The organism is Sphingobacterium sp. BN32 (genome assembly GCF_030503615.1).
Lineage (GTDB): Bacteria > Bacteroidota > Bacteroidia > Sphingobacteriales > Sphingobacteriaceae > Sphingobacterium.
Map to the genome: position 1 here is coordinate 2,018,506 of NZ_CP129963.1, position 57,671 is coordinate 2,076,176.

Here is a 57,671-nt window from a genome sequence, read left to right on the forward strand (position 1 = left end):
CCATTAACGATATAATGATCGCCCTCTAGCACAGCAGTGGTCTGAATGCTTTGTACATCAGAGCCGGCACCAGGCTCGGTAATGGCTACTGCACTAACCATATCACCTAAGATCACGGGCCCTAGATACTTTTCTTTTAAATATTCAGAACCATATTTTAATAAATAGGGTGCCGACATATATTGAATTACTAATGCTGATATGGTGAAACCTCCCGAATAACAGTACGAAAGTTCTTCACAAAAAATAAGAGAATAATAGAAATCTAAATCGAGGCCATTGAGGCTTTCAGGATAGTTTAGGCCCATGTACCCCATTTCTCCCATTTTCTTCCAAATGTTTTTATCGATTTGCCGTTCCTTTTCCCATCGATCGATGTGGGGGGTGATTTCTTTTTGAATAAAGTGTCTTAGACTTTCACGGAAAATTTGATGTTCAGCGGTTAATTCTGATGCGCGCATAATTATTTACAGTGGTTAAAAAGATTCAGTAATGTGTTAAATCGTTTATAATGGCCGCAGTCCTGTTTGATAGAAAACTGAGCGGAAATATAGCTGAACCCATACTAATTTAATTGAAATTGATGAGAATAACCAAAGGCGTAAAATATAAATAATGATAATTTAACAAAATATTCATATCATTGAATAATTAAATTATCACATTAACAACAAATAGCTATTCTTATTATATATTTATCAACGATAGATGAAATCTCTTACAACAAGGTTAAGAACTGGCGTTAAATTTGTGCAAATAAATTCATTACATTTACCCATTATTGATACTGCTTATGATAAAACCTTTACAATTTTTATTACTTATTATTGCTTTTTGTTTTTTTCAGTCTTGTGAGAAGTTGGAATCTTCGCACGATCAAGATGAAGAAATGCTCGCCAAAGTCAAGCTTGAGGGCACATATGCCATTCTCAATCCCCTAGCCTTTCTTAATCTGGAGAACGGTTTTGAGCTGTTCAATAATAACGCGATTGCACCAACGGTGAAAAAGATAAACGAGAATACTTACAATATCACTTGGAACCATGCATTGGTGCCAGCGCTAGAAGGATATGAATTTAAACTCATCGGCAATAATGAAAATGGGGATCTCCAATATGTGGCGAGCAATAAAGTTGGGGATGAAGGGATTCTTATGTTTATTATTGATAAGGAGAAAGGGACATCAAAGCTGTCCGTAAATATCAAAGCGGGCGCTGCTAAATATGTGGCAAGTGCTGCGTTGAAAAAATAATATACGAATTGACTCTTGTACTGAACCTGAGAAATGTATAACATTAAAAATGTTTATTTAAAAAAACTAAAGGGGCTGATCGCCCCTTTAGTTTTTTCATTCTTATCACAACTTAAGAATATCTTTAGTTCATAACACAAATTAGCAATACTTAACTATTAAAATAAAGCGCTTTGATTTCCTCAATTTTAGAATCAAAGACATCTTCAGGACAATTCATTAATTGCCGAATTCCATTGATTTGATAGAAGCTCTTTTCATCCAAGATGTTTAAGAACAGGAAGAGCTCTTTCAAGATTAAACGCTCTTTATCGTCCGATCGGGTTGAAAGAATCTCTAACAAGGATAGTTTGATCTCATTCAGACTCAAATTATAATGTGCTAATCCTCCTCCAATACTCCAAAATGCTTGATCCAGAATATCCTTATACTGAATCTGATCGAATAGTTTTACTAAAGCTGTCTGTCGTTCAGGACATAAAGATTCCAGATTGACATAGCCGGAACAACAATTGGACAGTAAGGCTTTAACGCGTTCATTTAAATCCTCTTCCAAAAAAGCTGTGTTTGAATTTTCCATATATTCTGTTTGATTTGTTATTTTATTAATAGTTGAACAAATGTGAGCACCTCGTGCATAGCAGCTGTCTATCATAGCTTTTAACGTGCTGAAATGGCAAAATCGAAAAGAGTTTTAGCAATTGATAGGATGTTTCATCGACTGGGAACAGTGCATCCTTTCACGACATGTGTGGAAACAATTATTAATACTTTACTTATGACCCGAGGTAAAAACCTGTTCAAATATACGTCAACAATAATGAAAATTAAGTTTAAATATATTTATTTATTAATAATTTAATAATGCATTAACACATATCGATAAAAAAATTGCCACTTAACCGAAATTAAGTGGCAAAAATTATGTTTTCCCTAAGTAGTTATATTAATGATTGTAATGCCTCAGTATTAGCAAATTCTAAACCAAAAAACATAAAGCCGAGTAGCTAATTCTTTAATAACCAAATTGTTGATAATTTTGTCGCTTTTATGCTACAGAATGGCAAGTCTATTTAACGCTCGAGATCATGTATATTTGATTATGGAAGATATCACAATTCAATCTGAACGTCTTTTGATGCGGAAAGTGACGGAGGACGATCGCGAACTATGCCTTTGCGAATTTACCGACGGATGTGATTTATGCGATTACAGATCCTCAAAATACTGATTCAAAAAATGATTATACTTCAGCCCTTCAAAGAAGAAGATTTCGACCGCCTGATATCTTGGATAAGCGATGAAAAATTACTGATTCAATTTGCTGGCAGTAAATTTCAATTTCCATTGAGTCACGAACAACTAAAGGCCTATTGCGCTGAAGCCAAGAGGAATATCTTTAAAGTAATCAGCAAAGAGAGTTCAGAAGTTGTCGGACATGCTGAGGTCTACCAAATCGCAGAGGATACAGTCCTGATTTGTCGTGTACTTATCGGCGCTCCACAGCATCGTGGAAAGGGGCTTGGAACTGCCTTAATGAAAGAACTGATTGCTTTTGCTGAACAAGATTTAGGTATTAAGAATATTGAACTAAATGTCTTTGAATGGAATCTTCCCGCCATTGCTTGTTATCAGAAACTGGGCTTTAAGAAAGTACCTGACGGCGACCGCATCACTAGATACGGCGATGAACATTGGCGCTCCATCCGCATGCGCCTGACCGCGACAGAAAGTTAACAAACTAATTAACAGATAAATAACAAATGAAATACACATTAAATTTATTCAAACATGGGTATTCCTGCTAATTAATTTTGTAACTTTAAGAAAGTAACGTTTGTAGATTTAATCATCAATCATATGGCTGCTTTCAATGATAACTTCTCAAAACAGGCGTCGATATACGTTCAATTTCGTCCCTCCTATCCGCATGAGCTATTTGATTATTTACAAAGCTTAACTCCAGAGCACGAGCTTGCCTGGGACTGTGGAACTGGAAATGGCCAGTCAGCAATACATCTTGCCGAATTTTATAAAAAAGTATTTGCTTCCGATCCCTCGGAGGCCCAGATTCAAAACGCTTTCTCGCACGACCAAGTCGTATACCGTGTTGAAAAAGCCGAAGAACCGTCTTTGGCGAGCCGAACGGTTGATCTGATTACAGTAGCACAGGCTATTCATTGGTTTGAAATCGAAAAATTCTATGAATCTGCCAAACGTGTTCTAAAGAAGGATGGCATTATTGCTGTTTGGGCATATGGCATACCGCAGGTAAATAAAGATATCGATAAAATAACGCAGGAATTCCATGACCAAACGGTGGGTCAATTCTGGCAACCGCAGAATAAATTGATCGCACAGGGCTATACCACGATTTCATTTCCTTTTCGAGAGATTGAGCCTCCAGAGTTCTATATTCGCAAGCGTTTTAGATTGGATGATCTATTAGGACATCTGCGTTCTTGGTCTGCAACTCAAAAGTTCATCGATCAAGAACAGATCGACCCTTTAGACGAGCTCAAACAACAGCTGAGCGCTTATTGGAAAGATGCCAATGAAATTAAGAATGTATCCTGGAAAATAGCAATTCGTGTCGGTAAGCTATCGGTTTGATAGCATGATGTTTTGGACTTTAAAAACTATTTTTAAACAGCACTGTTTAATAGCCTAAGTGGGCTAGTGAAAAGTTGTAGTATTTCCATAAAATTGTAGGAGATGTCCAGGTGGGCATCTCTTTCTTTATCAGTCTAGACGTTTTTCGAATGCTTTGCGCGCAGCGCCTCTAAAGTACACTTCACCGCAATACACATAATCCAACTTCTCGAACACCCTGAGCATGCCGATATTATCAAAGTTGGTATCAACTTTTATACTGTAGTAGCCTAGCTCCTTACAGATTGGCTCTACAGCCTTCATCATCCAAGTTGCAATTCCCTTGACATAAGGCTCCTGATTCACCGCTAATCGATGTATACCCGCGTATGGGCGTTCGGTTAACCAGTGACCTTCGATATTCTCATAAGCCGGTTCTATATCGAAAATCAATGCAACATAACCCAATATAACATCGTCCTCATCCACACAGACGTAAGCATAGTTTTTTTCTATATCATTGGCAATCACCTCAGGGTTCGGATAACCATCCTGCCATTGCTCGCTGCCTTCTTCCTTCCGCTTCTGTATAGCCTGTTGAAGGATAGTCCAAATAGTATCCTGTTCTTCCGCTACTGCATGCCTTAATCTTCTTAACTCCGCCATGTGATAATGTGATTTATAATGAGTGTTATTCCTGTCCGACAACAAAAATAAACAAACTGAATTTGTAAAACGGAAAAATCCCCGATTCACATCGAGGATTTACCTTGTAGGGTTTTACTAAACCCTACGGAACCAATTGAATTAATAAAAACGAATAAAATCTTTATTGATAGTCCTTCGGATATTTCCCTTTCTCGTAGGTTCCAAACCCAAACATATTTGCTTCGAAATTTCCTACGGGATTGACATTTAAATCTTCTTTAATAGCTTCTGATTGTCCAAGTGCCCAATACGTCGCATTGACAATCAAGCGTCTTAAGTCAGCGCTTTTCAAGTCAATAGACGAGCCCATGGTCGTCGTAAAAACTCGCCCTTTCTTACCACCGGGAATCTGATAATCTTTAGTCCAAGCAACCGGCATGATAGCTTTCTGCCAATTGAGCGGACTGTCGGCATTCATTCCCAATGTAGGTTGCCCAAAAACTAAAATACGGGCGCCGTCGAGCTTATTACGTATTCCATAGACATCCGATGGCACCCAGATATCTTTGACACCCAATAGGATTGGATTCTTAGCTTCTGCTTCTAAACCGTTAATCAATGCTCTGCTTCCCTCTTTACCATGATCTCCATGGTGGTTTACCCAGGTTTCGCCTAATACTATGCCCCCGAAACCACCTTTCCAAGCTTCGCTCTTCTCATTGTAGGCATAATGCTTATATGGGCTTTTAGATTCCTTCGCGAAATTAAAAGCATGTGTCGCTGTACGTAAGCCTATTACTGGCTTCCCTGCTTTCAAATAATCATCAATATGTTTCATTTGATCATCGGGCAGCTCGCGGAAGCGGGTCGCTATAATCATCAAGTCCGCATCTTTCAGGTTAGAAAGGCCAGGAATATTCTTTTGGTACTCCGGATTGATTTGCTTTGTATTGGGGTCTATGGCAAACAAGACGACAGTTTCAAAGCCGTGATGTGTTGTCAATAGCTTTGCAAGCATCGGCATGCTTTCCTCCGAACGATATTCTTCATCGCCGGAAACCAATACAATCTTCTTCGCCTTCGCTTTTGACGTTTGCGGTTTGAAATGCAGCCATTCCTGTTGTTGTGCGCAGGCCCAACTATTGATTGTTAATAAAAACAACAGTAGTATCGTGGCTGACTTGGCCGTCCATAGGTTTAAGTTGTCTATATACTTGTTCCTTTGTATCATATTAATTGTTTGCAATCTGTTTACTATGCTATTTTGCTGTCACGACGCTGTTTCTACAGTAGCGTCATCCACTGAAACTTCAGGTCTATAAGTTCGTTTTTGCCAGAAAAAGAAAAGTAAAAATAACACAATCAAAATTCCTGGAAATATAGCCAGCTTCGCTAAAGTAGCTTGTCCTACTGCCAGATCAATATTTTCAACAGCTTGTCCGGATGCGACAACAGCTTCTTTTGATTTATCGATCCAGCGTCCGATAATTGGCTGAAAGATAGACGTGGAGAACATCCCTACTCCACCAATAATCGACATTCCTAAAGCACCGCTGAGAGGAACACGCTGCGCTGTGGTAGCAATCATTGTTGGCCAGAAATAGCAAACGCCTATGGCGAAGAAAATTGCCGCCACATATGCCATTCCACCCGTTACAACGGAGAACAAATACACTCCAATCGTTGCGAATACGGCTGAAAACAACAATACGCCCGTCTGTCCTAATACTTTGATTACCGACCCTGCAAAGAAACGTCCTACCGCCATTACACCTGTAACTAATGCAAGAATTAACATAGGGCTTGCGCCGCTATCGGCCATGATAATGCCCACCCACTGCTGAGGTCCAAACTCTGATATAGCCGTCAATGCCATGCAACAGAATAAGAATATAAAGATTGGGGAGAACATTGCTTTGAAATTATTGGATATGGATGCAACCGCTTCTTGCTTAGGCTCTGGATAGGCCTTGCCCCAGAAGATAATCGCATAAAGTATTGTCGGGATCATTATCACCCACATTTGCGTTTGCCAGGAGACGCCGAAGTCTGTCATGAATTTGGAGATCAGGCTACCAAGGACGATTCCGCCCGGAAACCACATATGAAATCTATTTAACATCTTATCCATTTTCTTGCCGGAATATAAGTCGGCAATCAATGGGTTACAGGCAGCCTCGGTACATCCATTTCCAAACCCGATAAACAGTGTGGAAACTAATAGCGAAGTGTAGCCCGTAGCAAAGATGGTCAGTATAATCCCCAGCGTATGGGATATAAATGCGATACGCATAATGTTTGCCGGTCCTACTTTATAGTAAAACAGCCCTCCTAAAATCATGGAAATAGGAAATCCTAAAAACCACATGGAATTGATGAAGCCCAACTGTTCGGCATTGAGATTGAAGCTCTGCCCAAGTTGAGGGAGAATTCCTGCACGGATAGAAAAAGTTAGGCCGGTTGTAATCAAGGCTAAACAGCTCCCTAAGAACAACGCGCTACTGTTAACTTGTTTGCTCATAATATCGGTTTAAGTTAGTTTAAGTTGTATAACGAGCGACAAAGAAAACTTTCCTTTACGCTTGCGAATTATTTATACTTTGTCGAGCATCTTCCTGATAAAACTGTACCCCTCTTCCGCAATTTCCCAAGGATCAGAATATTCACGCCAAACATTAATTGCATTTGCGAAATCAGGATCAGCGCGCGAGAAGGATTCGATCGTATACCAACCCTCATAGTTAGCATCTTTTAATGCCTTGAATACCTCGTCCCATCGTACTAATCCTTTACCTGGCGTTCCTCTATCATTCTCACTGATATGCACATGTGCCAAATGCGGCCTGATGCGTTTAATCGGTTCTGTAATACTCTTCTCCTCTATATTCGCATGATGCGTATCATACATTGCCTTCACATTCGGATGATCTGTTAGCTCCATCAACTTGGCAAGCTGATCCATGGTATTGGCTAAATAGGTTTCGAAACGATTCACCGCTTCCAATGTTAAAACAATATCTGCCTGCTTGGCATGGTCGCCAACTTGTCGGAGTACTTCAGCACTCCACTGATATTCCTGTTCTGTCGGTGCTGCTCTGGAAAAAGAGCCGTGTGCAGAATGGAACGGCCCACAGATAACCTTTGCTCCGAGATCTTGAGCACGATCAATCGCCCATTTAATCTTGTCGACGCCACGCTGCCTGATGCTAGGGTCAGCAGAGATCGGATTGTCATCGGCGCCTAGCACGAATACTCCCGTAATTTCTAAGCCCAAGTCAGCTGCGTATTTTCCTAATGCTATATATTCTGCTTCATCCGGCGAGCCAATCAACACTTCAATACCGTCATAGCCAATCGCTTTCAATCGGTCCAACAACGGAAAAACAGTGGAAGATACTCCTGCAGACCATGGCAATAGATTAAATCCAATTTTATTCATTTGTTCGATTTATCGGTTTAAAAATCCTTAAGCAAAACAATCGCTCAACGCAAAGCTGAGTTTCCCACCTTGCTCAAGTCGACAGTTATTCCTCCCCTTTTTGGGGAGGTTGGGAGAAACTGTCTTGGTTATAATATATGAAACTAAATAGCTTAATGCTCGCTGTTAAAATTAAACGACGCTGATTTCCAACGCCTTCATGATGTTCAAGGGAGACGTGTTAAAGCCTATATAAAAACACTCTCCCTATTCCATCAAATTATTCTAACCCAAATTACTCTTTCTCTAAAGGATGCATCTTCAGTAACTCCTCTGGCGAATAAAAACCCTTTTTATCCTGCACTGCTGCACGGATCGCTTTCACTTTCTCTGGAGAAATTACTCCTGCTTTATTGCCAAACGTATTGCGCACATAAGTCAATACATCTGCTACTTCCTGATCATTCAGCATAGCTCCAAATGGCGTCATCGGAACTTGACCTGGATATTTCTTGCCATTGACCTCTATCGGACCAAGCAGCCCATGCAACGTCAGTTTGATCAGTCGTTCTTCGCTTCCTGTTACCCACGTACTCGCATTTAATGGCGGAAATCCTGAAGCTTCTAGGCCCTTTCCGTTGGGTTGATGACAAGTGATACAGAAACCTTCCTTCGCATAAATGACTGCGCCACGTTTAAACTGTTCCAAATCCTTGCCTTTCAAGGTTGTCCGCAGGCTTCCACCTTCCGACTTCGGCTTGACAGATTTATTGTTTAAATGTGCAAATGAGGTATTATAAGCCGGTTTATTCCATTTATCCAAACTCGTCGTATCTATCGCATTCATAAGCTCCAATCCGGTTGCCGGATTCAACCATGATGCGGCAGCAATCAATTCCAACTTCACTCGTCCGTTCTCGTCCTTCGCCGCTTTCGCAAATAGCTCCTTATAATTCTTGATCTTATCGGTATTATATCGCAACGCATGAACCGCAGCAGCGCGCGCATGGTAGTCGGATGAATTCAATAAAGTTTCCAGCAAGCCTGCATCAATTTTATTCGCACCCCAGGTTACCCACATTGCTTCTGTCAGATGATGCAGGTATTTAGGATCTTTTTTATCCAATTTCTTTGCCCAAGCCAACGTTTCCTTAACCACTTCTGCGTCATCGCGCATGCGAAGCTCTGAGCGACTTCTATAACGTGCTCTGTATTCTGGTAATTTTAAGTTCTCTAATAATTCGGCAATCGTAGCGCCATCAACCTTGGCAGGTTTCACTAATGGTCTCGATGGATAAGTGACGCGATAAATACGTCCATGTACATGATCACGAAGCGGGTCGCGAGCATTATGCTGCATATGGCCGATCAGAATGTTATGCCAATCTACTACATACAAAGAACCATCTGGAGCAAATTCAGCGTCGACCGGACGGAAGTTCTTATCATCCGACCAGAACAGATCTTGTCGATGTTGCGATTTAAAACCCGTTCCATCATCCACTAAGGTATGTTGCTTGGCTCCTAAAAAGCCGATTGTATTGTTGATCAAATAATCACCTTGCACCTCCTCCGGGAAATGTCTCGACGAGACAATCTCCAAGCCGGACGTAGGGCGAACGCGATGCAAACTATCCACAAGCGTGAAAGACTTGTCATTAGACTCACCATAGCGAGGTTTGATACTGCCTGGCAACATCCAACGCACATCAGGGCCGGAGGTTTCGGAATAGATCATCTGCCCCCAATCATCCGTTGCAATTCCCCAAGGATTCGGAATAGAGACTTGCGCAACGCGCTCTAATCGTTTGTTTTGTGGCGAATAACGGAAGAACCCTCCATTGGTGGCACGTACCGGGCCGTAAGAAGTCTCGACATTCGTATGCAAGAATGTGCCCTCCGCCATATAGATTGCACCCGAAGGATCCATCGTATAGACCGAATGCGCGTGATGTGTATCATGGTCGTCAAAGCCACTTAAGATAACTTCTTTTTTATCCGCTTTCCCATCGCCATCCGTATCTTTTAACAGCACCATATTTTTCCCCTGCGAGACATAGACGCCTTCTTTCGTAAATTCAAAACCTATAGGAAGATGCAATTTATCTGCAAATACCGTTTGTTTATCTGCTTTACCGTCGCCATTCGTATCCTCTAGAATGATGATCTTATCATTCGGTTTACCGTCTCCCGCCTTCCAATGCGGATAGCTTGGCATAGTCGCCACCCATAATCGTCCTTTCGCATCAAATGAAATCTGAACAGGGTTTGCCAAATCAGGGAATTCCTTTTCCGAAGCGAATAAGTCAATTTTATAACCAGGTGCGACATGAAACTTTGCTAATGCCTCCTCACCGTATAAATATTTTGCTTCGCCCTTTTCGCCAGCCTCGTAGTTGGTCACTACTTCCGGCAATTTCAAGGTATTTCTGTCCATCGCGGCCAAGTCTACCTGTTCACCTTTCGCTGCTTTCCAAATCGCAGTATCGCGAATCTCCCCCATCTGACGAAGTTTCTTAATCTCAAATGGATAGTTATCCGGACCAAACGGGTTAAAGCGACGCCCATAAGCATGGACGCCATTCGGAATCTTAAAATCTTGATTCCAAATCCAGTCTTTCTCTAAAACTGCTTCCTTTATTTTATCTCTATGCGTTGATACAGGCCCCTCGCCTTTTCCGAAAATTCCCGTAACCAGGTAATCAGCAAATTTTGCATATCCATCTGCCGACAGCTGCGAGCCATCTATAGTGAGCGGCTCAGAAGAGTCGCTGTACCAGTTTTTGCTTACGGAATAGACATCCAAGAACGGCACGTTCTTTTCTTTTGCAATGGCAGCCATTGCATCAGCGTACATCTTAAGGTTGGCATTCGTTTCTTTCCCGTCTGGTAAGTCATACTTATCAGATAGATCCTCAAAAGCAATCGGCGACACTAATACCAGCGTCGTTCCTTTGCCTCCATTATAATCCTGCTTTTTCGTATGGTCGATAAATGCCGCAATTTCGCCTTTAAAGTTCTCCAACCCATCAGCACCCTTAAACGACTCATTATAACCAAAGAAACCGATTATTACGTCCGGTTTCAATGTTTGCAACCAAGCGTCTTCTGTAGGGAAATGCCCCTCACTACCTGTATTAATATCATACTCTGGATTAAATGCCTCTGCCCCATCAAAGGCCCAAGGTGAATTGCGCGACGGGTGTGGACGGAAGCCTGCCGTATTCCCTGGATTACAGATGTTGCGGATATACAATAGGCTATCCGGAAAGCGAGCATGCAGCTCGGTATCAAAATCACCATACTCCATCATGCGCGAACCCAAGTTGTTGCCAATGAGGACGACGCGAGAACCCTTATGTATCTTAACAGGCTTCATGGACGGCTTTTCAGCACAGCTATAAAGCAGCAACAGCACAACAAAAACAAGAAAGGGTAATTTAAGATTCATATAATAAGTAGTATGTATTAGGTTTATGCCCTGAGCCAATCGGCGATACAGATTCAGGTGATAACCAAATATAAACTTCCTATTTGAGAGTGGTATCCTGTACTATCCTGATGATGTGTTTTTTTTCTTAAATCTCTATTTTAAAAGCTTATTATCGTGTTTCGATTCATTTAGCGTTTTAAATGGGAAGATGAATTATCATTGAATAAGTCGGATCGCTCCGACGCATAAAGCAAAAAAAAAATGATTGTCTAAAAGCTAATGCCCCAGACAATCATCTATATGGACTAGAAAAAAATGTAGTCTATGCTCCTAATGCGGTCGATATGGAGTTTGAGCTAATGAAAGCTACACGATGTCCTAGCTCAAGCAATCTAGCTTGAATTTCATCCTCCACTCGATCCAGCGACTTGATGCGCATAATAAATTGCTTATCATCCAAATCGAACGAATGCAATTGTATATGCGGTATTGTGAGCTCTAATGTTCTGATGAGCTCTTCTCTGGCCAGCAAGGTCTTTAAAGGTGCTCTAAACGTTAATATGTAATGTTCCATAATAAATCTGGTAAGGCTGTTAATGAAATTACAATTGAGAACTGTCCGTTTCCGCTCAATTGATAAATCAAATTTAGAAAAGCTTTCTATTAAAACAAGTAATTATTTGTTTTATTATTGTCATGATTTGTCGACACGGTTTAAGCTCTACCCCGTAAGAAGCTCTTTAAATGGCTATTTGTTAAAATATTTCATTAATATTATTTTATTAAAGCATATAGCAAAGGGTAATAGTTATCTTTGTAAACTTGATTAAACCAAGAAAAACATTGGATAATGAAAAAGAAGAGTAGTTCGGAACAATTGCTGATGTTGCTGAAGATGCGCTGTGAATTGGATGCAGCAACTGTAGCGAAGGAGTTAGCGATGACTAAGGAAGGCGCAAGACAACATTTACTGAAATTGGAAGAAGATGGATTAGTGAAGAAGGAATGTAAAAGCATAGGCGTTGGACGCCCCTTTAGCTTCTATTCATTAACGGATGCTGGATTAGCGAAATTCCCGGATACGCATGCAGATGTTACGGTACAACTTCTTGATTCCGTTCGGAACATTTTAGGCGAGAATGCGTTGGAGCTATTGATTAGTGACCGGGAAAAACAGAGCTACGAGCGTTACGAGAATGAACTAAAATCAGCAAAGACAGTAGAAGATAAGCTGGAGCGACTAAGCAAAATCAGATCGCAAGAAGGCTACATCGCAGAATGGACCAAAGAGTCGAGCGACTATTATTTTATCGAAAATCACTGCCCCATCTGCGCGGCCGCGCGCGCCTGCCAGCGCTTTTGCCGCGCTGAGCTACAGAATTTCCAAAAACTATTCGGCGCCCAATTCAAAGTCGAACGGATACAGCACATCCTAGCCGACGAAAATCGCTGTGTTTATAAGATTGGGAAACTCGAAAAAAAATAAAACCCCAGCATTATTTTATTTTAGTTAAAAGCGCACTTCGGGTTGCTTAGTGGCAGTGTTGTAGCTAACTGATTCGAGATAGGTCCTTTTATCTCCTTATTCAAACCCAAATCTTAGCCCTTTCAAAAGGGTTCTGATTTGGGTTTGAATTGGGTTTACATTGGGTTTGAAAGGGAAGTGAATTAAGGTAGTTAGTTGCATGTATTTGATTGAGGCGTTGGTTGGATATTTTGTCTTTATATTTTGTCTTTGAATACCAGGAAAGGTTCAGACAAACCTCCCTTCCTTTCCTAGTTCAAAACAAATCCCCCTTTCTACTTCGAAAGCCAATACTCTAACGTCTAAAATCTCATATCTAATACCTAATCCAGCCCTAGGTCTAACTACTAAGTACTAATTACTAACTACTATTTTAACGAATCTCTCTCGATCGTCTATACAGCTCTTCAACCAGCTTCGAGGAGCGGTAGCTGAAATCCGCGCCAAAGCTATTGATAACTAAGCCTCTAATCAGGTTGTCTCTGGAGGATATAGCAAATAAGATGCTTTCATCTGCGGGGTCGGTCATTCCTTCAAATCGGTAAATTCCGTCGATTACAAATTCTTCAGGCGATAACTCCATCGCATTCTGAGTACAGTATAGACACTCTCCATCCTCGCGGATTAAAAAATCTTCGGTATATCCGATCGCTTGTAAATCATTCACTGCTTCACTTAGGGTGTCGTAAGATCGTTTTTGTAAGGCCATGTTCGATTATAATTTGGTGTATCTCCTAAATATACCAAATATTAACCTATGGACATTAAAAACCGAAAACCATTGACCCCAAAATGACGTATTATTAGAAATAATTGGATTAAATGGTATCACATTTGTCTACCTTTAGTGCACACACAATTGATAAATGGAAATTACGCTATACATATTAGGGTCATTGATCCTCATTTTCTCTATTCTACCCCTTATTAGGCTGGACTTTTGGACTTTTCGGGTCTTCGAATATCCGCGAATTCAAAAGCTAGCATTGACTATACTTTGGTTATTGTTATTTTTCTTACTTGCCTTTCCTGCTATCCTCTGGCTCAACATTATGGCGGTCGCTGTTGCAATTACCGCGATTTGCTTATTATTCCAGATTCTACCATTTACGCCGTTATCCAAAAAACAAGTTTTGGGAACCAAGGAGGTCGATAAGGACAATAGCCTGGCGGTGATGATTTCGAATGTTTATGAAGACAACGACAATTATCAGGGATGCATCAAAGTAGTGAAAAGCAACAATGCTGACTTAGTTTTACTACTAGAAACCAACCATCAGTGGGCGAAGGAGACGGCGATATTGGATCAGGATTATCCGTATCAGATTAAAGTACCAATCGACAACACCTACGGGATGCTGATGTTTTCGAAATATCCGTTGAAGGACAGCAGTGTTGAGTATTTGGTAGAGAAGGAAATTCCCTCTATCCACACAAAAATTGAGTTACCTAGCGGTCAATTGGTGCAGGTGTATGCGGTGCACCCTACGCCGCCGGTTCCGAATGAAAACCCACGTTCTACCGAACGTGATAAGGAATTACTTTTGGTTGCTGAGAAGGCCAAGAAATGCGATCTACCAGTGATTGTGATCGGCGACTTAAATGACGTGGCATGGAGCTACACGACCGACTTGTTTTTAAAGATGAGCAAGCTACTGGATCCGCGTCGCGGAAGGGGATTCTTCAACACCTTTCATGCGAAACATCCCCTAATGCAATTCCCTCTTGACCACGCCTTTATCTCTGCTCACTTTAAGCTTATCTCCCTGAGAAAACTGGACAATTTTAATTCAGATCATTATCCTATATTTGTTCATCTGCAGTATGCTCCGCAAAACGAAGACGAACAGGAGGATAATCAGTTGGAGGCTACAGCCGAAGATAAAGAAGTAGCACAGGAGAAAAAAACAGCGGATACCTCTGATTAAAAAAAGATGAGCAACGAAGAAAACTACAAAGAAGTAAATAGGATACTTTGGAATGATGCAGTGGATACCCACCTATCTTCCGATTTTTATGACATGGAAGGATTCCTTGCAGGGAACAGTTCCTTAAATCCTGTTGAGCTGGAACTATTTGGGGACCTGAGGGGCAAAAAAATCTTTCATCTACAATGTCATTTCGGACAGGACACCTTGTCTTTGGCACGAATGGGCGCTTCGGTCACCGGCTTAGACCTTTCTGACAAAGCGATTGATGCGGCTAATAAATTAGCGGAGCAGCTTCAAATCGATGCTAAGTTCATCTGCACGGACGTCTATAGCACGCCCGAAGAATTGAATGGGCAGTTCGATATGGTTTTCACGAGCTATGGTACGATTGGCTGGCTTCCGGATCTGGATGCCTGGGCCAGAGTAATCCGCCGTGTATTAAAACCGGGAGGTCGCTTGGTATTCGTTGAATTTCACCCGGTCGTATGGATGTTTGATTATGACTTTGAAAAAGTAGGTTACAATTATTTTAATGCCGGCCCAGTTGAAGAAGTAAGCGATGGAACTTATGCGGATCGCGATGCTGACATCAGTAACAAGAGTATCTCCTGGAATCATTCGCTTGGTGAGGTCATGACCGCCTTGCTTGGTCAGGGTTTTCGCTTAGACACGTTTCAGGAATATGACTATTCGCCTTACAATTGCTTTCGACATGGCGTAGAAGTAGCACCTAAGAAGTTCCGTATTAAACATTTAGACAATAAAATACCCATGCTTTATGCATTATCGGCGACGAAGGCTTAGCCGATAAAATCCACGGTATTCAGGGATATATGCTCTGGTTTAAATCAATTATCTTTACCTATCAATTAGGTCAATATATGAATTTTAAATCCATGCCATCCGCTCGCCTGCTAGCATCACTATTTTTGATTAGTTTCTTATGTTGTTTTTCGCACTTTGCGCAAGCGCAAGAGGAAGAGCCCGCAGCATTTGTTGTTGCTGACGATTACAACCTTTGGTATGTTAATACCGAAAAGGACGCTGCCATCTTTGCCAATATGGCCTATGTTCGTAAAATGCCTTCCACAAATAGTGCGCTAGTTGACTCTATTCCTATGGGTACTCCGATCAAGTTCTTGGACAATGCTGGCTACAACCCTATGCAGCTTCGTGGAATGTACCTGCCTTGGTATAAAATAGCTTACAAGATCAACAATCAACAGAAGACCGGCTATATATGGATTGGATTAGTGAGCTTAGATAAAAAAGTGGACCCGTCTACAGGAAATACCTTTCTTTATGGGATTGCCTGGCATAATGACGAGGAATCTTACGATTGGGTGGAAGCGAAAGTATTTAATAAAAACCAACAGCTCATTGCTAAAGCCGGCTTTGCAAACTATCGTGGTGAGCAATCTTATTGCACATCAGAATTAACTGAAAGCGAAAACCTTAAGGATAGCAAACTAATCTATAACGTGATCTTCTCTGGGGAGGCCTGTGGCATCCCGACAACAACCTTTGGCTTTGCTTGGGATGGGACGAACTTAAATGCCCTTCCTAAGATCTCCTCGGTATCGGATGCTGGAGTATATTATTATTCCGAAGAGTTGGAATTCCCAAAGAAATACACAAAGGGAAACCAACTCATCATTAAAAAGATGGAAGAAGGGGAAGTAATCGACGATACGAAAGAAGAGCTAGAGTATAAGATCAAAAAGTCTGAAGAGCGCTATAGTTGGGATGGTAAAAAATACCATTTAATACCTTAGTAGATGCTATTTGCGACTTTCTTAATGGCTTGATAAACCTCTTGCAATTCTTGATCCGAGATGCAATACGGTGGTAAGATATAAACCGTGTTCCCTAAAGGACGCAGAATGACTCCTTCGGCAAGGAAGGCAGCGTATAGCTGCTCTTGTATCTTGTTGAAGTATGAGGTCTCTCCTACTTTCCAATCAAATGCTAATATAGTCCCACATTGACGTACATGTTCCACCACCTTCAACGCGCTAAGTTCTTTAATAAAATCTTGGTGCGAGCGAACAATTCGCTGTATGGAATCCAACGTATCTTGTTGAAGCAGTAGATCCAGGCTTGCCAAGGATGCTGCACAAGCAATGGGACTAGCGGTAAACGAATGTCCATGAAAGAAGGCTTTCATCTTTTCATCCGAATAAAAAGCTTGATACAGCTCTTCGGTACAGCTTGTGATCCCCATTGGCATGGTACCGCCGGTTAATCCTTTAGAGAAGCACATAATATCGGGACTTTCAGTCAGTTGATTGGCTGCAAATAAAGTTCCTGTTCGGCCAAATCCTACGAATACCTCGTCTTGGATCAGCAGAATTCCTTTGGATTTACAGTATGCCATTAATGCTGATAAATCAGCTGCCTGATGCATTAGCATCCCACCAGCCCCTTGGACCAAAGGCTCATAAATGAAACAAGCGACATCATCCGCATGCTGATCTATTATTTGAAAAGTTTCCTTCAGATTGGATGAGTGGGGAGCATCGATGAAGATGACCTCAAAGAGCAAGTCTTGGAAAGGCGCGGTCCATAGACCCCGCTCGCTAACAGACATCGCACCGAAAGTATCACCATGGTATCCATGCTTGAAAGCAATTATCTTATTTTTCTTATCCCCTTGCTGATGCGCATACTGTATGCACATCTTGAGTGCTACCTCTACCGCGGTAGAACCATTGTCGGAATAGAATATCTTTTGTTGATTTGCCGGCAAAATGGCTAACAGGCGCTCTGAAAGCTCTATGGCAGGCTGGTGGGTAAAGCCTGCGAAGATAACCTGTTCTAAGCGCTGTAGCTGCTCGAAAACCTTTTGAGCGATATATGGGTGTGCATGACCATGTAAGGTCACCCACCAGGAGGAAACAGCGTCTATATAGCTGTTTCCATTGGCATCATAGAGCTGAACGCCTTTTCCGGATAGTATTGGAATGTGTTGGCTGGTTTTCATTTGGCTATAGGGATGCCAATTAACCGCACGATCTCTAGCAATTAACTCATCGAACATGCTTCCTTTACCTCCTTCTGCATTGGTTTCAGACCTAGATTTCTTAACATCTGCATATCTTCGTCGACTCCCGGATTTGGGGTCACCAACAAGGTTTGTCGTTCTCCGGTGAAGATCGAATTAGCGCCCGCCATAAAGCACCAAGCTTGCTCGACCTCCGACATTTCAATTCTTCCCGCACTCAGACGTACCATAGAGGATGGCAACACGATGCGAGCAGTGGCAATCATGCGCACCATTTCCCAGATATCAATTTTTGGAAGATGTTCCAGCGGTGTTCCGTCAACTCTAGCTAGGGCGTTGATAGGAACAGATTCGGGATGTTTTTCCATATTGGCTAGCGTGCGTAGCATGGAGATACGATCTGCTGGCTTCTCACCCAATCCGATGATACCACCCGAGCACACAGTGATACCTGCCTTACGCACATTCTTGATGGTTTCAATTCGGTTATCGAACTTGCGTGTGGAGATGATCTCGTCGTAAAATTCTTCGGAAGTATCTAAGTTGTGGTTATAAGCATATAAGCCTGCTTCCTGCAGGCGTTGGGCCTGGCTTTCGCTCAGCATGCCTAAGGTACAGCATACCTCTAGCCCTAATTCATTGACACCTTTTACCATATCGATGATGCGATCGAAGTCACGATTATCGCGTACTTCGCGCCATGCTGCCGCCATGCAAAAGCGTGAGGAACCGTTATCTTTCGCTTTTTGAGCATGCGCAAGGACAGTTTCCGTAGGAAGCAAGGCCTGTACTTTGATATCCGTATGATAACGCGCTGCCTGTCCGCAATACGAGCAATCTTCAGGGCATCCGCCTGTTTTCACAGACAACAAGGTTGAGATCTGCACTTGTTCCGGATTATGCCATTGCCGATGCACCGTTGCAGCTTCATAGACCAGTTCCATAAGTGGCTTGTTGTAAATGGCCAATAGCTCTTCCTTTGTCCAATTATGGCGTAATTCTTTTTCGTGTTTCATTCTGATTTGATGTATTTTGTTTTGTTTATTCTGCTTTACTTGTGTAACCAAGGTATATTGAGGCATGCTACTTCCTCAGGAAGATGCCGACGGATGACCCGTTCCGTTGCACTAGAAAATGGACCATTAAAAACCACGGTGTCCAACACAATATTGTTGGACTCGAGCGCTTTGATGGAAAGGATACTGTGGTTGATACAGCCAAGGTAATCTTTGACGACTAACACGACCGGTAAGTTCAAGTGTTTTATTAAGTCGATTATAAATTTATCCTCATTGATAGGAACATATAATCCTCCTACCCCTTCAACAACAAGGTTATTTGGGCTGTATGGCAGTTGAAAATCGTTCAATTTAATCTCTACTCCATCGATGCGAGCGGACTCATGCGGAGATGCCGCAGTATTTAGTCGATAGCGTTCGGGAAATATGGTTACTTCATCTTCCACAAGCTCTCGCACGGTCATGCTGTCTGTCATATCCAGATCGCCAGACTGTATTGGCTTCCAGTAATCGGCTTGCCAAAGTTTAACGAGCAGTGCAGAGCAGAACGTCTTCCCTATTCCAGTTCCTATCCCTGAAACAAAAACTTGTTTTTTCATTGTGCATATGATTTTATAAGTTCGGCGAGTTGTTTTATTTCCTCCCGACTATTGTATTGATGGATGGATATTCTTAATCGGCCGGTCCCTTCTGGCACGGAAGGCGGCAATACCGCATAAACATGAAAACCATGCGCTTTGATCGCTTTTGTAATACTCCTCAATTTGGTTATATCGGGAATAATAACAGGCTGTATGGGTGTAAGTAATGATTTTGAGACTTCACCAAGCATTTCTGTTTCATAGAAAGTAATACGATCTTGAAGTTCAACTGCCAACTGCGTGTTTTGATCTAAGAATTGATAGGCTGACTGTATGCTCAAAGCCATCATATCAGGCATTGCCGTGCTGTAGATAAATGGAGAAGCAAAATTAATGAGATAACTCTTCAACGCTTCCGACCCTAAAACTGCAGCCCCATGTAGCCCCATTGACTTTCCATAGGTGACTACGCAGGCAAAGACCTGCGATTGCAATCCGTACGTTGGGATAAGCCCATCTCCAAACACACCGACGGCATGCGCTTCATCGACGATAAGGTGGGCACCATATAAGTTAGCGAGTTGGGCGAGCCCCCTTAATGCTGCAATATCTCCGTCCATCGAATAGACGGATTCAACAACGACCCAGCATTGCCCCTTCGCACGTTTCAGCAAAGCCTCTAAATGATTGAGATCTTGATGTCGAAACTTCCATTTATTGGCTTGATTCAGTGAGCAAGCATCATGCACGGATCGATGTATCAATTCGTCCACAATTACCGTATCGCCTCGCTGCGGCAAAGCACTCAGCAGCGATAAATTAGCAATATAGCCTGATGGAAACAGCAGTGCTGATTCTACATCGTATCGTTTCGCTAAAAAGCCTTCTACGTCTTCCTTTATCGATGAATTTCCAGTAATTAGTCTTGAACTAGCACTGCCTGTCATCAAGGCTGGGCTTTGAATAGCTATTTCCAGCAAAGATTGTTGAAACGTTGAATTTCTCGCTAGACCCAGATAATCGTTCGAAGCGAAATCAATCGTCCCCTCTTCAACACGCAATTCCCTTAAGAGGTCATTCGAAGCACGTTTAGTGATATTAGCTTGCCACCTCTGCAATGTGCCCATATGCCTTCTCTATCTCTAATGCAATTGCCGAAAACCAGTGCTGAAACAGCTCCTTTTCTAACGCTAAAATCGCCGCAGCGTGGACTTCCCATTGCTCATCAAATTCTTTTAATGAGGTTATCATTTCTTCCAAATGCCCTTCCTCTTCGAGAATAATTGACTTTACCATCACTTTGGAGTGATGCTTGGTTAAAGCTTCCTGATAAATTGGATAGAGCTCATCCGCACGAACTTCGATAGCGTAGGTAACAAAAAGATAAGCGGCATGTTTCAACGCATTCCCATCTAATTGAAACTGTTTTTTTAAATATCGACAGGCTTGTATATCCAGCGCATGCAAATAATGTTGGGTGTGATTAGACGCTAATAATGTATCGGCAGCGTAATATTGGAAACCGGTGACATCGAGTTTATAAAGCTGCTTCTTGAGGTAATAGGCATGGCGATGTTCTTCCGCAGCATGTTTCAACTGCATGATATTGGTTTTGAACCGATCTTCACAAGCAGAGATTTTACGAGCCCCTGCATTTTCCATGAAAGATAGGGTATTTAGCCATTTCGCGTGGAGGACATCATCTCTTACGATGCGATCTATAATTGTTTTCATATTTTTCTATTTCCAACAAATATATTACCTTGCCGGCAGGTTAGACCCTACCAGTTTTGATATCATGAGTAGTCCGGACAACATTCCTTATCGCAGTATTATCCAAATAGATCGTTCGAATTCCCAACCTTTATACCTTCAAATAGCTCAACAATTTATCCAAGCCATTGGCCGCGGACACCTAAGACCAGGATCGAAACTCTTGGGAACCCGACAGTTAGGCGAACTATTGGAAGTACACAGAAACACCATTACCGCGGCCTACGAGGAGCTGTTCGCGCAAGGATGGGTAGAAATACGCGCTAACAAGGGAACTTTTATATCCTCAGAATTGCCGCTCCTGAACCCTTCCGCGGAAAAAGAAAATAGCTATCCGAAAAGTACAGGCTATCATTTTCGGAAATCCTTCCTTTTAGATAATCCTTTTGAGAAGAATAGCTATGAGCTAAGTTTCAATGATGGCACGCCCGATATCCGCCTAACGCAATTGGACGACCTCTCCAGGATTTACTCCGCCAACCTCAAACGCAAAGTCAACCGCAAGAAAATGGGGTATTACAATTATGACGGATCTGAATATTTTAAAGAGCAGCTGACGCAATACCTTCAGCTTTCGCGGGGATTAGCGATCAGCAAGGACAACTTGCTGATCACACGCAGCATGGAGATGAGCTTGTTTATCATTGCTGAAATCATTCTGGAGCCTTCAGATACCGTCGTCGTCGCAGACTTAAGTTATTTCTCAGCAAACATGATTTTTCAAAAAGCGGGCAACAAAATTAAAACTATCGCGGTTGATGAGGATGGAATAGACACGAATGCGCTCCGGAAATTATGCGAGAAAGAGACTATACGAATGGTTTATGTTACTCCGCAACAGCATTACCCAACCACGGTACCATTGTCTGCTCAGCGGAGGATGGACTTACTGCAACTAGCCAATCAATATGGATTTATTATTGTGGAGGACGACTATGATTATGACTTTCACTATGAAAAACAACCGATTTTACCAATCGCCAGCAACGATCAGAATGGGATGGTCATCTATGTAGGCTCCTTTGGAAAATCATTAGCACCGGGTTTTAGGACAGGCTTCATTGTAGCCCCGACGAATATTATGCAAGAAATGCGGAAACACTTGGGTATTATCGATCGGCAAGGCGATATCCTGATGGAGCAGGCGTTGGGCGAGTTGATTCAAGAGGGAGTCGTTGATCGTCATTTAAAGAAGTCTTTGAAAGTATATAAAGAGCGTAGAGATTACTTCGGAAGCTTACTGTCTGAACATCTCAAGGAATGGGTTGAATTTAGTATACCCAAAGGCGGATTAGCTTTTTGGCTGAACTGGCAAAAATCGATCAACCTTTATGAGCTTGCGAAACGCTGCGCTGCAAAACAGCTCTTCATACCAAAAACCCTACTCTACCAATCCAACAAAACAAGGGGAACACGTATAGGATTCGGCAATCTCAATATGGAGGAAATGGATCAGGCTGTAAAAATATTAAAAACTGTATTAGAAGAAATGGAAAATTAGTTTTCCATACTGAGGCGAACAGTTGGAGGAATGGAAGGACGTTTATAATGTATGTACAAGCGTTTATACTTTATAATCTCTCGAGAGTCGGAAAGTGTAGTCATTTTAACCCCTTTAAAAATCATCTCTGCAGCCTTTCGCTCCATTCGTATGGCAAAGTCTAGAAACTCTTTAAATAAACACCTACGCTCTTGCGTACTAAATTCACTTTGATCACATAACCAGAAGATAATTTCATCATCGAAGTGCAGCGTGATGCGAGCGCTTTTACTTCGTAGAAAATAGACGATTGGCTTAGGTCCATCATTCGTAAATAATCCGAAGCCTGTTTGGCCATCATAATTATTGAACACATAGGCGTAGAATTTTATCGTACCGATCAATGCTGAATCAACCAATATATTTTTAAAAATCATTTCTATAAAAATTAAGATGACAAACAATTGATTACTAGCTCAAAACACCTAAATCAAATATAAACTAATTTTTCAAATTATGATTCAATAATTAAAAACTTGGAATGCAATCAAAAATAAAATTCATTTAATGATCAGCTTGTTCGGCCCATTTTAGTCGGAAACATAACGATTTCGCATTAGAAATCATGCATCAAGGATCTTACACTTGCCTGATAAAAGAACATCCTAATTATCAATAATTTAGCATCACATACACAAAAACATAAAAAGCTAGCGATGTCATCTCTTCATCAGTCGCGTAGAATCTATTGTAGATGAATTGTCTTAATCTGAATTAAATGAGATTTCTTTCTCCATTTTATCGTTCAGAATGCAGAGTTTATAAAAAATATCTACTTAGAAATGAGCCTATTTGTATCAAAAGCCATATTTTTAGCTGAATATATTTGGAGATTATAGAGATTAATTCTACTTTTGTATCACAAAATCACGGTAGGTATAGCTCAGTTGGTTAGAGCACTAGATTGTGGTTCTAGGGGTCGTGGGTTCGAGCCCCATTACTTACCCGAAAAGCTTCTCAGAAATGAGAAGCTTTTTACGTTTATAGCATTTTAAAGGGGTCACGGGAGTTCTCGGATCCACTACCCTTTCAAGAATCCCACCCACTTATCCCCCAACCGCGCATGGGAAATTTCGAAACAAACTGCCTAGAAATCTGTTCTTTAAGAAAAATCACACTGAACTATGAAAGATCAAATCTTTAAGCTGGAGAAAGCCTATTGGACTGGTATGGAAAACCATGATCTAGAAACTGTCACAAACCTAACCTACTTTCCTTGTGTTCTTGCAAGCAAGAACGGACCTCGCATAATGACAGAAGACGATTTTAAAAAGGTCTTCGAGCAGGCGGAAGGGATGGAAATGAAAGTCAACAAAATAGACGATGTTAAATTTCATAACGCCTCGGATGAAGTTGCAGTTATAGCTTACCGCATAGAGCTTATGCATAAGGTAAAGGGCGAGGAAGTAATATCGAAATGCGCTTGCTCATCCACCTGGCTAAAAATTGAGAACACCTGGAAGTGTATTCAACATGCTGAAGCTGATATAGAATTGGAATAGCTGAGTTGTAAAAAGAGGATTACTGTTTAAAATATCTTCATTCTAATCCGGATTGTTAAGGGATAAGTCATATCTAACCCTTCCTTATTGTATTGCCTAACGACCCAACATTAGTGTCACCATTTTACTTTTAACATTATCACCTTGTTGACAACACACATGGATGAATACTTTATTTATTCCGGATGTTGACGTACGCTTATAAACTATTATAACAATATTCAAATTAGCACCATCAAAAACTCACTACCCAGCGAACATTAAGTAAGTATGGAAATTTTGTTGAAACCTCCTTGCAAGCAAAGATGGGTGCAGATTTAGTTGTTAGAACGTATTAGCTTAGATAAAAGGTATTTTTTTCCTGGTTTTTCGATGTAATTATAGGTGACGATCGAAACTGCAATGAGAAGCGGAAAAGCCAAAAAATTAAGCATGGGTAAGTTGGGGAAGTAATATTTAAGCAAGTAAATAATTATGATGTGATTCAAGTAAATGCTATATGAAATTTCGCCTAAATAATGAATTGGTTTCCACGAAAGGAAAGATTTTAAAAAGTCAATTTTAACAATGGCCGCAGGAATACAAATCATTCCTATCACAGTTATAACATCATTTAAATCAAGAACGACAGAAACGATGAAAATTGAAATGAAAGCCCAAAGTACAATTCGAGAAAAAGTAAAGGAATATTTATAAGCAATCAAACCGATAGCATATACGAGAACCGTTCTAATATATGCTAAGTTGCCCCAATTTATATCGAGGTTGTCTTTGGGAGCTACTGTTTCATATCTCATAAAGTGAAGATTTATGTAGTGCGATTCACTATACTGAATGAAGTTTAAAGCTAAGACTGAAATGATTGCTAAAACGATGTTGAAATTTCTATTTAAGTTAAATATCAGATAAAATACAAATGGGAAAATCAGATATACGAACATTTCTGTGGCTAGAGACCAAATAGGAAAATTTAGCGTTTCAAAGTAGGTGTTAAAAAACACTTCAGTGAATGTTAAATGCGTAATTACGTGACTTATTGAAAGGTTCTTTTGATAGAAAAATGTTAGAACAATGGTAAAAAAATAAAGAGGGTATATCCTAGCGATTCTTTTGAAGAGGTAAGTTTTAAACTCATTAAAATCGACATAATTACCGAATTTGTTTTGATACGACAATGAGAGCACGATAGCACTTAGTAGGAAAAATAGATCAACGGCCAAATAGCCATTTTTGACAATATTATAGGTATAATTAAAAAAGCCACCGTGATCCGTTGAAAGATTTAGGAAATGGGTTGAAAAGTAGTGAAATATAACGACCCAAATAGCAGCAATGCCACGGATCCCAGTCAACGATTTAATTTCAGTCATAGGGGCAAATATGCAACTAAAAATGCGAATCTTGAAAATAGAAAAAGCACCGAGGTAGATAGAATCTTACATAAATAAAAAGGATTATTTACGCTGTCCTTTTGCAATGAATATAGAATACTCTGGCTCATCTAAAAATATTGAATTTTGATAATATTTCGAAATCACCTTTAACCCGCAACATTCCTTTGTAGTTGATCTCTTAGAATATCTTGAGCGAAATCAATATGAATTAGTGGCCATTCGATGTTGAGGGGATAAAAGTCACGCTGAATATTGCCAGGCGCAGAGATATACACGAAAAGGTAAATAGAGATGTTACCATTTTTCTTTACACGATTTTTCCAAACGTGCAACTTTGTCGAGAATTTGAACATGAGTTCGGGGGTATGCACATGATTAAACATATCCGAAAATTTATGTCTGCAAAATGTCTGCAAAACTATCGGATTTTGATACTAAACCACCCGTGTCGAAGGTTGCTTTATTTCTCCAAAAACGGCGTTTTTAAACAAATAAAGCGGATGTCTATGACGCCCGCTTTATTGTCAGTACCCAGGGCCGGGATCGAACCGGCACGAATTGCTTCATTGGTGTTTGAGACCAACGCGTCTACCAATTCCGCCACCTGGGCATATTCCGTTTTGGAATGATGCAAATATAGGGCTTCTACTCTATTCTGCAAAAATAAATTTACGCCAAACCCTAAACTAACTGATTCTGAACTTATTTATTTTCAAAACAGCCTGTAAACAGCCTTCCAACAAGCTTCCTAGCACATCTCCGAATTATGCTTTCCATGAGTTCAATTACATATTAATACTATCATAAGCCCAATGCAACAGCGCTTGACGTTGCTTTCTCCGACACATTAAATCGCCAAACGCACAATTCCCTTTCACCTGCGCTACATGCCTCGCCATAGCCTTCCAGCGTTTAATCTGTCGAGCGTCATCATCAGTCCTTCGTCCCATAAAATACCGGCAATACCATTGGAACCATCCGCGAGGATCTTGCGGATGAATCCATCCTTTTGCCTTCCAAACCGCCAACGGCTGAGACGCTTGAACAGCAAAAAAGTTGAGATTCGCATCTCCTTGAGCATGATCCCCTTCATAGAGCTTTGCTTCAGCGAACCAGTCTGCTGGATACTCCGCTCTACAATCGGTCAAATACCGACCGCCAAAAACGCCTAGCGCGAGCATTTCCTTAGGGCTCAACTGCGGTTTAAACTCCGCGTCAAAATCTTCACCCATCGGTGCATGCAATTCGTAAGAATATCCCCGCTGCATTTTATCATTTACTGTAATCCTTGTAACCTCCATCAAGGCAAAGATAGCGCTAAAAACCTATCGCAACGGATTTAAGGTAACTTCATCCACCTGCTTTCCTTGCTGATCGACAACCCTAAACACCGCCTTCTCAGCAGTAATATCCGCTTTAATCATATTTACATTAGAGTTCACTAATAACGGGAACTTGATAGCCGCCGTCGGCATTTGTTTTACATGTCGGTGCAAATGTCCACTGATCATAATCTGTGCCCCCGCCTTATTCAATATTGGAACAAACTTACGCTCGATATCAATCGAACCATGCCAGCCTCCCATTGGCGGCATGTGGCATATTACAATCTTATATCTCGCATTCTTAAATGCCGGACTCTCCACTGCTCGCTCCAACCAAGCCGCCTGCTGCGCCCTATAGAAATCCATATCCACGATGCCCGCATATTCAATATCACTGTCCGGTTTATCCTCGCCCCCATCCAACACAATGAAACAAGCTTCTCCTTGCGTAAACATATAGTACAATTCTCCGGAGCTCGTCGGAAAATACTTTGGATATGCAACTGCAAACGGCCCGCGAGTCTCATGATTTCCACGAGAGAAATACATCGGCTTCTCACTAGCGAACAGTTCCGTCGCCTTATCCATAAAACCAGTGAACATCTGATCTTCACTAATCAATGCATCCACCATATCGCCATTGAAAACCACAAAATCCGTCTTCGTAAGATCGACCTGCCCGATCAGATTGCTCAGCAAATCATTTTTTCCATGAATATCATTTAAAATAGCAAAAGAGACCTTATCAGAAGGCTTTGGCGTAGTAAATGTCAGTGCCGCCTTCGAATACACGTCCGTCGCTACATAATTCCCATATTGAACGCGCGTTCCCTGATGGCTCAACACTTCCTGATTATAGACACGATATCGATACTTCGTCCCCGGTTTTAACCCCTTAAGATCCACTTGGTGAACAGTCCCAACAGTTTTATAACCATACTTGGCTGCAAATAACTTCGGCCTTGCTTCCGCATAAAAATGACTCTCATCTGCCGGAGCTAACTCAACCCACGCAACTGCCGGCTTATTTGTTACCCATACAATTGACAAAGAGCTATCCGTCAGCGCTTGGATATAGGGTTGATGACTGATTCGGATTTTTTCCTGTGCAACTAAAGGCACTGTAAATAAGAATAAAAAAAGAGCTAAAATGTAGGTTCTTGGTTTCATGTTTAATAATTATCGTTTTTTATCAGGTTATTCTACTATTTATTTGTCAATCATAAGGGGCAAAGCCCCTCCTAACAATAAATGTTAAATTTAAAATTTTATTTAGTTTCAACCATCCTGTACTATACACCAATAAGCGACCAAGCCTTTTCTAGCCAATAAAACTAACGTTATGTAGCATTTCGACTATCATAATTATATAAATCAACTATGCTATAAACAAAGGCAGCTAGGATTTAGCATGATATCTGCTTAACCTTAAAATAATGAGCAAATTAAAACCATAAAATCATAACAAAAAAAAACCGTTATACTATGAACGAAGTAATCATCCCCTACAGCGTAAAAAAGCAGAAGAACATGGCCCTCCTATTCCTATTGATTGGAATTGCCGGCCTAGCCATCGGATACTATGTTTTTATCCTTAATACCGCAGGTTATACCATGGGAAAAGTAGCGTCCGTTTTTCTTATCCTTTTAGGATTCGGAGTATTCCTAAAACTATTTCTTGCCCCGAAAAAGGCGACCGATGCAGCGATTAGCTTTTCGAAATCCGGAATACAAGGGAATACGACCCCGGTTGCCAAGGCAGCTGGTCTGATCGAATGGAGCGACATCGCCGATTACCAGATCGACGAAAGATACATACACGTTGCGATCAAAGATCCAGAGAAATATGCCCAACGTATGAAGAATTTCTTCGTTAGAGACACTTTTATGAAAGGGCAAAAAGGGGCTTTGGCCATATCAATCGCAGAGGTTGATGCGACTAATGACGAGATCGCTCGTTATTTTTACCAATATTTCAACGACTCGCTTTAACATTAAGGATAGTCCTGGAAAACAAGAAAGGCAGCCAATGGCTGCCCTTCTTGTTTTCCATTTGCCTACTTCTTTTTAGGCTTATTGCTCATAACGAACTCCAACTTTCCGCCATTCATCAAATCGTCGTGCGAAATCTTAAAATCTTTTATCTCCTTACCGTTCCAACTCACCTTACTCACATACAGATTCTTCTCCCCCTGATTTTTAGCCACGACGTTCAACGTTTTCCCATTCTCCAACTCTACCACTGCGGACTTCACCAAAGGACTACCGATCCAATAATGCGCATCCCCAGGAGCGACTGGATAAAAACCTAAAGAGGTAAATAAATACCAAGCCGACATCTGCCCGCAGTCATCATTTCCTCCTAAGCCGTCAGCGCCATTATTATATTGATGGCGAATAATCTCTCTTACCCGCTTTTGGGTTTTCCAAGGACTCTGCGTTACGTTATACAGGTACGCGACGTGGTGCGATGGCTCATTTCCATGAACGTAATTCCCGATGATCCCTTCCCGAGTAATATCCTCCGTTTTCTCGAAATATTTATCAGGCAGTTCCATGGTAAATAAGGAGTCCAAATACGTTTCAAAACGTTTTTCGCCACCAATGGCATCGCGTAAACCAATAGGATCATGCGGAACATATAAGGTATAATTCCAGGTATTGCCCTCTATAAATCCTTGCCCATGGGTATCTAACACATCGAACGCTGCTCTAAATTTACCTGATTTATCTTTCGGACGCATAAACCCGATAGACTTATCAAATAGATTCCTCCAGTTGTTCGAGCGTTTCGTAAACTCCTCCGCAATATCCGTATGACCTAATTTCTTAGCCACCTGCGCGATACACCAATCATCATAAGCATACTCCAATGTATTCGAAACTGACGAAGTCGAAACCTCATCCGGCACATAGCCTAGATCGATATAATCGCCTATTCCTTCATATGGACGAGCATTTGCCGTTGAAATACAAGCTAATAAAGCTGCCTCAGCATCGCCTTTATAAACACCCTTCAAAATCGCATCCGAAACGACAGAAACCGAATGATAACCCGACATACACCAGTTATCGTTCGCATAATGCGACCAAATTGGCAACATACCTAGCAATGACTGATCGTAATGTGCCATCATCGAAGAAACCATATCCGCGTTGCGTGAAGGATTGATTAGGTTTAACCAGGGATGGAAGGCTCTAAAGGTGTCCCATAACGAAAATGAAGTATAATTCACAAAGCCTTCTGCACGATGAACCTCCTGATCCAAGCCTTTATATTCGCCATTAACGTCCATATAAATCGTCGGCATCAGGCTAGCATGATAAACCGAGGTGTAAAAATTTACTAAATCGGCCTCATTCATCATATCGACCTTAATTTTGCCAAGCTCCTTTTCCCAAGCATCTTTGCCCTTCGAAACAACTTGTTCGAAATCCCAATGCGGAACCTCTTCTTCCATATTAGCCAATGCATTGCGCATGCTAACCGGACTTAAAGCAACCTTCATCATCACCTGCTCTGCATCTTCTGTATCAAAATCCAAGTGCAGTTTCATATTATGTGCCGCCAGGTCCGGAAAGTTGTTCTTTTGGTCAAACTTACGCCAGAAACCTTTATAAGGCGTTTCCTTATCGTAGTAGCGCGCCCCATAATTCTTAAAGGGTTTTGAAGTTTTAATCGCAAAATAAACGGTACGGGTTCTTGCCCACCCGTTCGTTTGCCTGTAACCTGTAATTGTCGTGTCGTTCAAAACGCGAACCACGGTCCAAACGTTCTTCTCATCATAATTATAGATTCCCGACGTCAAATCAAAAATAATATGTGAGGCATCCGATTTCGGAAAGGTATATCGGTGCATACCCACACGCGTACTGGTCGTTAACTCGGCCAATATATTATGCTTATCCAACTTTACTTTATAATAGTTAGGCTCTGCAACCTCATTATCATGGCTAAAGGGCGAGCGGTAACCATCTTGTGGACGATCCGCAGTACCAGGATTCAATTGCACTTTTCCCTGCGTAGGCATCACCAAAATATCACCCAGATCAGAGTGCCCCGTTCCGCTAAAGTGCGTATGGCTGAAACCTACAATCGTCTTATCCTTATATTGATAGCCAGCACAATATTCGTAGACAGTGCCGGTATATTTGCCATTAAAAGCATATGGAATCGTATCGGTGTCGGGACTCAGCTGTACAGAACCAAAGGGAACCGTTGCTCCGGGGAAGGTATGTCCCATTTTCGCCGTTCCAATCAAGGGGTTTACATAATCGGTCAACTTCTTTTGTTGTGCAAATCCCAAACTAGGGAGAATTGCTAACAACATAAGTTTCCCGAATCGCGCATAATTCTTCTTCATCAATTAAATATTGGGGTTGATTTATAATGTTTGATACTTAAAAATACGTAATTATTAAACGTTTTAGCAAGATAAGCTTCAATTATATCAAGAACTTTTGGGAAATCCGTCTTGTTCCGTCCTGCTCAACAAGAAAAGGCCTACTAATTTTCAAAACGGATGATAGCCTCTGGATACAGCATGTTCCAGAAATATAAAGCAACTTACAGAAGAACGGTCTCTTTCAGGATGATATAGATACCGATCATCAGGATCAAATAGCCAAACGCGACCTTGAGGAAGGTATTAGAAACCCGCTCAGCAAAATAAAAGCCTATAAAAATTCCAACCAACGTAGAGCCGGTATAACTCAACAACAAATTCCAGTCAAATTCCGCAAACTTCTCACTATCACCGATTAAACCAAAACAGGAATTAATGGTAATAATAATCAAAGAAGTCGCCACGGCGCGACGCATCGGCAGATGGTAAAAATTGACCAAAGCCGGGATAATCAGAAATCCCCCTCCAGCACCTACCAATCCCGTCACCAATCCAATTAATGCCCCTTGCGCAATAACCAAGCTGATAGGCACATTGACGCGCGGAACCTCCGGAATCAGATGCTTCTTCATCGCAAAAATCATACTGAGCGAAGAAGCGATCATGACCATCGAAAACAATAACATCAAAGCCGTACGTTGCTCGATCGCATAGCCCGCAATATGAATAACATCCGGTACAAGCGGAAGAATAAAGGATCGCGTAAAAAATACGACGATAAGCGATGGAACTCCGAAGGTCAATATTTTCCCTAAATCAGCCTCCTTACGGATAATCCCCCTTAGACCGCCAACAAATGAGGTGATACCGATTGCAAATAAAGAATAGGTCGTTGCTATGACAGGGTGCACCGCCATAACGTACACCAAAATCGGAACGGTAAGAATGGTACCCCCACTCCCTAGCATCCCTAAGGTCACCCCAACAATAACGGCTAAAATACAACCAACTATTAACATCGATTCACTAGTTAATATGCTATTCAATCAATTTCAACTAAAAGTAGCAGAAATAAATCAAACATAAAACCAAGTAAAATGGTAGGCATTTAATGATAACCGGCAAACCGCCAATAGCCCAAGAGCGTAGCTTGACAATTCAAGCTGACTAATTCAGATACTCGTCGACCTACTTCCCTTTCAAAGCCCTTTCAAACCCAATTCATACCCAAAGCAGAACCGCTTCTGAGCGGATTTGATTGGGTTGATCAAGGAGACTGTTAGAATGTAAACCTGACGAATACTAATCCTAGTACAAACGAATAGGCAACCTTTTGAAAGGTCGCCTACCACTATTGACTAACAAATTATAAAGAATGTATGTATTACTTACGTATGCTGTCGACTTGGCTGGAATCAACGGTTGTAGAATCCAATTTCAACACACTTTTGTCTGGTTCATTGATATTATAACGCGATACTGCGTCTTTTTCAACAGGTGGAGGGGTTACTTCGTTTGTACTTTCTTCCTGATTATTATTACAGGCAGTAAGAAATAAACCCGACATTAAAATAGATAATCCGTATATTTTTAAATGTTTCATGTTGTTTACCAGGTTGTCTATTATTAATAACTGATGAATAGGGAAATAGTTTGCACATAATTAAATATCTTGAAAACAAGGGTGTTCTGCTCAGGAAAGTAAATAAAAAATCCTGCCTTCCGGAGCGGAAGACAGGCATAATTTAGGATATAATGGAGGGAAAATACTATAATTTCTCGCCGTGCTGCGACAGGTCTAATCCCGCTTCTTCCTCTGCTTCACTGACGCGTAGCGGACTGATCATATCGCAAATTTTTAACAGAATAAAAGCTAAAACAAGTGTAAAGACGGTGGCTCCGATCAAACCGATGACATGCGCTGTAAATAGCGATGTCTCACCGTAGAATAGTCCGTTGCCCTCAATTGCGGGGTTGATCTGCTTGCTCGCAAAAACGCCTGTAAGCAACATACCTACCATCCCTCCGACACCATGACTAGGAAAAACATCCAAGGTATCGTCGATTTTGGAACGCGTTCTCCAATCGATTACAAAACGGCTGATTAGAGCAGTTACTGCGCCGATCACCAAGGAATGCCCAAAGGTTACAAATCCTGCAGCGGGGGTTATGGCGACCAATCCAACAACAGCACCTATGCAAACACCCATGGCTGAAGGCTTGACGCCGCGAGCAGCATCGAGAAAGATGTAGGTTAAGGCGGCAGCACCGGAGGCGGTCGACGTCGTAATCAAAGCGGTTGCGGCTAATTCGGATGCCGCAAAGGCAGAGCCTGCATTAAACCCGATCCAACCAAACCATAGCATTCCTGTACCTAATAATACGTAAGTTATACGTGCAGGTGTATGCTCATGATAGTTTTTACCTTGTCGTAAAAAAATTGCCGACGCTAAGGCAGTCAATCCTGCCGACATGTGCACAACGGTACCTCCCGCAAAATCCAGAACGCCCATTTTCATCAGGATACCGTCCGGATGCCAAGTCGCATGCGCCAATGGGGCGTATATAAAAATGAAGAATAAACAGATGAATAATACAAACGAAGTGAACTTAATGCGTTCCGCAAATGCTCCGGTAATCAGCGCCGGCGCGATGATAGCGAACTTAAGCTGATAGATCGCAAATAAAGCAAATGGTATAGTCGATGCGCCATCCCAAGGCTTCTCTTCCAACACGCCATTAAACATAAAATAGGTTGTCGGGTTACCAATAACGCCGCCGATTGACTCACCGAACACTAAACTAAAGCCAAAAACAACCCACAACACTGCAATTACAGCCATACAGATGAAACTTTGAAGCATTGTTGATATAACGTTCTTCTTTTTCACCATTCCGCCGTAAAAGTAAGCTAATCCAGGCGTCATAATTAAAACTAGCGCTGTAGAAGTCAACATCCAGGCAACATCAGCATAATTATAACCGAAATTTCCCTCAATTGAGGGTGCTTTTGAGAAAAACAGCGAAACTAACACCACAAATCCCATCAAAACAATGGGTAAATAAGATTTTTTACCTGATAATGTCATATATTTTACAATTATTACATCAAAAATATAATTTTAATATGGTTTACAAAATATATTTTGAGTTTTATTGAAATTTTATCTGATTTTCACCCTTAAAATTACATAAACAACAATGAATTAATAGAAATAGCATTCTTTAACACAGGTAAGCACCTTCATTTCAAGAATTTTAGAATATAGCATACTGCAAAAACAATAATTCGGTAATTTTTATTAATAGATAGAAAACAGAAGAAGGAATTAAGCTATTTTGGCACTTGAAAAGCATTATACGATATGGAAGAGCTATTTAAAATCTACAAAGTCGACAATCAAGAAGCTTTACGCATTCAAAATCAGAAATATGAGCCTCATAATCATAATTTTGAAGAGCTTGTTATTGGCATTAGCGGTCAGATTGAACATTTTATTGATTTCGACTCGGAGATATATGATGCTCCCTTCGTTAGTTTTGTGAGTAAAGGAAAAATACATCGGGTGGTACCTTTGCTCAAGGATGGTCGTTGTGATTTTTGGGTATTAAGATTTAAAAGCGAATTCATTCCTGAAACAACTTTTAATTTATATGCCTATTATCATAAAAGTGCGACGCTGCAGTTCCCCGCAAACCGCTGTTTTACACGTCTAGATCAGCTTTGTGTTATGATCTATGAGGAAATGCAGCAGGAAAATCCAGAACTCTCGGTGGTTCGTGAATTGCTTAACAGTCTCTTCACCATGATCGAAGTAGAGCGAAAGAAGCAGCAACTAGACAGCAATTTGGTCTACAAAAACCAAGATACCACCTTTAAGAATTTCCTTTCTATACTGGAAGAGAACTTCCGTAGACCCGAAGGCGTGAACTATTATGCCGAAAAACTCTTTATGAGCGCTAGGAATCTCAATGCGATCACACAGAGTATTCTTCAACAGTCAGTTTCCGAAATTATAGAAACAAGAAAACTGATTGAAGCAAAAAATCTACTTATAAGCACCGATAAGAGCATTTCCGAAATAGGATATGAAATTGGCTATACCGATAAGGCATATTTTGCTAGCGTCTTCAAAAAGAAATCCGGACAAACAGCAACAGAATTTAGAGAGGAGATGCGGAAGCTTGTTTCCTAATTCCTATATCTTTTGTCCAAATATTCATACCTACCCCCTGCTTGCATTGCCGATATTTGTTTTATCAATTGGAAAGGACATTGACAATGGAAGATATGAATAGAAAACAATTTTTAGCTGCTGCCGCTACCCTACCTTTAGCGGGCGCAGCAATGAAGCTAAAATCATTAAATAAATTTATTGACGGGTTGGACGCAAGCTCAACCATGCCGGTTTTATTCTTAGGCCACGGAAGCCCGATGAATGCTATTGAGGAAAATGAATTTGTGCAGGGTTTCAGAAATATAGGTTCCGAAATTGAAAAACCAAAAGCCATTCTCGTGATTTCCGCGCATTGGGAAACGCGTGGAACCTTTGTGACCGCCATGGAGAACCCCGCAACCATTCACGACTTTGGCGGCTTCCCACAGGCACTGTTTGATGTGCAATATCCTGCTCCGGGTTCTCCTGAACTTGCAGACGCTGTGAAAGAGACCATCAAGAGCAAGGAAGTTCATTTAGATGATAAATGGGGATTGGATCATGGAAGCTGGTCTGTCGTAAAACACCTATACCCAAATGCCGATGTGCCGATCATACAAATGAGTATCGATTATAGCATGTCGCCAGCACAGCACTATGCCTTAGCGAAAGAACTGGCTGGGCTCCGCAAGAAAGGCGTGCTGATTATAGGTAGCGGAAATAACGTACATAATTTGCGTATGGTTTCCTGGCAGCATTTGAACACCGTCGGATATGCGTTTGATTGGGCGAAGGAAGCGAATGAGAAAATGAAAGGATACATTCTGGATCGCAATCACCAGCCGTTGATTGACTTCCACAAGCAAGGACGAGCTTTCGAATTGGCGATCCCGACCCCTGAGCATTATCTGCCGATGATTTATGCTTTGGCGCTGCAAGATAAAAACGAGGATTTGTTGATATTCAACGACGAAGCCGTCGCAGGCGCATTAACCATGACCTCATTAAAAATAGGATAATACCATAAAAGCTGTCTCCCCAGGCAGCTTTTTCTCTTATCAGCCTCCTCCGACTACCCTATTGACCTTCCAAATCAGGCTATTCGCCGAACAGCAATTTTACCGAGAATTTTCACCGAATTATTCCTGCTTTTAACCGAAAAATTTCACGGCTACGCCTATTCACTATGGTGCTGCGTTGCATATTGATATACCTTTGAATCAAACAATTAACAATAACATTCACTAATTTAAATGTATAACATTATGAAAACTTTAATCACTTTAATCGCCTCAGCAGTATTCACTTTAGCAACTTACACATTGTCTGCTGCTAACCTTCCTGACCCATTGAAATTTGCAAAAGTAGAGACGATCGTTGACCACTACATCGATGCAACCGTTAATGGCGAAACCGAATTATTAGATTATCTATTTACAAATGATTTCAGCCAAAGCACGCCAAACAACAAGAACAAAGAGATGCTTTCTAAAAACCAGATGATGAAACATCTAAAATCATTAAAAAACGTAAGATACGCTTGTGATACGGACGTTCAATTTGTAGAGAAAAATGAAGATTGCAGTATCGTAAAGGTAACGAAGTACTTCTCCAACTTTAAACGAGTAGACTACGTAACGATGTGCAACACCGAAGATGGCTGGAAAATTAACAAAGTATTGGTGGCTTACCCTGAGAACTAAGTCTGGAGAGATAGAATTAAGCATGTCCGCTTAAAAAAAGGTATCAGCGTATGATACCTTTTTTTTATTGTACGTTTTTAAGTTCATTGCCCATCAAGACCTTTCATGCCTGTTGCTTTTTCAATAAAAACAGTAAGATTTTATTCCCTATTCATAAACCAGGCATCCACTGGTATTCCAAAAGCTTTGTCCATCGCCTTCTTTAGGTCCTTGTGGAATCTGCACACGAATCGTATGTTCACCTGCGGCTAAATCGCCTAGGTCTATGAAAACTGGGTTTGTGATCGTACCGGGACACCAGTTCGAACGGCTTAGATCAGAAGAAGAGAGACCGTTTTCAAAGTTGCCGCTTACCGGATTATAAAGTCTATTACTACCACAGTCTAAACGCCATGGTGTAAATTTCATCTTTAATTCGCCATCTAAAAAGATGCTGTTCGCTTTAGGGACAAACTCATCACCATTTCCCCAACCTCCGTGTCCGGTCGTGATATAACGTAATCTAACATTATTGAGGTCCTTGTCAAGCTTGAATTTAACTTCCAGCCCTTTCTCATAGGCATACATCGTCGGATATCCTTGCCCGCCCATCTCCATAACATTGGTCGTATTGAACAATGGCATAACCTGAACGCCAGAAGCATAGTTCGAGCCGCCGGGATGGATGGTTAGCTCCAGACTAACCTTATGCCCGCCTTTGTCGTAATTACCAATGTAAGTCCCGATATAAACTTCTTTTCCTGATAGGCTGCTGATGAATTCTGAAATATCTTGACGATAGCTTACGCTGTCTTGCCAGGTCTTCCCTTTTAACTTCACGCGATCGTTAAAATGAGATACGCCGAATGGTGTAAAGAAGCGCATGAGCTCTAATACCGGAGAAAAGCCTTCCGTACGCACCATTCCTGGATAAGCCAGGCCCTTCTCATCGGTATACATCGGCAAACTGTTCATTCCGTTTTGCATGCCGTCAAAAAAGGTCTGCTTCTGATCATCGGATACCAAAAACACAGAGCCTGTACGATCGTATGCATCACCATTGGATTTCTGAACTACCTCAATAAATGCTTGGCTATCGGAGCCGATTTCCGGAATCTTCACTCTTTTAACGATCACCGTTCCTTCCGCAAATCGCAGAACCGAATCGGATTGAATTCCCAGTTGAAAACAGATTTGCTCATTCTGAAAGATAGGAATTTGGATAAAACGACTCTTCCAGAGTTGATCTTTATAGCTTAAATCATCCAATAAAGTAGATTCAGTGGGCTGTGCGAGATTCTTTGGCCAGCTTTTCAGCTTCTCTATCGCTGCGACCCGAATCCCCGTATTACCATTGCGACGATATTCTAAAACCAAGCCTAAATCCTGCCCTATAAAATTCGGAGCGGCGTTCAATCCAAGTGCATTTGTATACCATACTTCGATCGCATTCGAGTTGATGGAGGTTTTAGCTAACTTCGTATCATAGCGTAAGATTTTCTTCGCTCCCGTGTCTTGTTGAACAAACGCTAGCTCCTTGTAAATTCCGGGATCATAACCAGAGATGGAACGTGCTGCGGAAAGAAAGGAAGTTCTATACCCTTTCCTGTTTTTAACATCCGCAAAAATCTGTTCAGCCGGATAACGAACTTGCCCCGAAATTATGCTCTCTTTAGTGATAACATACTTATCCTTGCTGACAAACAGTACGATTGGATCCTGTTTCATCATCGCGCCGTCGCGAAAGGCATGATAAGTTATTTTGTAGGTCTCCTGCCCTTTCAGGCTTCCAAGAATGCAGGTCAGGAAGAATAAAAGAAGAATTCTATTTAACATAAAAAAAATTATAAAACCTCAATAGTAGTTCCATCCTCCAAAGGATGCGAGGTACATATTAAACAACGGCCGTTATCTACCTCTCGATCTGTCAATACTTCATTGTAATCCATGCGAACAGAACCCTTAGTGACTTGGGAAATACAGGTACTGCACATTCCTGATTTGCATGAATAAGGTAGCTTTAGCTTATTTTCTAAGCCTACGTCTAAAATGCTTTTGTTATAAGGTATGGTCAGCGGGTGGTCAATGCCCTGAAAACGAATAGTAACGTCGTAACTTGTCGTATCCACCGGTTCTTCTTCCTTCTCATCCTCATCCTCTTCTTCTTCCGGGAAATGGAAGGTCTCACGTTTGATATGATCGTCCGGAACGCCCATTCCTAATAAAGTAAAACGGCATAAATCCATGTAAAACAATGGACCACAGGTATAGAAAACATCGTCCCCCTCCTCACTCTTATATTTGGCAACTAATTCCAATATATAGTCGCGGTTTAATCTTGCTTTTAAAAGGTTCTTCGTGTTAGACCAAATCCACTCGATGTGTAAACGATCGGGATAAGCTTCCTGCCATTTCAAAAGTTCATCATAGAATACGGTTTGCTCTTTCGAGCTATTGCTATAAACCAAGACTATTTTCGTATGCTCCTCACGAACTAAAGCAGTTTTCAATATGGAAAACAAGGGCGTGATACCAACACCCGCACCGAATAGGAAGATCGTTTGCTTATGATTTACATCCGGCTCATACACAAATAGCCCCTGTGGATCCATCACCTGTATGACATCGCCAACTCTCGTCTGATGATGTAGCAATCTTGAGATTTCACCATTGTCGACGCGCTTTACCGTAATCTCATATGGCTCGTCTACATCAGGTGAGCTGCTAAAAGAATAAGAGCGACGAACTTCGCGCTCGCCAAACGTGAAAGACAAGGTCAAGAATTGTCCTGCCTTATATGCCGGAAAGCTATTGGATAAGTCTTGAAAACGAATAGAAATATTATGATTTGGATGCTGAATGATCTCAGAAATCTTAAAATTGTACATGTTTCAAAGATAGGAATTAGATATTACAGATTTGTAATCCTACCGTAGATATCATTAACACCAAAAAGGCCGCACAGTTACTGTGCGGCCTATATATTTTATCTTGCTTAAGCAAATTACAACTTACGCTTGATTTCAACTTGCTCGAATGCCTCAACAATATCTTTCTCTTGTATATCGTTGAATCTTTCAATGCTAAGACCACATTCGTAGCCTTGTGAAACCTCCTTAACGTCGTCTTTGAAACGTTTCAAGGATGCTAGGCGGCCTGTATGGATAACAACACCGTCACGAATGATGCGGATATCGTTGTTTCTGTTGATTTTACCATCAAGAACCATACATCCTGCGATGGTACCAACTTTGGAGATCTTGAATACCTCACGGATCTCAACTTCCGCAACGATCTTCTCTTCCAATTTCGGAGCCAACATACCCTCCATCGCAGATTTAATCTCTTCGATCGCATCATAGATAATCGAGTAAAGGCGGATATCGATTTGCTCATTCTCAGCAAGCTTACGAGCACCTTGCGTAGGTCTTACTTGGAAACCGATAATAATCGCATCAGATGCCGAAGCTAATAATACGTCTGACTCGGAAATAGCACCCACTGATTTGTGGATAATATTCACTTGAATCTCATCCGTAGATAGTTTCAATAATGAGTCAGATAACGCCTCGATAGAACCATCCACATCACCCTTAACAATAATGTTAAGTTCTTTAAAGTTTCCGATTGCCAAACGACGTCCGATCTCATCCAATGTAATGTGCTTAGTAGCACGCATACCTTGTTCGCGTTGCAACTGAAGACGTTTATTCGCTACTTGACGTGCCTCCGACTCGCTCTCTAATACGTATAGCTTATCCCCTGCTGTAGGAGCGCCAGCCATACCCAATATCTGAACTGGAACAGAAGGTCCTGCCTCTTTAACGCGCTCTCCACGCTCGTTGGTCAAAGCCTTCACCTTACCGGAATAAGAACCAGCAAGAATTGGATCTCCCACACGAAGAGTACCACCTTGAACAAGTACTGTCGTTACAATACCACGTCCTTTATCTAATGCAGCCTCAATAACGGAACCTACGGCACGTTTTTTCGGATCTGCAGTTAATTCTAACATTTCAGCTTCTAGCAATACCTTCTCTAACAACAGCTCAACATTCTCACCTGTTTTAGCAGAAATTTCTTGAGCCTGGTATTTACCACCCCAATCTTCTACCAAGATGTTCATCGCTGATAGTTGCTCACGAATACGGTCTGCGTTTGCACCTGGTTTATCAACTTTCGTGAAAGCAAATACTATCGGAGATCCTGCAGCCATCGCGTGGTTAATAGCCTCTTTTGTTTGAGGCATCACAGCGTCGTCCGCCGCAATAACGATAATTACAATATCCGTTACTTTCGCACCACGAGCACGCATCGCTGTAAAGGCTTCGTGACCAGGTGTATCTAAGAAAGTAATCTGACGACCATCATCTAATTTCACAGCATATGCACCGATGTGCTGAGTAATACCCCCCGCTTCACCTTTGGTTACATTTGCCTTACGGATATAATCTAATAAGGAAGTTTTACCGTGGTCAACGTGTCCCATCACCGTAACAATTGGAGCACGAGAAACTAGGTTTGCCGCATTATCTGGTTCTTCTAATTCTGCTACCTCTTCATCCTCTGGTTTGATGAATTCGATTTGATATCCGAACTCATCTGCCACGATTGCTAAAGTCTCTGCGTCTAAACGTTGGTTGATCGAAACGAACATTCCCAAGCTCATACAAGTTGCAATAACCTGAGTTACCGGAACATCCATCAAGTTCGCCAATTCGTTTGCCGTTACGAACTCCGTAACGCGCAATACTTTAGACATCGCTTCTTGTTCTAGTGCAGCTTCTTCCGCAGATAAAGCTATATCATCACGTTTTTGACGACGTAGTTTAGCACGTTGAGCGAATTTACCAGATTTACCGGCTCCACTCAATCTTGCTAAGGTTGCTTTAATTTGATCTTGGATTTCCTTTTCTGTAGGTTCTTCTTTTGCTACTTCAGGTTTTCTACGATCATGGTGGCGGTTATTTCCACCTCTGTTACCGTGACGATCATTTTGTTGATTACCTCCGCGACCTCCAGGGCGGTTATCGCCTCCCGGTCTCGGGCGGTTACCGTCCGGTCTATTTTGATTTGGATGCTGTCCTTGGCCAGTATTTTGGTTTTGGTTATTTCTATCGCCACCATCATGTTGCCCTACTGGACCCGTTCCTTTATTCGTACGCTTGCGCTTACGCTTATTGTCATTGTTGTTTCCTGCATTCGCGGAGGAAGAAGCCACCGGCTTATGCGGTTTAGAAACTGGCAATTGAATTTTACCTACTACCTTCGGACCACTTAATGTTTCCGAACGAGCACGAATAACCTCATCTTGAGGCTGTTCTTTTGTTGGCTGTTGAGCAGGTTGTTGCTTTACAGGTTCTGGCTTTTTCTCTACCACTGGTTGTTGTTTAACTTCTTTGACAGGAGCTTCGACTTTAGGCTGTTCCACCTCTTTCACCGGCTCCTTCTTTTCTTCTACTTTTGGCTGTTCTACTACAGGCTTAGCAACAGGCTCTTCCGCTTTCTTAACTGGCTCAACCACCTCTTTCTTCTCTTCCACTACCGGTTTAGGCTTTTCTGCCACCGCTTCCTTCGGCTCCTCTTTCGGAGCTGCCTTCGCACCACGCTTTAAGCTATCCAAATCAATCTTCCCAACAACCTTCAAAGCAGAATGGTGTTCTTCGGCTTTTTTATCCTCCGCTGTCTCAGCGGCAGGTGCTGCCGTAGTATTTTTAATTAAAATCTCTTTTACATCTCCACTATCCTCACGCTGCTCAGTAGGCTCATCAGGTGTCGAGCCTTGAGTAGCAGCTGGACCTTCTTCACGGCGAATCTTGCCAATAACAATTTGTTTAGCTTCATCTTTGACATTCTTGTCGCCCTGAAATTCCTTCAAAAGAACCCCGTATTGATCTGCACTTAATTTAGTGTTAGGCTTTGATTCAACATCAAATCCTTTTTTCACTAAAAAGTCAACTGCAGTACCAATCCCAATGTTGAGCTCTTTTGCCGCTTTAAGCAAGTTTATACTTTTACCTTCTGACATCTACTAACTATAAAATGAGTTTCTTTTACAAAAATATGTTTTTTTACACGTATTTAACAATTTTTTACAAATTGTTAAGCAAGCAAAGCTTGGGCTGAACCTTATTCAAATTCAGCCTGCAAGATCCTAACGATCTCGCGAATCGTATCTTCTTCTAAATCTGTACGACGGATTAATTCGTCTTCAGTTAGCGAAAGAACCGATTTTGCGGTATCCAGACCAACGCGTTTTAATTCGTCGATGATCCAGTTGTCGATTTCGTCTGCGAATTCTTCGATATCCACATCCTCCTCTTCTTCTCCCGTCTCACGGTAAACATCGATTTCGTAGCCCGTTAACTTACCGGCTAATTTAATATTGTGACCACCACGACCAATTGCTAATGACACTTGATCAGGTTTCAAATATACCGCTGCAGTCTTGTTCTCGTCATCTAATTTGATCGATGTAATACGAGCAGGACTTAAAGCACGCGTAATATATAATGAATTATTCGTTGTAAAGTTGATTACGTCAATATTCTCATTGCGCAATTCACGAACTATACCATGAATACGAGAACCTTTCATACCCACACAAGCACCAACTGGATCGATACGATCATCGTATGATTCAACAGCTACTTTAGCACGTTCTCCTGGTTCGCGAACAATTTTCTTAATGGTAATCAAGCCATCAAAAATCTCTGGAACTTCCAATTCGAACAAACGTTGTAGGAACTCAGGCGCTGTACGAGAGATAATAATCTTAGGATTACTATTCATCATATCGACCTTGTGAACTACCGCACGAATGCTATCTCCTTTTTTGAAATAATCCGCAGGGATTTGTTCAGTTTTCGGAAGAATCAATTCGTTGTTATCTTCGTCTAACACCAAAATCTCTTTCTTCCAAATTTGGTAAACCTCACCAATCACAAGTTCGCCTTCGCGATCTTTATATTTTTTGAATACTTCGTCTTTCTCTAATTCTAAAATCTTCGAAACTAAGGTTTGACGAGCAGCTAATATCGCACGGCGACCGAAACTCTCTAAAGTAATCTGTTCGATATAATCATCTCCTACTTCAAGATCCGCATCATATTGGTGCGCCTCAGCCAATTCGATTTCTAAATCGTCATCTTCTGAAAAACCATCCTCCATAACAACACGCGTACGCCAGATCTCTAAGTCTCCGTTGTCAGGGTTCACAATAACATCCACATTCTCATCCGTCCCGAAACGCTTACGAATCATACTACGGAATACCTCCTCTAACACCGTGATTACTGTAGGACGGTCAATGTTTTTAAAGTCCTTGAACTCCTGAAAAGAGTCTATTAAGTTAATATTACTACTCATTTTTATTTAAATGAAATTAACACCTTTGTTTCTTTTATTTGATCATATGGAATTTCGACCTCAACCAACTGAGCCTTCTTCCCTTTTTCTTTTACTACTTCTTCCAGGTTGAAAGATGAATCTCCCGCAGCGAGCAATTTCCCCTCTCGTTTTGTTCCATCAAGCATCTGCACCTTCACATTGCGTCCGACATTCTTCTCATATTGTCTGCTTAACATTAAAGGCGTATCAATTCCTGGAGAAGAAACTTCCAATCGATAAGCTTTATCAATTACATTTTCTTCTTCTAAATGATAACCCACATGTCTGCTCACTTGAACACAATCTTCAATTGCGATTCCATTATCGCCATCAAGAAGGATTTCCAGAACACCATTTTTCAAAAAACGGATGCTCACAATAAACAAATCCTCTCTATCGGCAATCTTTTCTAGAACTAGTTCTTTTACGCGCTCTTCAACCTGCATAATTTAATAAATGAATTAAAAAAGGGGGCATACCATGCCCCCTTCCTTTCAGATAGTACAAAGGTATAAATATTTTTTCAAAAACGCAAAACAATAATGTTTGAGTGCATTTTAAATTAATTTTTATCGACGACCGCGTTGATCGTTTTCTGCATTTGCGCCATCATCGAAGACAGACCTTCCAAGGTAGGCTCCGGACTTGGCTCAGGCAGCTCCGTACTGATAAAAGCTTTTGCCTTCCAGACTTCGATGATATCTCCAGCTTCCACCCAATAAGGTTCATAGGTTTTATTATCAGAAACCAACTTCAGGCCCTTATCCTCTTTATATTTTTGTCCGATACGCTTGTAAACAATCCCATCATTAGAAGATACAATAATATAAGTTTGTCCAGTCTTAATGTCATGCCAGTTCTCCACATACTCTGCAATGATCAACGAGCCTGATGGCAAAGGCAACATCGAGTCACCTTTGATTTCAAAGGCACGGTATGTTCCTTGAGTAAACATCGGCAGGGAGAATTTAGGTAATTCCTTCACATATTCCGGGTCGCCATAACCGTTTAAATATCCAGCACTAGCCTTCACCGGCACCAATTCTATGTTCTCGCGATCGTCTGCATCCACCGTCACACTCAATACACGAAGGTTAGAAGCATTGCTTTTTGGCGTAGGTTTCCATTTATCATCGATCACATCGTTTGCTAATTCGTCCATCGACAACTCATAGAATTCTGCTATTTTTTTTAGCAATTCATATTTAGGTTCTGCCCGATCCTCTTCATACGCTCCTACCGAAGCACGTTTAATTTCCATTAAATCAGCAAATTGCTGCTGCGTAACTCCCTTCTTCTTTCTTAGATACTTCAGATTTGATGCGATGTTGGACATATAAATATTTTTAAAATAAATTTTTCAAATACTAATATTATTAGTAATATTGTGCCAATAAAATTAGTAAAACATATTTAAATAACCAAATATTTTAGCTAAAACAGGATTTAACATGAAAACATACCACCTTTACATCAGCACAGACGCAAACAGAAGACATCTTCAGCCGGGCATCACAAATGATATCATTGGATTGCAGCAACAACTACAGGATCCGACGAATGCTAGTATGTTCTCCTCTGCTGTATTAAATAGAATAGTGTATTTAGAATCATTCGCATCGGAAAAAGATGCAGAAAGAAGATATCAAGAATTATGCGGATTAGGTCGCATGGTGCGTGAAAGACTTGTCCGCAAAAACAACCCCAATTGGTTAAGTCTAGGCCTGCCGTTGCCTGGACTTAACCCAATGAAAAAAGCCGTTGTTTTCGCATAACGCTAAACAACGGCCTTAACAACCTTACTCTCTAAAACTCTTTCAACCTTCAATCATACTTTTGACTACCATCCTGGCGCAAAGTTTAATCCAAAGGTTCCAAATTTCGAACGTGTCGGATTATTCAACGGAATGGCATAGTAAGGTTCTAATATCATCGCTCCAAATAGATTCACACGAAGAGAAACACCAGCGCTGAACACCGGCATACGAATGGCAGGATCATAATAATACTTGCCCGAGTTAGGATCCTGAAGCCTGTCTTCATCCGTCTTCGACCATTTAATCGTACTACCATTTTTCCACGCCAAACCTCCATCAATAAAGAAGTTCAGATCCGAGAACAATAATCCCGAAGGAAGCACAGCAAGCTTTTCCGGTCCTGTGAATGGAAGCCTTAATTCCAGGTTCCCAACCACCATTTTGGATCCGGAAAGGTCATTAAAAGAAACCTTACTATTCGGTCCGAAACTATTGTTCTCAAAACCACGAATCAAATACGGGTATCCAATGTAGATGTTGTATAACTGATCCGCTCCATCACCTACGCGCATGTACGAATAAACACGTGCTGCCAAGGTAAATGGCTTCATGCGGTGGTATTTTCTTAAATCAATATTGATTGCAGTAAAATTGAAGGTTCCGAAGTATTGCTCCGCTCCTAACCTGTAGCGAAAACCTTGCAATGGCGCAGCAATCCCGAATACCGCATTATCTCCTACAAAGCCAGCATTCACCTGAAAAAGATTAAACGGATCTAAACGGGCTCCTAAAAGCTGGCTCGCTTCATCTGTAGGAACGCGCTCTCTATTTGCGTAGTAAGTCCGTAAACTCTGATAATAACGATCGACACGGTATGAGTTATACGAAGCAGCGGCACCCGTTTCAAAACGATGATGCTTATTAAATGGATAGGCAACAAAACCGTCCAACTGGGTTTGGAATGAACGCACTAAATATTGATCAAGTACAGGTTCTTCCATTCCGCTCCCAATATCACGATAGTCATATTGATAAAATCCAAATCGATACGGGATATGCGAAATCGAACCACCCCAATTCCAACGCGATCGTTGATTGATATAAGCTACCTGGCCACCGAAATCATAAATCTCACCATTAATATTCAATGCCGCGAAAATCTGGTTATAGCCCAAGATATCCGAAAACATCCCTTGCACACCCGACGCAATTCCCGCACCATAGCGCGAACCCACAGACATCCCCACACCGCTATTCGCCAGGTAATCTAACTTAAACTTCGGCTTATATGGAATGCTATTGATCTGCGAATCTGAAATTCTACCATATGCATTAAAGTTCTCTAGGTTCGTATTGACTACATTAACACCACGGGCTTGAAGCGGAGGAAGCATCGCAGCTTCGAAATCAACAGCACCCGCACTAACAGGCTGCGCCTCAAACTCCGTTGCTTTAGCCTTATAGACGCTATAGGCATTATTCTTAAAATACGAGTAAACAATATCATCGTTCGCAGAAATGCTCATCGCCGGAGAGTATTCGGTGATACCAGAAATCCCGGTAAAGAAATCTGTCATACGTGCTACTTCCTGCGTTTCAAAGGTATAACGATACATGTTTCTATAGCCATCACTATTGGATAGGAAATAGATATCCTTTCCATCGGATGAAAAGTGAGGATTCAAGTTATTAGCACCTGGAAACACATCCAAATTTGTAATCTTCTTTGTCGCAACCTCAACGAACGCCAAGTTCATCGGAATATCCACTGTACGGGAATCCGAACTTAAAGCCACGCGGTCTGTACTGAACACGATATATTTTCCATCACGCGAGAAACTCGGTTGAAAGTCGGAAAATTTATCATTCATCAACTGCTCAACTTTTTTCGTCTGTAGATTATAAAGGTAAATATCAGAATGGCCGTTTGCTAAACCGGAGAAAGCAACATGTACGCCATCCGGTGACCAAGTAATATTCGTGAATTCCGAAATCTCGCCCATCGCCTCAACCGAGACGGACTTCCCGGTCTCCACATCAACGACCATCAATTTATTCTTACCCTCGCTAAAAACCGAGAAAGCAAACTTCTTGCTATCAGGCGAGAAAGTTCCGGCGGATTCTAAGAAGCTAAATTCATCAATATCTTTATTGGTAAGCCGGCTGCCGAGCTTTCGAATAATCTTCCCGGTCTCCGCATCTGCCAAAAATAAATCTATGCTGAATAAATCAAGCTCCGATAAGAAGGCTACATATTTACCGTTTGGCGATATCGCCGGCGAAACGTTCATTCGATCAGCATTCTTCGTGGTCAATAAAGCTTGACCGATCGGTCTTGATGTCGTATCCTTACCAGAGTTTCGGTAAGTGTTCTCCATACTGTTTTTCCACAAAGTAGACATCGTTTGCGCATCATATCCAAAAACACGACGTATACCATGCTCATAACCATACTTCGCCGTTTCTATAAACAACGGCATAATTACCGTATCCCCGTAGGTAGACCCGATGTAGGACCAAAAGGCCTGTCCATAGCGATATGGAAAATAACGGTTCATCTGCTGTGTCATCTGCCCTAATGAAGGCAGATCGTTTCTAGCATAGGCATCGCGCATCCACATGGAAGTAAATGCGTCTTTTTTTCCGATGGAAAAATACTCCGCCATCCCCTCTACCATCCATAAAGGAATATTTGCCACATTCTCCAGGCGCGTTGAATCTCCGCCCTCGATCAATACACGATATTGAAATGCATGCACCATCTCGTGACCCAATACGTGACGTGTTTGCTGATTGATCTGCATAATTGGCATCACCACACGTTGCTTAAAAGCTTCCGTCACACCGCCCGTCCCTACGCTGATCTCACCGCTAATCGCAGTGGTCTGTTGAAACTCCGGATGATTGTTGTAGAATATGATAGGGTTCTTTCTGAAGAAAGTATCTTGGAATACCTGTTGATGTAACTCATACCAAACTTCACTTTCCTTAGCCAACCAATTCATCATCGAATCGTTCTTCAAGTAGTAGTATAAGTTAAAGTGCGGTGTTTCATACACCTTGAAATCCAATTTCTTATAGCGCATTTTGTTCTGCCCAAAATATTGCGCATTCACCATCTGAGGAAACATTCCTAAAAACAGTAAAAAGCATATTGCAGCAGCAAATAGCTTCGATAAGCGTGTTTGGTTAAATTTCATAGACTAAGAATCAGTATATAAAAGTAAGTATTTCAGCCAGTATTTTCAATTACTCTTGCCCTTGCTGTTCGCCCTCAATCTCCTGCAGGATCTCCGGCAAAGTCAGCGCCGGCACTTCCGTTTCCCCTTCTACAGCACCTGAATCCTGCGTATCGCGTGTCGAGCGAACGCGAGGTCCCGGACAATTATAGGTCTTTTTAATCTCAACTGTTGGTTCCGGGAACTTCCCAGTTGTAATGCCCAATTCCGGACGTTTATAAAGTTCTTCCAAGTAGACTGCGAAGATCGGCAAAGCAGTTTTCGAGCCTTCTCCCGTCGCTGAACTATTGAAATGTATGCTCTGTTCATCACAGCCAACCCAAACACCAGTCACCAAATCCTTTGTTACGCCCATGTACCAGCCATCCACGTAATCGGAAGAAGTTCCAGTCTTTCCACCTATCTCGTTCTCGTTATCGAACAAATCCCATTCCCATAGCGCCTGCGAAGTACCGCCAGACTCTTCGATCGTACCACGAAGCATATAACCCATTAGCCAGGCATTCTCCGGACTAATAACCTGCTTCTGCTCGGATTTAAACTCAGCTAATACCTTCCCATCTTTATCTTCGATGCGCTTCACCAAAATAGGCTCCGTCTTTTTACCAGCATTCATAAACGTGCTATATGCACGAACCATCTCAAAAACAGAAACCTCATTCGACCCCAATCCTACAGAAGGAACAGATTCTAGTTTGCTGTCAATTCCACAGGTATGTGCCATCTTGACGACATTGTCCCAACCCACTTCTTCTGTTATCTGAGCGGTTACTGAATTTAATGAACGAGCTAAAGCATGTCTTAGCGACAGTTCACTGTAAGAAAAACTCCAATCGGCATTTTTAGGCTCCCAAATCTCGTTCTCGCCTTTGTTATTAACAAATTCTATCTTAACCGGTTTGTCGGTATATTTATCGCAAGGCGTTTTCCCAGCTTCTAGTGCGGTAACATAGGCAAACGGCTTGAATGTTGATCCCGGTTGACGCTTGGCCTGGTTGACATGATCGAACTTATAGAAATCATGATTGATACCGCCCACCCAAACTTTGATCTCACCGGAATACGGATTCATAGACATCATGCCTGTATTCAACATGGAGATATAATGTTTTAAGGAATCCATTGACGAATATTCTACCTTTTCCATACCATCCCAGGTAAATACTTCCATCTCCTTTTTCCTATTCAGCTCCTCGAATACCTTCGCCTCATCCTGATATTTCTCTTTTAGATACGCAAAAGCCGGTAATTTCCGCGCCTGATCTTCCAAGAAATTCGGAATTACATTTCCCTCCTTATCGCGCCAGGGTTCTTGACCAGACCATATATTGTCTAGCCTACGCTGCAAATCCTTCATTTTTAAGGCAACAGCATCTTCGGCAACCTTTTGCATACGCGAATCAATCGTCGTATAGATCTTTAAACCCGAAGTATAAATATCAACTTCGTTCTCTTCAGCCCATTTTTCCAACCACTTCTCAACGGCGGTACGCAAATACGAATCGTTCGAGTTGCGAACTTCTTGATTATTCAAATTCAACCCCAGAGAGTCCTTCGACAAAGTCTTTACCTCCTCCGGCTTCAAAAAGCCCTCTTTCTGCATCTGCCCCAACACGACGTTTCGACGAGTTAATGCATTTTTAGGGTTGCGAATAGGGTTGTATAGGGTTGTTCCTTTCAACATTCCGATGAGCACGGCAGCTTCATTGACAGACACCTCCGACGGCAACTTATCAAAATAGCGCACCGACGCCGACTTGATGCCGTAAGCGTTATTGCTAAATGAAACGGTATTCAGATACATCGTAATGATCTCTTGTTTGCTGTACTTATTCTCGAGCTTGAATGCCGTCATCCATTCTTTGTACTTCGTCACGATAATTCCCACGCCAGGAATCTTACCGAGTAAGCCTTGTGAATCTTTATATCGAGTTCGGTATAGGTTTTTCGCCAACTGCTGGGTAATGGTACTTGCTCCACGATCGCTTCCTCCTACCGTAGACAATACGCCGCCGAATAAGCCAATAACATCCACGCCATTATGCTTATAAAAACGCACATCCTCTGTCGCAATTAATGCGTTAATGATATTGGGAGAAATACTATCGAAAGGAACCGGATCGCGATCTTGTTTGTAATAGCGACCAATTAAAACGGAGTCTGCAGTATAGAGTTCTGAGGATACATTTAAGCTGGGCAACAAAATCTCTTTCTTCGTGGGACATGCTCCAAACAGGCCTAGAAAGTTGATTTGTACCGCGCAAGTAAATAAAATAACAAAATAGATAATTATCAGTGCGATACGCAAGAATTTGTTTTTAACCCGTCTAAACATGAGGTAAATATGAGCAAAACTTTGGAAAAAACTGTATTAAAACGCCTAAAAATGTACTTAGGTTTAAAAATTAACGAATTTTAACAGTTCGTGTTTTGAAGTACATTTCTCCTTGTGAATGAACAAGTATTGCCACAAAAATTATACCTAAACCCAATTCCCTAAAATAATATATTGATCTCCATTAAATAATATTCGCTATTTTTACCATGATTTATAATCGGGGACATGTTAAAACAAACGTTACAGCAGAAATTATTACAAAAATTATCGCCTCAGCAGATTCAATTTATCAAACTTCTTCAGGTGCCTACGGTATCGCTTGATGCTCGTATTAAAGAAGAATTAGAAGAGAATCCTGCGCTTGAAGACGGCAGTTTGGCCAATATGAATGAGCCTGTCGAGGAATATCCAGACAAGGATCCTGACGATGATTTTAACGCAGAAGATAGCAGCTACGAAGATGAATTTTCCGTAGATGAATACATACAAGAAGATGATTATAAGGACTATGGCGGCGGCTACGATTCGGATGACGATGATAATAAGAAAGAAATGCCTATCGCTATCCAAGATTCATTCTTCGAAAATTTACAGAACCAGCTTGATTTATTAGCCCTTTCCAATAAAGATTACTTAATCGGTCAACAAATCATCGGCAGCTTAGACGACGATGGTTATTTACGTCGCCCTATCCCCTCATTGATTGACGATTTAGCATTCTCGCAGAACGTTATCGTTGAAGAAAAGGATGTGGAAGAAATGCTGCGTATTATTCAGGAGTTTGACCCAGCGGGCATTGGGGCGCGCAGCTTACAAGAGTGTTTAGCAATACAATTACGCAAAAAAGATCAGGAGAACCCGATTATACAAAAGGCCATGCAGGTGGTGGAAAACTATTTGGAAGAATTTACGAAAAAGCATTACGACAAAATCGAAAAGCAGTTAGGCGTAAATTCGGAAGAGCTGCGAGACATTGTCAATGAAATTCTTAAACTGAACCCCAAACCGGGAGATTCGGGAGCAGCAGCAGGAAAACAACTTCATATCATCCCCGACTTCCATATCAGCAATAACGACGGTGTGCTACACCTAACGCTTAACGGCAGAAATGCTCCTGAGCTACGCGTATCCCGCTCCTACCAGGAGATGTTTGAACATTATGAGAAAGCGGAAAAGAACGATAAGAAGATGCGCGAAGCGGTACAGTTTGTAAAACAGAAACTCGACTCCGCAAAGTGGTTCATCGATGCCATCAAACAAAGACAACAGACACTCCTAAAGACCATGAACGCCATCATGGAATATCAATACGAGTATTTCCTAACCGGAGATGACCGCATGCTTAAACCTATGATCTTAAAAGACATAGCTGACCGCATTGAAATGGATATTTCAACTGTATCCCGCGTCGCAAACTCCAAATACGTACAAACGGAATTCGGCACGTTCTTGCTTAAGTCTTTCTTCTCGGAAGCTATACAAACAGAATCTGGCGAGGAAGTATCCAATAAAGAAGTAAAGAAAATCCTTGAAGAATGCATCGCCAACGAAGACAAACGCAAACCACTTGCCGACGAAAAACTTACTGAAATCCTAAAAGAAAAAGGTTACTCCATCGCTCGTAGAACGGTCGCAAAATACCGCGAAGCCATGAATATTCCGGTAGCGAGGTTGAGGAAGGAACTTTAGGTAGTGATTAGTATTTAGTAGTTAGTACTTAGTATTTAGACCTAGGGCGGCTATAGATTTTGGACATTAGACGTTAGATATTAGATTTTAGAGCAGGGCGCCGATTAGGCGCCTTTATTTTTGGTTGATTGTTTTTGAAGAGACAGGAGATATTTTTTTCAGTTGTTTTGACACTATGGTTTGTCTTGAAACAGGAAAGGAAGGATGCAAGGATAGACCAGGATCCTGTCAATCCTTAAATCCTTGCTTTCCTGGTTCAAGACAAAAATCTAATGCCGCCCTAGGTCTTTATATTAACTACTAAGTACTAAGTACTGAAGACTAAATACTAGAGACTAAATACTAAAGACTAACTACTATCACCCAACAGCAACTCAACCCTTCGTCGACTCAAACCCAATGCAAACCCAATGCAAACCCAATACATACCCAATTCAAACCCAATGTAAACCCATTGTTTAACCCTTTATCAACCCAATCATAACCGCTCCAAAAGGGCGCTTATTAGGTTATAAAAAGCTTTTGATAAAAGCCATATATCTACTAGTATCATTTGAAGCATCTTGCCTCTCCCTACATGCTTCAGATCATCCTGAAAAATATTTTTTTTGAAAAATTTGGAATTTTAAAATAATATCTACTAAATTTGTAGAGTATTCAGAATTGCCATAGCAATACCAACCGAGTGAAGACACCGCGGTGGTAAAACAATACGGGTATCATGCCAAAATAAACGCAATAGCTTTATTTCACCCTTTCTGAATGCAATTATGGTTAAACCCTTTTAATTCTTAATTGTATGTCAAACACAAAACCATTACAACAGCACCTTGAAGAGCAGTTTAAGAACTACTCCACTCAAGAACTTGTCATTCTCAACAACGACATCGTAAAAACAAATTGGGGAACAAGTAAATCTGCATTTCGCACTGCCTTATTATCTGCATTATCAAAAAGAGGAATTGATCTTTCGGCAATTATCTCGAAGGAAGATGGAATCACACTGATACAACGAGTAGCAGTACGCTTGGAAGCGAATAGACTGGTTGCAATCTAATAGTAGTTAGTATTTAGTAGTTAGTAGTTAGTATTTAGACCTAGGGCGGGAATAGATGTTTTACGTTAGAGATTTGGTTTTGTCTTTCAGCTAGAAAATGAAATGACAGGTTGGCTTGAACCAGGAAAGGAAAGATAAAAGGATATACAGGATCCTGCTAATCCTTAAATCCTTCCTTTCTTGGTTCAAAACAAACTTTCCTGATTCAAGACAAACTCTCTCTTCCTGTTCAAAAACAAACCAGCAAAAAGAAAGGCGCCTAATCGGCGCGCTGCTCTAATTTCTAACATCTAATACATCACTCCTATTCCCGCCCAAGGTCTAACTACTAACTACTAACTACTAACTACTAACTACTAAATACTAAGTACTAAAGACTATTCCCCAGCAAGCGCATACAACGCAAAGGTCCCTAGCCAGTGTGAGCCCATGTAGTCATCTTTTGCAGAGATATTTCCGATGGAAAATGCGATATGGTTTTCAGCGATTGCTTTCAGGGCTTCCAGTTCTGGGATTTGTTTTACGATTCCTTTTAAGCAGACAGCTCGGCTGTAATTTAGACCATCTAGATGCACTAACTTTCCATCAGTCCGATCTTTTACTACGGCCGGCTCTAACTTAAAGTCTTTATCAAAAAGAACGGGCATAAATGTCTTTAGCCAAGCATTATAATCCTGCTTATTCATTACTTTGCTCATCAGAAATGCTTCTTCCAAACAAGGTGAGAGGAAGTCATTTCCACTAGGTTCATATGCCAGATTACAGTTGACATCCTGTTTGTAGTAACGAAGGCTATGTTCTTTAATTACTTCTTCGAAGGATTTGTCGCCCACGGTACGTGCATAATCTAGCGACAGGGAAAGACCGAAAGCTGTGTTATCATGCTGCCCGGTACGTATCGGGTAAAGTTGCTTCGGAAGATACTCCTTGTAGCGCTGTACTAGTAAATCGACTAAGGGTTGTAAGGCCTGCTCCCAGCGTTTTGCATCCGGGTCGTTCCAAGTGTGCAGCTCCTCCTGCAATTTAAAAAGCCATGCCCAACCGTAGGTACGTTCAAACCCGAGATTATTCTTATCCTCAAAAAAAGCTTTCTCGATGATTACATTATCAGCAGTAATATGCTGATTAAGAACTTTACGAACCTCTCCATTAGCGTCCAGTTCTGGAAACTGCTTCATGAGCTTCACGATAGACCAATATCCGTGGACTGAAGAGTGCCAGTCGTAGCATCCGTAAAACACGGGGCGCAGGACTTTAGGTGTTTTTAAATCGACTTCCGATGCAAGAACCTGACCAAGTTTATTCGGATACTCTATCTGTAAACAATGTATTGGTAGAGCAAAGATATCTTTCGCTAGCGTTGCTGTAAGATGAGTTTTTTCAATTTCGGTTTTTTCTTTTTTAACGGTTTCCGATTGACATGAACTAAAAATACCGGATATCAATACTAACCCTAAAATCGTTGTACTTATGCGCATTTACTTTGGCTTTATATTTGATTTATAAGCAGTAAATTTATAACAATAAAACAAAATAAACCAAAACATGAATATCACAGATTTAATTTCCGGCAATATCGGCTCCCAAGCTGTAGAGAGTATTTCTCAAAAATTAGGCGTAGACAAAGATAAAGCACAGTATGTAGTTGCTGCCGCAGTACCCTTGATGATGTCTGCTTTAAACTACAACGCGAACAAAAGTCCCGAGCAAGCGAATGGCATTCAAAATGCGATCGACAGCAAACATAACGGTAGTATCTTCGACAATTTGGGTGCATTGTTCAACGAAGGCCCTACCGAGGATGAGGATAAGATCGTAAACCATATGTTTGGTAGAAACACGGATAACGTAAAGGAAACCTTATCGGCAAAAACAGGATTAGATATTAAGAAAATCGCAGGAATTTTAGCTTTAGTAGCTCCGCTTGTTATGGGCTACCTAGGTAAGAAGAAGCAAGAAAGCGCTGGTGAAGCGGGATCTTCTGGCGGTGGTATCGGCGATTTAATCGGTAGTGTTTTGGGCGGAGGCGGTTCGGGTGCTGCATCCGGCGGTTTAGGAGGTATTCTTGGTAACATCCTTGGCGGTGCGGGCGCAAACAGCTCCCAGCCAAATGTTGGAGGTGGCTTAGGCGATCTAGTTGGTGACTTCTTCAATCAAGATAAAGACAAAGAATCTAAAGGTGGAATTTTGGATGCTTTAACTGGCATGTTTGGAAAATAAGACATAAAACATAAACATATAGAGCAGGCTGCGCATTGATTTGCTGCAGCCTATTTTGTTTTAAACGATGCATGACCTTTGCCAGAAAAACAATTGATAGCAAATAGTATTTGAATTTCACCCTTGCGCCCTTATTTTCCGCTATCTTTGAGCTAATGGGAACCAAAGTCAGTTTTAAGAACGATTATTCGGAAGGCGCACACCCCCGGATACTCGAAGTGTTATTAGAGACAAACCTGCAACAAGAGGCAGGGTATGGATACGATCGCATCAGTGAACAGGCGAAAAGATTTATCAGAAAACATCTAGAGAACCCCGATACGCCTATCTATTTTGTTTCTGGAGGTACACAAGCCAATCTTCTAGTGATTAGTCACTTATTGAAACCTTATGAATCAGTAATCGCTGCGGACACGGGCCACATTCATGTACATGAGACTGGTGCTATTGAGTACGCGGGGCATAAAATTAATACGGTTCCGCATATCGATGGGAAATTGACGATCGAAGGAATTCAATCGATATTGGACTTGCATAATGACGAGCATATGGTAAAACCCGCTCTGGTCTATATCTCCCAAACGACGGAACTGGGAAGCATTTATACAAAAGAAGAACTTCAACTTATTTCTACACTGTGCAGGGAAAAGGGACTAAAACTGTTTATAGACGGAGCAAGGATGGCCGCCGCCCTCTGCAGTGAGAAGGTTTCCCTAGTGATCCGAGATGTTGCTGCGTATGCGGACGTTTTTTATTTGGGTGCGACGAAGAACGGAGGCTTACTTGGGGAAGCGATTATATTTACAAATTCCGCGCTTGCAGAAGGATTTTCCTATGCGATGAAGCAAAAAGGGGCATTG

50 protein-coding genes, 2 tRNA genes and 1 riboswitch (2 of these 53 only partly in view) are annotated in these 57,671 nt (G+C 41.4%); of the genes, 19 read left to right on the plus strand and 33 right to left on the minus strand.

Annotated elements, in window-relative coordinates; translation table 11 throughout:
- Positions 1–461: the 5' end (the start) of an acyl-CoA dehydrogenase family protein gene (locus tag QYC40_RS08470; protein WP_301993533.1), read on the minus strand. 703 nt of this gene lie to the left of the window's left edge; the window shows 461 of its 1,164 coding nt (coding positions 1–461); its start codon is at positions 459–461; the stop codon falls past the left edge of the window.
- 398 nt (positions 462–859) lie between these two features.
- On the opposite strand from QYC40_RS08470, the gene QYC40_RS08475 reads away from it, so the two are divergent.
- Positions 860–1,252 (plus strand): hypothetical protein, encoded by a 393-nt coding sequence (locus tag QYC40_RS08475; protein WP_301993534.1) that lies wholly within the window; start codon positions 860–862, stop codon positions 1,250–1,252.
- Between the two features lie 151 nt (positions 1,253–1,403).
- On the opposite strand, the gene QYC40_RS08480 is transcribed toward QYC40_RS08475, so the two are convergent.
- A complete protein-coding gene (locus QYC40_RS08480) occupies positions 1,404–1,832 on the minus strand; it encodes a hypothetical protein (RefSeq protein ID WP_301993536.1) in 429 nt (142 codons plus the stop codon).
- A gap of 659 nt (positions 1,833–2,491) precedes the next feature.
- Between QYC40_RS08480 and QYC40_RS08485 the strand changes: the two genes are divergently transcribed.
- Both QYC40_RS08485 and QYC40_RS08490 read left to right on the plus strand, forming a co-directional pair.
- On the plus strand, positions 2,492–2,989 hold the full coding sequence (locus QYC40_RS08485) for a GNAT family N-acetyltransferase (protein ID WP_301993538.1): 498 nt from the start codon (positions 2,492–2,494) through the stop codon (positions 2,987–2,989).
- Between the two features lie 123 nt (positions 2,990–3,112).
- Entirely contained in the window at positions 3,113–3,865 is a 753-nt protein-coding gene (locus tag QYC40_RS08490; RefSeq protein ID WP_301993539.1) for a class I SAM-dependent methyltransferase, read from the plus strand.
- 129 nt (positions 3,866–3,994) lie between these two features.
- Here QYC40_RS08490 and QYC40_RS08495 read toward each other — a convergent pair whose 3' ends face one another.
- From QYC40_RS08495 to QYC40_RS08520, 6 genes are all read right to left on the minus strand, one after another.
- Positions 3,995–4,510 (minus strand): GNAT family N-acetyltransferase, encoded by a 516-nt coding sequence (locus QYC40_RS08495; protein ID WP_301993540.1) that lies wholly within the window; start codon positions 4,508–4,510, stop codon positions 3,995–3,997.
- 163 nt (positions 4,511–4,673) lie between these two features.
- Entirely contained in the window at positions 4,674–5,723 is a 1,050-nt protein-coding gene (locus QYC40_RS08500) for a ThuA domain-containing protein (RefSeq protein WP_301993541.1), read from the minus strand.
- Positions 5,724–5,762: 39 nt separating this feature from the next.
- Positions 5,763–7,013, minus strand: a complete 1,251-nt coding sequence (locus QYC40_RS08505; protein WP_301993542.1) for a sugar MFS transporter — start codon at positions 7,011–7,013, stop codon at positions 5,763–5,765.
- Positions 7,014–7,085: 72 nt separating this feature from the next.
- Positions 7,086–7,931 (minus strand): sugar phosphate isomerase/epimerase, encoded by an 846-nt coding sequence (locus QYC40_RS08510; protein WP_301993543.1) that lies wholly within the window; start codon positions 7,929–7,931, stop codon positions 7,086–7,088.
- 274 nt (positions 7,932–8,205) lie between these two features.
- Entirely contained in the window at positions 8,206–11,361 is a 3,156-nt protein-coding gene (locus tag QYC40_RS08515) for a PVC-type heme-binding CxxCH protein (RefSeq protein WP_301993544.1), read from the minus strand.
- Positions 11,362–11,665: 304 nt separating this feature from the next.
- Complete coding sequence (locus tag QYC40_RS08520; protein WP_301993545.1) at positions 11,666–11,917, minus strand: hypothetical protein; 252 nt, start codon at positions 11,915–11,917, stop codon at positions 11,666–11,668.
- Between the two features lie 276 nt (positions 11,918–12,193).
- Between QYC40_RS08520 and QYC40_RS08525 the strand changes: the two genes are divergently transcribed.
- Entirely contained in the window at positions 12,194–12,829 is a 636-nt protein-coding gene (locus QYC40_RS08525) for a metalloregulator ArsR/SmtB family transcription factor (RefSeq protein ID WP_301993546.1), read from the plus strand.
- Positions 12,830–13,241: 412 nt separating this feature from the next.
- Here the strand turns inward: QYC40_RS08525 and QYC40_RS08530 are convergent, their stop codons facing one another.
- Positions 13,242–13,577 (minus strand): phosphoribosylpyrophosphate synthetase, encoded by a 336-nt coding sequence (locus QYC40_RS08530; RefSeq protein WP_301993547.1) that lies wholly within the window; start codon positions 13,575–13,577, stop codon positions 13,242–13,244.
- A 157-nt stretch (positions 13,578–13,734) separates the two neighbouring features.
- Here QYC40_RS08530 and QYC40_RS08535 point away from each other — a divergent pair, with 157 nt between their 5' ends.
- The 3 genes from QYC40_RS08535 to QYC40_RS08545 all read left to right on the plus strand — a co-directional run bounded on the left by QYC40_RS08535 (position 13,735) and on the right by QYC40_RS08545 (position 16,574).
- Positions 13,735–14,796: an endonuclease/exonuclease/phosphatase family protein gene (locus QYC40_RS08535; RefSeq protein WP_301993548.1), complete on the plus strand. Its 1,062-nt coding sequence runs from the start codon at positions 13,735–13,737 to the stop codon at positions 14,794–14,796.
- Positions 14,797–14,802: 6 nt separating this feature from the next.
- Positions 14,803–15,603: a class I SAM-dependent methyltransferase gene (locus tag QYC40_RS08540; protein WP_301993549.1), complete on the plus strand. Its 801-nt coding sequence runs from the start codon at positions 14,803–14,805 to the stop codon at positions 15,601–15,603.
- A gap of 77 nt (positions 15,604–15,680) precedes the next feature.
- Entirely contained in the window at positions 15,681–16,574 is an 894-nt protein-coding gene (locus QYC40_RS08545; RefSeq protein WP_301993550.1) for an SH3 domain-containing protein, read from the plus strand.
- On the opposite strand, the gene bioA is transcribed toward QYC40_RS08545, so the two are convergent.
- The 5 genes from bioA to QYC40_RS08570 are packed head-to-tail and all read right to left on the minus strand — an operon-like array spanning position 16,571 to position 21,137.
- Entirely contained in the window at positions 16,571–17,839 is a 1,269-nt protein-coding gene (gene bioA / locus QYC40_RS08550) for an adenosylmethionine--8-amino-7-oxononanoate transaminase (protein ID WP_301993551.1), read from the minus strand. The two genes, QYC40_RS08545 and bioA, sit on opposite strands and share 4 nt — an antisense overlap.
- Positions 17,824–18,819, minus strand: coding sequence for a biotin synthase BioB (gene bioB / locus QYC40_RS08555; RefSeq protein ID WP_301993552.1), 996 nt, complete (start codon positions 18,817–18,819; stop codon positions 17,824–17,826). The genes bioA and bioB overlap by 16 nt, the downstream gene beginning before the upstream one ends.
- 35 nt (positions 18,820–18,854) lie before the next feature.
- Positions 18,855–19,421: a dethiobiotin synthase gene (gene bioD / locus QYC40_RS08560; protein WP_301993553.1), complete on the minus strand. Its 567-nt coding sequence runs from the start codon at positions 19,419–19,421 to the stop codon at positions 18,855–18,857.
- Entirely contained in the window at positions 19,418–20,530 is a 1,113-nt protein-coding gene (locus QYC40_RS08565) for an aminotransferase class I/II-fold pyridoxal phosphate-dependent enzyme (protein WP_301993554.1), read from the minus strand. Before QYC40_RS08565 ends, bioD begins: the two co-directional genes overlap by 4 nt.
- Positions 20,502–21,137, minus strand: coding sequence for a hypothetical protein (locus QYC40_RS08570; protein WP_301993555.1), 636 nt, complete (start codon positions 21,135–21,137; stop codon positions 20,502–20,504). The genes QYC40_RS08565 and QYC40_RS08570 overlap by 29 nt, the downstream gene beginning before the upstream one ends.
- 64 nt (positions 21,138–21,201) lie before the next feature.
- Here QYC40_RS08570 and QYC40_RS08575 point away from each other — a divergent pair, with 64 nt between their 5' ends.
- Positions 21,202–22,677 (plus strand): PLP-dependent aminotransferase family protein, encoded by a 1,476-nt coding sequence (locus tag QYC40_RS08575; protein ID WP_301993556.1) that lies wholly within the window; start codon positions 21,202–21,204, stop codon positions 22,675–22,677.
- On the opposite strand, the gene QYC40_RS08580 is transcribed toward QYC40_RS08575, so the two are convergent.
- Positions 22,674–23,093 carry a hypothetical protein gene (locus tag QYC40_RS08580; RefSeq protein WP_301993557.1) on the minus strand — a complete coding sequence of 140 codons (420 nt, stop codon included), beginning with the start codon at positions 23,091–23,093 and terminating at the stop codon, positions 22,674–22,676. The two genes, QYC40_RS08575 and QYC40_RS08580, sit on opposite strands and share 4 nt — an antisense overlap.
- 495 nt (positions 23,094–23,588) lie before the next feature.
- Here QYC40_RS08580 and QYC40_RS08585 point away from each other — a divergent pair.
- Positions 23,589–23,662 (plus strand) — tRNA-His (locus QYC40_RS08585).
- Between the two features lie 178 nt (positions 23,663–23,840).
- Positions 23,841–24,218, plus strand: a complete 378-nt coding sequence (locus QYC40_RS08590; RefSeq protein WP_301993558.1) for a nuclear transport factor 2 family protein — start codon at positions 23,841–23,843, stop codon at positions 24,216–24,218.
- A 317-nt stretch (positions 24,219–24,535) separates the two neighbouring features.
- Here the strand turns inward: QYC40_RS08590 and QYC40_RS08595 are convergent, their stop codons facing one another.
- The 5 genes from QYC40_RS08595 to QYC40_RS08615 all read right to left on the minus strand — a co-directional run bounded on the left by QYC40_RS08595 (position 24,536) and on the right by QYC40_RS08615 (position 28,107).
- Positions 24,536–25,588: an acyltransferase gene (locus QYC40_RS08595; RefSeq protein ID WP_301993559.1), complete on the minus strand. Its 1,053-nt coding sequence runs from the start codon at positions 25,586–25,588 to the stop codon at positions 24,536–24,538.
- A 170-nt stretch (positions 25,589–25,758) separates the two neighbouring features.
- Positions 25,759–25,995 (minus strand): hypothetical protein, encoded by a 237-nt coding sequence (locus QYC40_RS08600; RefSeq protein WP_301993561.1) that lies wholly within the window; start codon positions 25,993–25,995, stop codon positions 25,759–25,761.
- 145 nt (positions 25,996–26,140) lie between these two features.
- A tRNA-Leu gene (locus tag QYC40_RS08605) sits at positions 26,141–26,222 on the minus strand.
- A 175-nt stretch (positions 26,223–26,397) separates the two neighbouring features.
- Positions 26,398–26,913, minus strand: coding sequence for a hypothetical protein (locus tag QYC40_RS08610; protein WP_301993562.1), 516 nt, complete (start codon positions 26,911–26,913; stop codon positions 26,398–26,400).
- Positions 26,914–26,937: 24 nt separating this feature from the next.
- Positions 26,938–28,107 carry an FN3 domain-containing metallophosphoesterase family protein gene (locus QYC40_RS08615; protein WP_301993563.1) on the minus strand — a complete coding sequence of 390 codons (1,170 nt, stop codon included), beginning with the start codon at positions 28,105–28,107 and terminating at the stop codon, positions 26,938–26,940.
- Between the two features lie 315 nt (positions 28,108–28,422).
- Here QYC40_RS08615 and QYC40_RS08620 point away from each other — a divergent pair, with 315 nt between their 5' ends.
- On the plus strand, positions 28,423–28,929 hold the full coding sequence (locus QYC40_RS08620) for an STM3941 family protein (RefSeq protein ID WP_301993565.1): 507 nt from the start codon (positions 28,423–28,425) through the stop codon (positions 28,927–28,929).
- Between the two features lie 65 nt (positions 28,930–28,994).
- Here QYC40_RS08620 and QYC40_RS08625 read toward each other — a convergent pair whose 3' ends face one another.
- The 4 genes from QYC40_RS08625 to QYC40_RS08640 all read right to left on the minus strand — a co-directional run bounded on the left by QYC40_RS08625 (position 28,995) and on the right by QYC40_RS08640 (position 34,372).
- Complete coding sequence (locus tag QYC40_RS08625; protein ID WP_301993566.1) at positions 28,995–31,301, minus strand: GH92 family glycosyl hydrolase; 2,307 nt, start codon at positions 31,299–31,301, stop codon at positions 28,995–28,997.
- A 203-nt stretch (positions 31,302–31,504) separates the two neighbouring features.
- On the minus strand, positions 31,505–32,302 hold the full coding sequence (locus QYC40_RS08630) for a sulfite exporter TauE/SafE family protein (protein ID WP_301993567.1): 798 nt from the start codon (positions 32,300–32,302) through the stop codon (positions 31,505–31,507).
- 365 nt (positions 32,303–32,667) lie between these two features.
- Positions 32,668–32,850 carry a hypothetical protein gene (locus tag QYC40_RS08635; RefSeq protein WP_301993568.1) on the minus strand — a complete coding sequence of 61 codons (183 nt, stop codon included), beginning with the start codon at positions 32,848–32,850 and terminating at the stop codon, positions 32,668–32,670.
- Positions 32,851–33,052: 202 nt separating this feature from the next.
- Positions 33,053–34,372: an ammonium transporter gene (locus QYC40_RS08640; protein ID WP_301993569.1), complete on the minus strand. Its 1,320-nt coding sequence runs from the start codon at positions 34,370–34,372 to the stop codon at positions 33,053–33,055.
- 276 nt (positions 34,373–34,648) lie between these two features.
- Between QYC40_RS08640 and QYC40_RS08645 the strand changes: the two genes are divergently transcribed.
- The 3 genes from QYC40_RS08645 to QYC40_RS08655 all read left to right on the plus strand — a co-directional run bounded on the left by QYC40_RS08645 (position 34,649) and on the right by QYC40_RS08655 (position 37,143).
- On the plus strand, positions 34,649–35,479 hold the full coding sequence (locus tag QYC40_RS08645) for an AraC family transcriptional regulator (protein WP_301993570.1): 831 nt from the start codon (positions 34,649–34,651) through the stop codon (positions 35,477–35,479).
- Positions 35,480–35,574: 95 nt separating this feature from the next.
- Positions 35,575–36,459, plus strand: a complete 885-nt coding sequence (gene ygiD, locus QYC40_RS08650; protein WP_301993571.1) for a 4,5-DOPA dioxygenase extradiol — start codon at positions 35,575–35,577, stop codon at positions 36,457–36,459.
- A gap of 246 nt (positions 36,460–36,705) precedes the next feature.
- Complete coding sequence (locus QYC40_RS08655; RefSeq protein ID WP_301993572.1) at positions 36,706–37,143, plus strand: nuclear transport factor 2 family protein; 438 nt, start codon at positions 36,706–36,708, stop codon at positions 37,141–37,143.
- 147 nt (positions 37,144–37,290) lie between these two features.
- Here the strand turns inward: QYC40_RS08655 and QYC40_RS08660 are convergent, their stop codons facing one another.
- The 6 genes from QYC40_RS08660 to QYC40_RS08685 all read right to left on the minus strand — a co-directional run bounded on the left by QYC40_RS08660 (position 37,291) and on the right by QYC40_RS08685 (position 45,847).
- Positions 37,291–38,958, minus strand: coding sequence for a PNGase F N-terminal domain-containing protein (locus QYC40_RS08660; RefSeq protein ID WP_301993573.1), 1,668 nt, complete (start codon positions 38,956–38,958; stop codon positions 37,291–37,293).
- Positions 38,959–38,966: 8 nt separating this feature from the next.
- Positions 38,967–40,010 (minus strand): ferredoxin--NADP reductase, encoded by a 1,044-nt coding sequence (locus QYC40_RS08665; RefSeq protein ID WP_301993574.1) that lies wholly within the window; start codon positions 40,008–40,010, stop codon positions 38,967–38,969.
- A 116-nt stretch (positions 40,011–40,126) separates the two neighbouring features.
- Positions 40,127–43,150: a translation initiation factor IF-2 gene (gene infB / locus QYC40_RS08670; RefSeq protein WP_301993575.1), complete on the minus strand. Its 3,024-nt coding sequence runs from the start codon at positions 43,148–43,150 to the stop codon at positions 40,127–40,129.
- Positions 43,151–43,251: 101 nt separating this feature from the next.
- Positions 43,252–44,490: a transcription termination factor NusA gene (gene nusA, locus QYC40_RS08675; RefSeq protein WP_149525616.1), complete on the minus strand. Its 1,239-nt coding sequence runs from the start codon at positions 44,488–44,490 to the stop codon at positions 43,252–43,254.
- 2 nt (positions 44,491–44,492) lie between these two features.
- Positions 44,493–44,957 carry a ribosome assembly cofactor RimP gene (rimP, locus tag QYC40_RS08680; protein ID WP_301993576.1) on the minus strand — a complete coding sequence of 155 codons (465 nt, stop codon included), beginning with the start codon at positions 44,955–44,957 and terminating at the stop codon, positions 44,493–44,495.
- 116 nt (positions 44,958–45,073) lie between these two features.
- Positions 45,074–45,847, minus strand: a complete 774-nt coding sequence (locus tag QYC40_RS08685; RefSeq protein WP_301993577.1) for a LexA family transcriptional regulator — start codon at positions 45,845–45,847, stop codon at positions 45,074–45,076.
- 115 nt (positions 45,848–45,962) lie between these two features.
- On the opposite strand from QYC40_RS08685, the gene QYC40_RS08690 reads away from it, so the two are divergent.
- Positions 45,963–46,286, plus strand: a complete 324-nt coding sequence (locus QYC40_RS08690; protein ID WP_301993578.1) for a hypothetical protein — start codon at positions 45,963–45,965, stop codon at positions 46,284–46,286.
- Between the two features lie 65 nt (positions 46,287–46,351).
- Here QYC40_RS08690 and QYC40_RS08695 read toward each other — a convergent pair whose 3' ends face one another.
- Both QYC40_RS08695 and QYC40_RS08700 read right to left on the minus strand, forming a co-directional pair.
- On the minus strand, positions 46,352–49,468 hold the full coding sequence (locus QYC40_RS08695; RefSeq protein ID WP_301993580.1) for a tolB protein precursor: 3,117 nt from the start codon (positions 49,466–49,468) through the stop codon (positions 46,352–46,354).
- A gap of 49 nt (positions 49,469–49,517) precedes the next feature.
- On the minus strand, positions 49,518–51,842 hold the full coding sequence (locus tag QYC40_RS08700; RefSeq protein ID WP_301993581.1) for a transglycosylase domain-containing protein: 2,325 nt from the start codon (positions 51,840–51,842) through the stop codon (positions 49,518–49,520).
- A 228-nt stretch (positions 51,843–52,070) separates the two neighbouring features.
- Here QYC40_RS08700 and rpoN point away from each other — a divergent pair, with 228 nt between their 5' ends.
- Both rpoN and QYC40_RS08710 read left to right on the plus strand, forming a co-directional pair.
- Entirely contained in the window at positions 52,071–53,534 is a 1,464-nt protein-coding gene (gene rpoN / locus QYC40_RS08705; protein ID WP_301993582.1) for an RNA polymerase factor sigma-54, read from the plus strand.
- Between the two features lie 648 nt (positions 53,535–54,182).
- A riboswitch (SAM-I-IV-variant riboswitch) is annotated at positions 54,183–54,276 on the plus strand.
- Positions 54,277–54,333: 57 nt separating this feature from the next.
- Positions 54,334–54,591, plus strand: a complete 258-nt coding sequence (locus tag QYC40_RS08710) for a 5-oxoprolinase (RefSeq protein ID WP_301993583.1) — start codon at positions 54,334–54,336, stop codon at positions 54,589–54,591.
- A 377-nt stretch (positions 54,592–54,968) separates the two neighbouring features.
- Here QYC40_RS08710 and QYC40_RS08715 read toward each other — a convergent pair whose 3' ends face one another.
- The gene (locus QYC40_RS08715; protein ID WP_301993585.1) at positions 54,969–56,069 is read right to left on the minus strand and encodes a DUF2891 domain-containing protein; all 1,101 of its coding nucleotides are present in this window, start codon (positions 56,067–56,069) and stop codon (positions 54,969–54,971) included.
- A gap of 67 nt (positions 56,070–56,136) precedes the next feature.
- On the opposite strand from QYC40_RS08715, the gene QYC40_RS08720 reads away from it, so the two are divergent.
- Together QYC40_RS08720 and QYC40_RS08725 are read left to right on the plus strand one after the other, a co-directional pair.
- Positions 56,137–56,811, plus strand: a complete 675-nt coding sequence (locus QYC40_RS08720) for a DUF937 domain-containing protein (protein WP_301993586.1) — start codon at positions 56,137–56,139, stop codon at positions 56,809–56,811.
- Between the two features lie 155 nt (positions 56,812–56,966).
- Positions 56,967–57,671 carry the 5' portion of a low specificity L-threonine aldolase gene (locus QYC40_RS08725; protein WP_301993587.1) on the plus strand. The gene runs 333 nt beyond the window's last position, so only the first 705 of its 1,038 coding nucleotides appear in the window; the start codon lies at positions 56,967–56,969; its stop codon lies off the right edge, out of view.

Bases quoted from the DNA above. Each gene is read 5' to 3' on its own strand.
- QYC40_RS08685 (WP_301993577.1), bottom strand. From the start codon at position 45,847: ATGTCCAACATCGCATCAAATCTGAAGTATCTAAGAAAGAAGAAGGGA.
- QYC40_RS08655 (WP_301993572.1), top strand. From the start codon at position 36,706: ATGAAAACTTTAATCACTTTAATCGCCTCAGCAGTATTCACTTTAGCA.
- nusA (WP_149525616.1), bottom strand. From the start codon at position 44,490: ATGAGTAGTAATATTAACTTAATAGACTCTTTTCAGGAGTTCAAGGAC.
- QYC40_RS08625 (WP_301993566.1), bottom strand. From the start codon at position 31,301: ATGAAGAAGAATTATGCGCGATTCGGGAAACTTATGTTGTTAGCAATT.
- QYC40_RS08590 (WP_301993558.1), top strand. From the start codon at position 23,841: ATGAAAGATCAAATCTTTAAGCTGGAGAAAGCCTATTGGACTGGTATG.
- QYC40_RS08510 (WP_301993543.1), bottom strand. From the start codon at position 7,931: ATGAATAAAATTGGATTTAATCTATTGCCATGGTCTGCAGGAGTATCT.
- rimP (WP_301993576.1), bottom strand. From the start codon at position 44,957: ATGCAGGTTGAAGAGCGCGTAAAAGAACTAGTTCTAGAAAAGATTGCC.
- QYC40_RS08640 (WP_301993569.1), bottom strand. From the start codon at position 34,372: ATGACATTATCAGGTAAAAAATCTTATTTACCCATTGTTTTGATGGGA.
- QYC40_RS08540 (WP_301993549.1), top strand. From the start codon at position 14,803: ATGAGCAACGAAGAAAACTACAAAGAAGTAAATAGGATACTTTGGAAT.
- QYC40_RS08710 (WP_301993583.1), top strand. From the start codon at position 54,334: ATGTCAAACACAAAACCATTACAACAGCACCTTGAAGAGCAGTTTAAG.
- bioB (WP_301993552.1), bottom strand. From the start codon at position 18,819: ATGAAACACGAAAAAGAATTACGCCATAATTGGACAAAGGAAGAGCTA.
- QYC40_RS08520 (WP_301993545.1), bottom strand. From the start codon at position 11,917: ATGGAACATTACATATTAACGTTTAGAGCACCTTTAAAGACCTTGCTG.
- QYC40_RS08500 (WP_301993541.1), bottom strand. From the start codon at position 5,723: ATGATACAAAGGAACAAGTATATAGACAACTTAAACCTATGGACGGCC.
- QYC40_RS08690 (WP_301993578.1), top strand. From the start codon at position 45,963: ATGAAAACATACCACCTTTACATCAGCACAGACGCAAACAGAAGACAT.
- QYC40_RS08610 (WP_301993562.1), bottom strand. From the start codon at position 26,913: ATGGAGGTTACAAGGATTACAGTAAATGATAAAATGCAGCGGGGATAT.
- QYC40_RS08600 (WP_301993561.1), bottom strand. From the start codon at position 25,995: ATGTTTAATCATGTGCATACCCCCGAACTCATGTTCAAATTCTCGACA.
- QYC40_RS08495 (WP_301993540.1), bottom strand. From the start codon at position 4,510: ATGGCGGAGTTAAGAAGATTAAGGCATGCAGTAGCGGAAGAACAGGAT.
- QYC40_RS08665 (WP_301993574.1), bottom strand. From the start codon at position 40,010: ATGTACAATTTTAAGATTTCTGAGATCATTCAGCATCCAAATCATAAT.
- QYC40_RS08715 (WP_301993585.1), bottom strand. From the start codon at position 56,069: ATGCGCATAAGTACAACGATTTTAGGGTTAGTATTGATATCCGGTATT.
- QYC40_RS08480 (WP_301993536.1), bottom strand. From the start codon at position 1,832: ATGGAAAATTCAAACACAGCTTTTTTGGAAGAGGATTTAAATGAACGC.
- infB (WP_301993575.1), bottom strand. From the start codon at position 43,150: ATGTCAGAAGGTAAAAGTATAAACTTGCTTAAAGCGGCAAAAGAGCTC.
- rpoN (WP_301993582.1), top strand. From the start codon at position 52,071: ATGTTAAAACAAACGTTACAGCAGAAATTATTACAAAAATTATCGCCT.
- QYC40_RS08635 (WP_301993568.1), bottom strand. From the start codon at position 32,850: ATGTCGGGTTTATTTCTTACTGCCTGTAATAATAATCAGGAAGAAAGT.
- ygiD (WP_301993571.1), top strand. From the start codon at position 35,575: ATGAATAGAAAACAATTTTTAGCTGCTGCCGCTACCCTACCTTTAGCG.
- QYC40_RS08485 (WP_301993538.1), top strand. From the start codon at position 2,492: ATGATTATACTTCAGCCCTTCAAAGAAGAAGATTTCGACCGCCTGATA.
- QYC40_RS08545 (WP_301993550.1), top strand. From the start codon at position 15,681: ATGAATTTTAAATCCATGCCATCCGCTCGCCTGCTAGCATCACTATTT.
- QYC40_RS08595 (WP_301993559.1), bottom strand. From the start codon at position 25,588: ATGACTGAAATTAAATCGTTGACTGGGATCCGTGGCATTGCTGCTATT.
- QYC40_RS08575 (WP_301993556.1), top strand. From the start codon at position 21,202: ATGAGTAGTCCGGACAACATTCCTTATCGCAGTATTATCCAAATAGAT.
- QYC40_RS08505 (WP_301993542.1), bottom strand. From the start codon at position 7,013: ATGAGCAAACAAGTTAACAGTAGCGCGTTGTTCTTAGGGAGCTGTTTA.
- QYC40_RS08530 (WP_301993547.1), bottom strand. From the start codon at position 13,577: ATGGCCTTACAAAAACGATCTTACGACACCCTAAGTGAAGCAGTGAAT.
- QYC40_RS08535 (WP_301993548.1), top strand. From the start codon at position 13,735: ATGGAAATTACGCTATACATATTAGGGTCATTGATCCTCATTTTCTCT.
- QYC40_RS08620 (WP_301993565.1), top strand. From the start codon at position 28,423: ATGAACGAAGTAATCATCCCCTACAGCGTAAAAAAGCAGAAGAACATG.
- QYC40_RS08660 (WP_301993573.1), bottom strand. From the start codon at position 38,958: ATGTTAAATAGAATTCTTCTTTTATTCTTCCTGACCTGCATTCTTGGA.
- bioD (WP_301993553.1), bottom strand. From the start codon at position 19,421: ATGAAAAAACAAGTTTTTGTTTCAGGGATAGGAACTGGAATAGGGAAG.
- bioA (WP_301993551.1), bottom strand. From the start codon at position 17,839: ATGTTCGATGAGTTAATTGCTAGAGATCGTGCGGTTAATTGGCATCCC.
- QYC40_RS08515 (WP_301993544.1), bottom strand. From the start codon at position 11,361: ATGAATCTTAAATTACCCTTTCTTGTTTTTGTTGTGCTGTTGCTGCTT.
- QYC40_RS08630 (WP_301993567.1), bottom strand. From the start codon at position 32,302: ATGTTAATAGTTGGTTGTATTTTAGCCGTTATTGTTGGGGTGACCTTA.
- QYC40_RS08720 (WP_301993586.1), top strand. From the start codon at position 56,137: ATGAATATCACAGATTTAATTTCCGGCAATATCGGCTCCCAAGCTGTA.
- QYC40_RS08645 (WP_301993570.1), top strand. From the start codon at position 34,649: ATGGAAGAGCTATTTAAAATCTACAAAGTCGACAATCAAGAAGCTTTA.
- QYC40_RS08615 (WP_301993563.1), bottom strand. From the start codon at position 28,107: ATGAAACCAAGAACCTACATTTTAGCTCTTTTTTTATTCTTATTTACA.
- QYC40_RS08490 (WP_301993539.1), top strand. From the start codon at position 3,113: ATGGCTGCTTTCAATGATAACTTCTCAAAACAGGCGTCGATATACGTT.
- QYC40_RS08695 (WP_301993580.1), bottom strand. From the start codon at position 49,468: ATGAAATTTAACCAAACACGCTTATCGAAGCTATTTGCTGCTGCAATA.
- QYC40_RS08700 (WP_301993581.1), bottom strand. From the start codon at position 51,842: ATGTTTAGACGGGTTAAAAACAAATTCTTGCGTATCGCACTGATAATT.
- QYC40_RS08570 (WP_301993555.1), bottom strand. From the start codon at position 21,137: ATGAAAACAATTATAGATCGCATCGTAAGAGATGATGTCCTCCACGCG.
- QYC40_RS08565 (WP_301993554.1), bottom strand. From the start codon at position 20,530: ATGGGCACATTGCAGAGGTGGCAAGCTAATATCACTAAACGTGCTTCG.
- QYC40_RS08580 (WP_301993557.1), bottom strand. From the start codon at position 23,093: ATGATTTTTAAAAATATATTGGTTGATTCAGCATTGATCGGTACGATA.
- QYC40_RS08525 (WP_301993546.1), top strand. From the start codon at position 12,194: ATGAAAAAGAAGAGTAGTTCGGAACAATTGCTGATGTTGCTGAAGATG.